Here is a 56,040-nt window from a genome sequence, read left to right on the forward strand (position 1 = left end):
CTCGCGAGGCGGGGTGGGAAGCCGGTCGCCGACCGACGGCTGAGCCGGAGCGGCAGAACGACCTGCGCCCGCCCCCGTACGCTCTTGGATCTTCACGCAACCGCTCCCCGTACACCCAAGAAGATGTCTGTCATTGCTTTCAAAGTCGGACACTTCACCCGCGACGGCCCGCACGGAGAAGTGCGGGACGGGCCGGACGTACCCGCCCGACCTGGGCGAATAGCCAGCACTGGGGGTGAGTGTCAAGCCATCGCACCGTATCAGCCGCACATAAGCCCCTCAAGGCGCGTCCGGCCCCACCGGCCGCAGGGCACGGCCTGTTACCCATCTGCAACGCCGACTCCGCCCAACCCGCCCGGGACCAGCCCTACATGGGGCCTCCACCTGTGCGCGAGCGAATCACCGCGGACCCCAACACCCCTTGCCGCTCGCCGGGTTCGTCACGTACCGGCCATCATGCCTGCACGATTCACACACGAAGTCGGGGGTCTGGCACAGCGAGGTCATCCCCTCGTGCAGGTGACGGCCTTGCGCGTCGTCGTCAGCCCTGAGGGGGCATCAGAGGCCCGGCGGCCCGGTCTCCCGTGGCGCCGTGCCATGATCTTCGCCCGAAGCAGCGACCGAGGAGCCCCCATTGAAGCGCGCCGCCCTGGCCGTCGTCTCCGTCCTGGCCCTGACCTCCGCCTTGACCGCCTGCTCGGGTGGTGAGGACAAGCCCTCCGCTTCGCCTTCGGCGCCGAAGGCCGAACAGATCACTCCGGCCCAGCGGCTGGCGAAGGTCATCCTGACGAAGGACGACCTGCCCGGCTACAACGTGGCCGAGCCGGAGGCCGAGTACGCCTTCGCCAAGTCGTCGGACGAGGTCACGGTCGACCGGTCCGGCTGCGCCCCCCCTGGCCTACGCGATGAATCAACTCCCGCTCGGTGAACCGCAGGCCGACGTGACGCGCAGTGCCGGGTCGGGCTACGGCAAGGCGAGCACGTACATCACTCTCGCCTCGTACGAGCCGGCGGCCAAGGCCGAGTCGGTGCTGGACGAGGTGGCCAAGGCCGTAGCGGAGTGCGGAGACGGGTTCACCGCGAAGGCGGGCAAGAACACCACGGCCTACGATTCGGTCACCGCCGAGAAGGGCACGGCTGCCGGCGCCGTCGCCTTCCGCTCCACGATGACGTTCCAGGGCGTCACCCACACCCTGCACACCGAAGCGGTCCGCACCGGCGACGTGCTCGCCGTCTACTTTTCCGTGAACGGCTTCGCCATCGCCGACAGCACACGGCCCAGCGACGCCAAGATGTCCGCGAACGTGGTGAGGGCACAGAACTCCAAGCTGGCCGCATGACTCCGGACTCACCGGGGCGGTGATCCGGGTCGCACGGGGCTCGGGCTGCGCCGCTGATCAGCCGACCTACCGTTCCTCCCGCAACGCCGTGAACAGGGCACGGACCCGCCGGCCGTCCCACTTCACGGCACTGCCCTTGGACGTGCGCAGGTCCGGATAGCCTCCAGGGTCGGGCCGGTTGCCGACCCTGGTGTTGCCGCTGACGGCGCCGACGGCGGGATGCGCGAGTGGCTGGACCGATCCGCTTGCCGTACGACCTCCACCCGTACGTCGCCCGTGTTCGGGTCTGGCCGTGGGCGGAACGGGGAGCTTCGCAGGCTGGAGGGGCTCTGCCTCGCATGGGACGATCAGGACGCAACCGGCCTTCCGAGAGCCCCATACATCCGGAATAGCCCATGTTCTCGCGGAAGTTCGCACTGGTGAAAACGGAAACCGCACCGGTACCTTCGGTGCGCATACTGAACTTCTGTCTCTCACGGGGAGTCACTGTGAAGCGCCGCTCATTGCCCGTTGCTGCCGCGTTGACGGCGACGGCAGCACTGATGTTGACGGCCTGCGGTAGCGGGGACGAAAAGTCCGGCGCCAACGACAAGATCGCAGGCGCCGGCCAGGCGGCGGAGAAGCCGAAGGAGTCGGCGTCCGCCGCGGGAGCACCGGCAGGGGACAAGCCGGATGGGGTGGATGTGTCCCTGCCGAAGGACATGAACCTGGTCTTCGACTGGGACAAGCCGAAGGACAAGAACGAAGCGGCTGCGATGCAGGACGCGGCGAACTACGTACGGGCCATCTACCGAGGCGTCGACAAGCGCACGACCAAGGACGCCTCATTGGTCGCCTACTCGACAGGCGACGGGACGAAGTACGCGAAGACGCAGATCGACGCCCGGCTGGACGGCGGCTGGACGGCATACGGCACTCGGCGCCACTACCAGGCCACCACCCGGTCCGCACCGAACGGCAACTCGGTGGAGGTTGCGTTCTGTGTGGATTCGAGCAAGTTCTACTCCAAGGAGATCAAGACCGGAAAGGTCTTGAAGGGCGCCCCCAGCATCACGGACTTCGATTACTTCAAAATCATCATGGTCAAGCTCCCCACCGGAGACGGTCTGTGGCAGGCGTCCAAGGTGTACGTCCAGGCCAAGGCGGCGAAGTGCCAGTGATCAGGTCATGCCACCCAGCCCTCAGCACGGGGGCAGCTGCCCTGGGGCTCGTCCTGGGCATGTTGGCCCTTGCCCAACCGGTGTACGCGGGAGAGCAGCCGGCCAACGGCCAGGGCGCCAACACAGAACAGTCGGGTGGCGGCAACGGCAAGGGCATCTACGCAGCCGCCCGCATCCAGTACTCCGGTTCCGTCGCCAAGAGTGGCGGCAGCGGCAATGTGACCTCCACGGATGTCAGCTGGACCCCGCCTCCCTGCTGGTACGCCCCGTACCTCGGTGCCAAGGACTTCAAGAAGGAGATGTCCAAGCACATCGAGGGCCAGCTGAACGCACCCGGCATGGGTGGGACCGCGGGTGCCGCGATCGGTGAGACGAAGCGTCACTATGAGGACGGATACGGCTGGGCCGACACTCCCGGCTACAAGGACTACAACGTCGAGAACGACGGCAAGGGCATGTTCTGGGCCGGCGTGGAGAACCCCGACGAGCCGGACCCGCTCAAGCGGTCCTCCTGCACCGACCTCCCCTTCTGGGTCGAGAACGGCGATGCTCCGCCGCCCCAGTACGAAGAGGCCATCAATCCGGAAATGCTGGCCGCTCTCGCGTACCAGCACATGGAGCTCCCCGACACCGAGGTCACCCTGGCCCCTGAGGCCAACACCAAGGTGAACCTGCCCACTTGGGCCTGGCTCGACAAGGCCGTCTTCGACGAGGTCCAGGCCACGGCGGCCATCAATGTCCCCGGCTTCAACATCCAGGCCACTACCACTGCAAGGCCGGTGTCCCTCAAGCTGGAGCCGGGCACCAAGGACGCTGTGACGTACCCGGCCTCGGGTGAGTGCGCCGTCGACGACGGCGACAAGTCCATCGGCGAGCCCTACGCCAGGGGCAAAGCCGATCAGACCCCGCCGTGCGGCATCAAGTATCTCCGCTCGTCCGGAGACGGCACGTACAAGCTCCGGGCCACCATCACATGGGAGATCGACTGGACCGGCACCGGTGGCGCCGGCGGGGACCTTCCGAACGGCACCTTCGGCAAGGACCAGGCCATCACGGTCCAGGAGGTTCAAGCCGTCAACCGGTGAGCCCGGCTTTCGGCGGCCGGCCCAGGTCGTGCAACGGACACATTCTCCGCTGTACGACACGGGCCGGCATGATCCTCGGGCCAGGCCTGAATGCGTTTCGAAATCGGTGCCGCATTGAACACGAGCGCCAATAACATCGAATCAGCCCGAAGATCGCGACCCCGGTCCTCCGTGCAATGGCAGGTGCCGGGGTCGGATACGCAGAAGTGGACTCGGTCTGAACGCCGACCGTCCTCTCAGTCGAAGGGGTTGAGAGCGCTGCCCAGCTCTTTCGCTCCGTCGACCAGTTTCCCCGCCCCCTCGCCGATCTTTTTCCCGGCCCAGCGTCCGGCATCGGCCACCTTGCCGGGGAACTTCCGCACGGTGTCCCAGTTGTCGACGATCGTGGCGACGCCGTAGACCGCGCCCGTGACGACCGCCGCACCGATCGTCACCGGGTTGGGGGCGATCATGGCGGCGGTGAGTGACGCGTTGAAGGCCGTGCCGGACACCTTCGCGACGTATCCGGCCTTGTCCCGCTTGAAGGCCTCAACGGGGTTGCCTTCCTGGATGACGTCAACGGCACCGACCACCGTGGCCACGGCGCTTCCGCCGACGCCGGCCGCACGCCACCAGCCGGCCGTGCGCAGAGCCGTCCCGGCCCCGGAGGCGAAGGCGCCCAGACGGCTCGCTCCGGCCACCCGCGCGGCCGTGCCGGCGTTCTTGCCGGTCTTGAGGAGGTTGGCCTCCCAGGCCCACAGCTTTCCGCCGTGAATCTGGGCAAGCTTGTCGGACCCCGTCAGGACGTCCAGGACGGCGGTCGGGGTAGTCCTGCCGATCTGCGCGCCGAGCCGGGCGATGCGCGCCGGAATGTAGGAAGGCGGCCGTCCCTTGAGGATCTGAGCGAGTGTCGTGCCGGGCGCCTTGAGGAACGTGCCGTTCTTGAAGTACTTGATCAGATGCATCGTTCCTGCGGCTGCCATCTTGAAGGCACCCGGAACGGTCGAGGCCAGTGCGGTCAACTCGATGTAGTCGCCGACGACTTCACCGATGTTCTCATTGCCGCTGACCTTCGCGGCAGCGTCCCCGGGTATGCGCTGCAACCAGTCCTGGTAGGTCTCGCCCGGCTTGCGCTTGAGCCAGCCGGGGTCGAACTGGCCGCCGTTGGCGACGGAGGCATTGGCGATCAGCATGGCGTCCGGGGGCAGCTCCCCGCCCTTGAGTTCCTCCGGCTTGAAACCGGCGTAGAGCGCCGCTGCCTTCGGATCCCCGTTCTCGGCCCGCAGTACGGCCGCACGCCGCCGCAGGTCGACCGCCGTGTCATCGGTCCAACCCCGCAGGGGTTTCAGCGAGCTCAGCTTGTCGGAGACACCGAGGCGGGAGGCCCGGGTGAATGCCTCGTCCAGCCGATCCCGCAGATTTCCTCTGCCGTCGAACAGCTTCGCCAGGTGCTCAAGGCTGTCCGGATTGGCCATGCGTTTGGAACTGTCGCTCATTTTTCCCCGTGATCGATCGCTGCGATGGGCGGAGGACTACATGCCGGTCAGTGAAAGGCGCCGGCAGGAGACTGGGCGCGTCCCCGGACTCGCGGGTCTCGTGCCCCGGGACGCGAACAGCCCTCAGCGGGACTGCGGCTCGGCGGAGGCGAGCTGCGCTCCGTCCGGCAGCAGGTCGGTGATCAGCTGCCACAGCTCCTTGGCCGAGGTGCGTCGGACCCGGAGCTCGCTGTCGCTGTCGACCTGGCCCTCGTAGATCGGCTCGGCGGGCATCTCACGGAGCCAGTACCCTTCCACGCCGCAGTCCCAGACCGAGAGGGCGGAGACGCCCAGCCCGTCCTCGCCCTGCTGCTCCTCGGCTCCCTTCCACACGACGGTCATCCGCCACATGCAGTTCAGCTGGGACAGGACCTCGGCCAGCCGCACCGGGCACCCGACCGACTCGGCCACGGCCGCTGGCTCTTCGAACCGGCCGCTCTCCATGCTGACGAGCACCTGGTCGAGCGTGCCCATCGTCGAGTCGATCACCTCACCGGAGTCGGCCTCGGACGTGAAGTCGCGGTGCAGGTCCACCATCCTGGCCAGCGCCCAGACGAGCGTCTCCGGCTCGGCCGGGACGTACTCCGACTCGGCTTCGCCGGGCCAGTTCTCGTGCGTGAAGATGAAGTCGTCACCGATGACGGCACCACTGCGTGTGAGGCCCTGAGGTCCGGTGGTTTCGACCCTGGCGATGACACGGGGTTCCATGAGCGTGGAAACCAACGGGTAGAGGTCGGCGGATATCTTGCCGTCGGTGTCGAGGATGCCCGCCTCCCGAAGCTCGGTGTGCGCGCCCGTCAACTCGTCCGGGACCTGACCTTCTTCCACGAGTAGCCCCAGCACGCTCACATGGGCGTCGGACAGCCGCAGTCGACGCCGGGCCGCATCCACGGAAGGCATTCTTCTCGTCCCCCTGACATTCGAAATCACTGAATCAGAAACTGCTGAATTGATGGGAAAGGTGGAACCGGTCAGAGATCGTTGAACCGATTGAGGAAGCGTCCGGGCAGCGACACCAGTGCGCCGGGCAACGACAGGTTCCGGGTGTACACGCCCTCGAGGACGAGCGCGATACCGATGTCGAGGGCATCGGCCTCGCCGCTCCACGTCCCGGAAAGGGTGCTGGGGTTCCTCCAACTCGAACGCGTCATGGATACGGCGGCACCCGGGCGGACCAGCTCGTGGCGCCGCTTGCCACCGCGCTCGGCATAGGTGTACGTCCGCCCCTTGACCCTGATGCGCAGGGCACGGCCCTTCTTCCCGGGCCACCACACGTTGCGGGAGAGATCCGCGGGGTCCCAGTCCACCCGCAGCTCGCCTCTGGCCAGGAGCGGCCGCCGCAGGTACCGCAGTCCGAGGTAGGTGACCAGTGGGAAGCCGTCGCCGCTCACCGCCACCTCGCAGTACTCCGACGGATAGTCGCTGTGCTCCGTCGGGAATGCGAGCTCGATGCGGCCGAGGCCGTCCACTTCGCCTGCCCACAGGTGAACGTCACCACGGGCGCCCCGCGTGGACGCCGCCCGCTGCAGCTCAAATGTGAGTCCACCCATACGCCTGCCCCTTTCCCTCTGTCTCCTGAACCCTGGCCGACCGGAGCGGCGCGCGCAAAGCCACTGTAAAGCAAAGGTAATCGCAGCGCCTGAGACCAAGTCACCCGGCCACCACCGGTGCCATATAGGGACTATCGGGCATAGCAGAGCTCTCTGATCAGAACAGGCATAACCGCTGTCGGCGTGATCAGCGGATGTCTGCAATGAGAGGGTGTGGGGATTGCGGCAACCATGTGACGTTCGGGGAGATTTCTCACGCCTTCGAATGGGCGAACACCACCCCCGTATGCTTCCCCAGCGATGCCGTGGAGCCATGCGCGCGAGGAGCGGCAGGCGCCGGCAGCAAACGGGGGAGAAAGCAAACGTGGGGCCACACCCGGCGATATCCCTCACCGTCTCGTACGTCGACACCGCGGTGGGCCCGGCCGGCCCCGGCGCGAACTGTGCCGGGATTCCGGTAGCCCGTGCCAGGACGTGGGTCGGCGACACCGTCGAATTCGCCGGGGTGCTGTTCAAGGTGTCGGAGCTCGCGGAGCAGGCGGTACGCCTCACCGAGACGAGCGAGCAGCCCGCCCTAGCGCCCTCTTCACCGCCTGGGGTTATGGTCGGAGCCCATCCCCGAAGTGACTCGGAGAGGCACACCGTGTTCGGCAAGAACAGGCACGTCGACGAACCTCCCGTCCCTCTCGTCCCGTGGACGGATGCCTGGGAGTTCGCCATCACCGAGGAGGAACGGCCTGTCGGCGGACAACGCAAACGTGCCGCGCTCGGCGTCCGTGCGTTCAGGGTCCCGCAGGGGCTGGCGGGACAACGCGTCAACGCCCCCTGTGCCTTCTTTCCACCACAGCCGTCGGACGCCGACGCGCGTCGCCTGTATGAAGACGCCGGGGGCAGCAGGCTGATCTGCTCGCTCGACGAGCCTCAGGACATCGAGGGCAGGCGCCACTACGAGGTGCGCGACGCGCAGGGAGAGGCCATCGGCACGATCCAGCGCATCGCTCCGCTGAAGCACGCCGTGAAGCCGACGTGGCGCATCGTCCAGCCGGGGCACCCCGAGATCGTCAGTAGCGCGGAGTGGGCGATGGGCGGCCCCAGGGAGATGGTCCAGCGCGGTGCCGGCAAGCTGCTGCTGGGTGTCGTCCAAGCCGTCGCCGACATGGGCGCGGAGGGCGGCGACCAAGCGGCCAAACCGCGGGTCCTCGAATGGAAGTCCGGTGACGAGCTCGTCCTGACGTCGGAGGGCGACCGCAGATTCCTGGTACGGGCGGCATGGCTGGACCGACGTCTGGTCTTCGCATACGCACTCCTACGTTCGGGATGAACACCGACCCCCGGAACATGTGATGTCGCGAGGTGATCTTCCCCAAGAGTGCGTTTGCACAGGGTAAAGAGACAGTGATCCAACGGTCTCGTGCGAACCCCTGTCCCTAAAGTGGGTGTGCGACTCCACAGCCTTGACCGGCTGGTTCCGGAACACACGCGCTGGGGATTTGAAACGTGGGCATGCGGAATGTGAATCCGGACGATCTGGACCAGCTCGCGAAGTTGCTCGACGGACGCGGCGGGGTCCAGGACAAAGTGGACGAAGCATTCACCAGAGCGTCCCGGCTCGGCGTGACAAGCAAGTTGACCACGCTCAAGCCCCTGCGCGGCTGGGTCAAGGACACAGCACCGGACCTGCGCAAGCGGGCCGTCTTCGCCCGGCTGGAAAGCGGTGACCCGCAGGCCGGGCTCATGTGGGCCGGGTTCAGCCCCAAGGAGATCGAGAAGTACAAGAGCGAGGGCCTCGGCCCGGACGTCCTCGTGCTGGCCAACTCCGTGGCGGCCAGCGACGATCCGAACGCCTACAGGTTCAAGCGACAGCCGGATGAGTCACTGGCGGACTGGATCGAACGGCTGGAGGCTCACGCCATCACCCAGATCCCCGGGCTCCAGCCGCACGAAGAGACGATCGCGTCCATGATCGGCCTCTACGGCGACTGGGGTTCCGTGACCGCCGCCACGGCCGTTGTCACCATGCAGGGCACGTCACTCACCAAGGTGCTACTGGGCAACTCCCTGAAGGCGGGTGCGCTGCGCACCTGGAAGACACGGCTCGGGGTCGTCCTGCGGGGCTCCGAGAACGGTCTCATCCGGTCCGCCGGCAACGGCCTGGTCAAGTGGGCACCGAAAATACGCTCCTTGAGCGCCCCGGGCAGTTGGCTGCCCGGTCAACTCGGCTCCCTCTTCGGTCGGAGCAGCACCTACCAGAGCCTCTCCCGCATCCCCCTCACTGGCGGCCTCCGGGGCGACCTGATCGGCGAGGGCTACAACTGGGTTCGTGCCACGCCCTTGATGAACACGCTCCGCGCCAACGGTGTCATCGACTTCCTGGTCGGCTCCGACCAGGCGGCCAAGATGTACGGCGGTTTCACTCACTCCGGCCAGGCAGTCGCCCGCGCGGGCAACGCGAGCCTGATCAAGGTGTTCACCAAGGCCGCGAACAGCCAGCGGTTCGCCAACTCCGTGGCGGAGGCCACCAATGCCGCCCGGGGGGCGGGGGCTCTGCGCACGGGCCTCGGCGCCGCCGCCAAGACCGCCGGGTTCCTGCGTGGCGCCGGCATCGTGGGCGGTGTCCTGTCGACCGGCTTCAGCGCCGCCAACGTCATTTCGCAGGGCAACCCCGTCGACGCCTTCAAGAAGAAGGGAGCGGCCTACGTCGCCGACGTCGCAGAGGTGGGTTTCAACGCCTCTCTCACGGCGGCCATGGTCGCTCCGAACCCGGTCACCATCGGCCTCGCGGTCGGAACGGGTCTCGTCTACGGCGGCGCGAAGGTCGTCGAGCACTGGGACGACATCAAGGACGGCGCGGGCAAGGCGGCGGGCTGGGTCGGTGACAAGACCAAGGACCTGGGAAAGAGCATCGCCAAGTCCAAGGCAAATCCCATGAACTGGTTCTGACCGGAAGCACGTTGGTGCACCTGGGGCGTTCTGCTTCCGCCCCCCGGCTCACTCGTCCGCGACCAGCAACTCCTCCTTGTCCGGCAGCAGATCGGTGATCTTCTCCCACACTTCGGCGGAGTCGGACTTCACCAGGACGAGTGCGCTGTCCGGGCCGACCTGCCCCGGCATGATGGGTTCCTCGGGCTGTTCGCGGATCCAGTAGCCGAGGGGACCGCAGTCCCAGGCGGCCAGGGCCCGGATCATCGTGGAGCGCCGGCCCTCGTGTTCGCCGTCCCAGGCGGCGGTGATGCGCCAGGTGGCGTTCAGGGAGACGACCAGGTCCAGGAATTGAGTCAGGGCCGGGCCCTCGAGGCTGGTGTCCGCGTCGGCGAGTGCCTTGCGCACGAGATCGCGGGCCATCTCCTCGTCGGCGCCGGGCTCTTCCAGGGCGACGAACGCTGCGTCCAAGGCACCCATGGTCGTCTCGACACGGACCTCGGGAGCGCCTTCCTCCGGCTTCTCCGTCCGGTGCAGGTTGACCTTGCGGGCGAGTTCCCACACCAGCGTGGTCGGCTCGATCGAGACGTACTCGGACTCCTCCTCCCCCGGCCAGCCGTCATGGGAGATCACTGCCTCCTGACCCACGATCACCCCGTGGTCGACCGCGCCGTGCTCGCCCGTGATCTCCACCTGGATCATGACCACCGGATCGGCCAGGGCGCCCAGCGGCTGGCGGAGAACCGACGCCAGTTCTCCCTCCTCGCCCACCAAGCCGATGCGCTGGAGTTCGACCAGTGAGTCCCACAGGGCCTCAGGGGGTGTCTCGCCGTCCAGGAGGTGCGCAAACACGGCGATATGACGGTCGGCCAGCCGGAAGCGTGCTCGGGAACTGTCGTACGAGGGCACTGGTGCATTCCTCTCGCTGCAGCAGGTGCAGGGCCTGCTACTTCTTCTCGTCCTTCAGGTCCTTGGCTTCCTGCGTGCACTTGTGCGCCTCATCGCGCAGCGCCTTGGCGACGGTGCCGCACGTCGTCTGCCAGCTCTTCAGGCGCCCTCGCACGTCGTCCGCATTCGGTCCCGACCAGGTCTTCATGCCGGTGGTGCTGTGCTTCTTGGCCGCATCGACGAGTGAGTCGATGTGGTCGGCCAGCGACCGCAGTTGGCCCGCCCGCTGATTGAGTTCCTGAATGTCTGGATTTGCCATAGCAGCCTCCCCCGCTGTCCCAGGAGCCTCAGCATACTGGCGCCGCGTGTAGACCTTCTTGGGGATCCTGCCCCAGGCCAACACCACTTGCTCACACGCAACTCGCAACTCCAATGGTGCTGGACTGGCACCACCTGCGGTGCGGTAGCGTCCCGTGTTGCAAACGGATAGTCCGTTTACGTGTGTGACACGGGGAGGATCGCCATGGATCGCGGTGCAGATCTCACTCAGCTTCGGGAGCTGTCCAAGCTCTTCGGCAAGAAGGCCACCGACCTCCAGGGCCTCATCAAGGCTCTGGAGTCCGCCACCAGCCACAGCTCGGGTTACTGGAAGGGTCCCAAGGCCGACCGCTTCCGGAACGACTGGCACGACATCAAGCCGACCTTCGACAAGTGGGTCGACACGCTGAACGACGCCAGCAAGTCTGCCAACACCAGCGCCGACAACATCGAGCGCGCCACCTGAGCCGACGCGCCACGCGCGGACATCGCAGCCTGCCGGGGCATTCCTTCGAGGTCGTCGAACCTCGGACGGGGTGCCCCCGGCGGCGTTTCGGGGCGACACCCAAGGGCTCACGTGCCGTTGCGGTACGCCCTCGCCTCACTCGGCGACACCTTGTCGGGTTCGCCGCGGATGGCCGCATCGACAGCGGGAAGCAGCCTGTCGACCCGCTCCCCCAGCCTCTTGTGCCGTCCCTCCAGTTCCCTGTGCCAGGCCCGAGCGTTCTTCCCGACCCAGACCCGGTCGCCGCCGATCTCCTCGGTCGGGCCCTTGAGCGCCTTCCTGAGGCTCTCGACCTCCTTGGCCAGGTCACTCCGCAGCCGCTCCAGGTCCGCCTTTCGCGGATTGGGGACCTGCACCTCCGAATCTGCCACGGCACTCAGCCCCTCGTTCATCGCATTCATTCGGCCGAAGAGCGCTCACGGTACCAGCGAACTCCGAGTGCGCCGTGGTGAATCCGCCGTGATGTGAGGGGATGAAAGCGTCAACGCCGTGCGCCTTTGTAATCCGCTCGGATTTAACTTTTGCTCGTCACTCCATCGGCTCATAATCTGAGGCAATGCCCTCCACCGAAGCGCCGCAGAACGCTCCCGAGGTCCTCGTACTGCCCACCATGACAGAGGTGCCTCAAGGCCCTGATGGGGCTCCGCTCGGCGACGACGCCGCGGACATCGTCCTCGTGCCCGTGGCAGGAGACGGACGTGAGGAACAGCTCGTCGCTCTGGCTTTCACGTCCGTCCCCGCGCTGGTCGAGGCCATAGGAGAGAAACAGCCCTGGGTCATCCTCGCCACTCAGCAGGTGCGGAAGGCTCTCGGCGGTTCGGGCGCCACCGCGGTACTGGTCGACCCACAACAGCCCGTTGGCGGGGAGAGGCGATCCACCCGTGGTTGACCCCGACTTCTCGGGGATCAACCCGGAGAACCTCTTGAGGACGATCAAGAGCCTCGAATCCGGCACCGGTAGGCTCCGCGAGGCACACCGCTCCTATGCGAGCCGGTTCCGAAAGTTGAGGCTCGAGACGAGCGACCTGACCGACATCGGGAAGGTCGCCGGCTGGGTCGATGGTGAGCTGCCCATGCTTCGCCGCCGCCAGGCACTCGCAGCGGCGATGGAACTCGACCGCCAAGGAATCCGTAAAGCCGGCACCATGGTGCAGGTTCGCGAACCTGTCGCGACGATCAGCGAGGCCAGAGGTGCGGGAAGGAAGCTCGCGCAGGACGCGAACTCCGCGGCCGGGCTCGACCGGAGCACAGCAGGGCTTGAGTTCCACCGCATCGCCGAGGAGTTGGCCAAGCACAAGGGCGATCCCGACTTCGCTTCGGCCTTCTACGCCGCGATGGATCCAAGCCTCGTCGAGAACCTGCCGATCGCAATCGTCACGACGAATGCCCGGTCGGCCAGGGATGACGTGAAGGTCTTCGGGTCGGCTTTCACAGCGGCGGTCAGTGCGGAGACGCCTGCGCCGGGCTTCGCCAGGAAGGCTGCGCTGTTCCACGGCCAGTTCACGAAGGACGAACCCACGGCTGTGTTCAACCGGGCCCTCATGCAGGGAGACGACCCGGACCTCTGGGACCTCGCGTGGAAGCACACGCAGATCGCCGCGAGGAAGCTGCTCGACCCGGCGGACACGTGGTCCGACACGGTCGGTCTGCTGGCCGGTGTGATCGGTGTGCAGTCGAAGTACGCCGGCCACTTCTGGGAGCAGGCCCAGAGGTTCTCCGGCGAGGCGGCCCAGTTGAAGCAGCAGCGCCTTGATGCCATGAGCAAGGCTCGGAAACGAGAGCTCAAGAACGCCACCGGTCGCGCGGCGAGGACATCGGCCAGATCCGCGCGGGAGGCGGAACGCATCCTTGCGAAGTACGGCATGGGCTCGTTCTCCCGCCTCATGGAGGCCTCGGTCGCCGACGCCGGAGGCTGGTTCATCAACAAGCTCCCGAACCTCCGACCACCCAGCACAACGTCCCTCTGGGGCCGCACCCTCCACACCGGCGGAAAGCTACCTCTGGTGGGAACTCTCCTGACGGTTGGCGCCACGGGTTGGGATATCGACCACGGCGAGGAGAAGGACGTGGCCGTGGCGGCGAACGTCGGTGGAATGACGGCTGGTATGGCCGGAACGTGGGCCGGCACGGCAGGAGTTGCTATCGCCGGAGGCCCCGTTGGCTGGGGGATCGCAGCAGGTGTCGTCGTAGGCTTCGGGGCCGGTTATGTCGCGTCGTATCTCATCAAGACGGAAACTGGAAGAGAAACTGTCAACTCTGCTGCCGGTGCAGCCAAACACGCGGGGACAGCAATTTGCGATGCCGCAACAGGCGCCAAAGGGTCAGTGAGCAGATGGCTGTCATGAGGTTCCATCCATGGCTATGAAGAAAAGACGCCCCACGGGCCAGTATCAAATTCCTCCACACGTGAGGGAGGCGAGTCGAGCGGCGGCCGCCAGAGCCGCTGCGCGGAATCCTCGCCCCGAGGTTCCAACGATTCGCGTGATCGTGGGAATCACCGGAGTGTTTCTCCTATGCGCCGGGATGGCCCTGGCCCTCTGGCTCCCTCCACGTAGCTTGGTGCAGGACCTGCGTTCCCGCGGGGTGGATTCCGGTGCGATAGTCGTCGGTGTCGACTCGAAGCCAAAGTACGTAAAGGTGCGCTTAGTGAGCGGCCCCAGGACCGGAAGCGAAGTCAAGCTTACGGACTATGCAGGAATGTATCCCGAGACGAACACCCGTGCCCCACTGGTCGTTACATATGACCGCGAGGATCCTGCCCGTGTCCTCGCCCGGGCTTGGGTGAATGATCCGCCAACGAACCTGCCGGCCTACGGCACCGCGGCTCTGGCTGTCATCTGCCTCGGTCTCGCCACAGCAGTGACCTGGCGTCGTATCTGGGTCCTTCGCACGTTCGGCCCGGAGAAGCCACCCGCCTTGTCGACAGGGGGCAAGTCCTAGCCCGTGTCAGCAACCGATACGTGGGGGCTCCCGCTCGCTGAGCGGGAGCCCCCGCGTGGGCTACGCGTTCATCACAGCCTGCACCGGCACAAACGCCCCTCCGCTCACGAACAACCCGCTCCCCGCTGCCCCGCCCCCGCTGTTCGCAGGAAGTCGGATGCCGAACAGTTCGCCGTCCGAGGAGCTCTGTGGTGTCAGCAGCAGGCCGTTGCGGGACTTGCGGGCCTCGACCGCGAAGCCACGGTACTGGCTGGACAGCGAGTCCGTCGTGCCGGCGGCGAGCAGGCCCACACCGCCGTCGGCCCCCTTGCGAATGACCTCTTCCAGCGGCTCGTCCAGCGGCGCGTCGTAAAGGAGTTCGGCGTCGTCGACCACAACGACGTACGGCCGTCCGTCGAGCTGATCCTGGATCTCCTCCAGGTCGTCACCCGAGCTGTCCGCGTTGAGCATGCCGAGCACACCCTCGCGTCCCTCGAGGTCGCGCAACGGGGACCGGCGAGGCGTCACGACCACCAGCGGTGTACCCGCGCGCAGAAGCGACTCGGCGGCGCACAGCAGCGCCGTGGAGCGGCCGGACTTCGGCGGGCCCGCGATGACGAAGCCGGGTCCGTTCTCCTCCAGGTCGATCCCGATGGGGTGCAGTTCGTCGCCACCCACGGCGAGCAGCGCCCACAAGGACGACGGCGCGACGAAGTCCGGGTCCAGGGCCATGGCCTCCGACGCCGTGATGCGCGCGGGCAGCGCGTCGACCCGCAGCGGGCGGCGGCCCGCCGGCACGCGGCCGTAACGGGATCGCGCCTCTTCGGCGATCTCGCGGAGCGCACGGACCTGGGCCTGGCCGGCGGGGTCCTGCGCCAGCAGCCCGATCTGCGTCTCGTCCACGCCGGTGTCCGTGATGCGCAGGGCGCGGCCGGGCGGCATGTTCTTGGGGACCTCACGGGCCTGCAGACCCGCGGTGGAGTAGTCGTTCGGGTCGGCGAAGCGCATGACGAGACGGTCGGAGAAGGCCGAGGAGACGTGACCACTGAGGCCACTGCGGTCGGCCGTCATGACGACCTTCAGACCTGCTGCCGAACCCTCGCGGAACAGTCGCTGGGCCGCTTCCAGCAGCTGACCGTAGTTGTAGTTCTCGAAGGTCGACGCGAACCCCTCCCAGCTGTCCAGCAGCAGCACCATCCAGGGCAGGCGCTCTTCGGGAGCGGCACCCGCTCGCTGTTCCGCCGCGCTCGACGCACCCTCCATCGCCAGCAGTTGCTGTCGGCGGGCGACCTCCACCTGCAAGCGCTGGATCAGCCGGCGGGCCCGGTCCGGCTCGTCGCGGGTCACGACAGCGCCCACGTGCGGCAGACGCACCAGTGGCAGCAGGGCGTTGGAGCCGCAGTCGATGCCGTAGACGTGCACGTCCAGCGGGGAGGTGTTCCGGGCCAGGGAGCCGGCCAGAGTACGAAGAGCCGTCGAGCGACCGGAGCGGGCGCCGCCGAGCAGCAGGGTGTGCTCGCCGTGCACGAGGTCCAGGGACACGGGCACGCGGCTCTGCTGCGCCGGCAGGTCGACCAGGCCGTACGGGATGGGGGCCACGTCGGCACCCGGGGCGGCCGGTGCACCACCGTAGGCGGACAGTTCGTCGAGCGTGACGGATTCCGCCAGCGGCGGCAGCCACGGGCTGCGCTGCTCGCCGAAGCCCATCCGCTCCGCGCCTTCGCGTACCGCGTCCACCAGGACGGCCAGGTCCGTGACCATCGTGCCGTCGTCCTCAGCCTCGTCGCGCTTGGGCAACGGACGGGCATAGGCGTTCCAGGGCAACGGGATCAGCGTGGCCTTCGGGCCCGTCTGGCCCGTGGCGGGGCGGCGGCCACCGATACGGGCCGACTGCACGCCGACCAGCGACTGGGCACCCGAGCGGACGTACATACGGCCCGGCGTCGACTTGGCGATCGCGCCCGAGTCCGGCGCGTCGATGACATCCATCGACTCGGCGGCGTCCGTCACCCGCAGTGCGATGCGGAGGTTGGTGTTGGCGCGGATGTCGGCGCTCACCACACCCGCGGGGCGCTGGGTTGCGAGGATCAGGTGCACGCCGAGCGAGCGGCCCCGGCGTGCGATGTCGACGAGGCCCGCGATGAAGTCGGGCAGCTCGGCGACCAGGGACGCGAACTCGTCGATCACGAGCACCAGCCGCGGCATGGGCTCCAGTTCGGGGCGGAGCTTGCGGGTGTCGTTGTAGTCCTCGATGTCCTTGGCGGCGGCGTCGAAGAGGATCCGTTCCCGGCGGTGCAGTTCGGCCGCGAGAGAGGCGAGGGCCCGCTCGGTCAGGTGGGCGTCGAGGTCGCTGACCATGCCGACGGTGTGCGGCAGGCGGGCGCAGTCCATGAACGCGCTGCCGCCCTTGTAGTCGATGAGGACGTAGTTGAGGGCGTCGGGGCGGTTCGCCACCGCGAGCGAGGCGATGATCGTCTGGAGGAGCTCGGACTTACCGGCACCCGTCGTACCGGCGACCAGCGCGTGCGGACCGTCACGGCGGATGTCCAGGACGAACGCGCCGTCGGCGGCGAGTCCGATGGGTGCGGCCGTGGTGGAGCCACCCGCCTGCCAGATGCGTTCCACGTCGGTGCCCGCCGGGTTGGGCATGTTCAGCAGGTTCAGCAGCCGGGCCGAGGTGGGCAGCGCGGAATCGGCGTCGTCGCGACTGACGTCGCGGACGGGGGCGAGGGAGCGGGCCAGGAGTTCGCACCACTCGTACGGCACCTGGTCGGCCAGGACGTCGCCGACCGACTCGAGGCCGTAGCCGCGCACCCGGACGTGGTGGGCCGCGTCCGGCGACCAGGCCACGACGGCCTTGCACTCCTCGGGGAGCAACCGCTCGTCCTCGTCGATGCAGAGGGCGAAGATGCCGTACTGCGGGCCCTCCGTGAGGAGTTGGGGTACGCCCGGTACCCGGCGCAGCAGCCGTGCTCCGTCCAGGATCAGGAGCACGTTGGCGTCGGGATACAGCTGGCCCGTCATGTTGTGCTGCTCGCGGGCCGCCTTGCGTCGAGCCAGTTCATTGAGCAGTTCGTTGACCCGGCGGCTGATGCCTTCCGAGTCGAAACCGACGAGGGCGACGCAGTCCTGCCCCTCGTCGGGGTTGGTGTGCGGCAGCCAGTGCGCCCAGTGCGACTCGGCGCCGGCGGCGGGTGTGGCGGCCAGGGAGACCAGTGACAGGTCGCGGGGGCTGTGCAGCACGGCGGCCTGCACGCTGAGCCAGCGCGCGGTGGCGAGCGCACGGGCGCGGTCGCCCGCGATGCCGACCACGCCGAGCCGGGCGAAGGGCAGGGTGACGGGGACGTCGGGAAGGACCGGCGGCTCCGGGGGCTCCTCGTCGTGCGCCGAGCCGCCCCGCGCGAAGACGAGCTCCACGTCGGAGGGCAGGGCGCCGAGCCCGATACGCAGTTGCATCGCGTCCGGGTCGGTGAGCCGGCGCTCCCAGAGGCGGCGGCGGGGTCCGGTCGCGAAGAGCAGGATCTCCGCCGGGTCGGGATTGTCCTCGCGGCGGGCGCGCTGCTCTTCCTTGCTGAGGGCGACGAGTTCGGACTCGTGGGCCGCGAGGTCCTTCTTGTACTGCTTGAGAGACGTCCTGTGCTTCTTCTTCCCCTCACGGTTCTCGCTGATCCACTGGCCCAGCATCATGAGCGGGCTCATCAGGCAGAACAGCAGCATGTAGATCTGCTTGGTGAAGAAGTACATGGCCAGCCCGAACAGCATGGGCATGAACGCCATGATGAACTGGAAACGGGCCCGTTCCCCCTTGTTGGGCGGCACCGGCACGGCCAGCCGCCGCCGAGGCCGCAGCGGCGACAGCCGAGGGGGGCGGTTGTAGGCGAGACCGCCTTCGCTCATCAGGGACAGATGCGCGTCCGGCTCGGCCACCTTGTCGAGGACCAGCAGCGAGTCGCCCACCCGAACGACGCCGCCCAGCGGCCAGGAAGTCCCGGCCGTCACCGTGTCGTCGTTCAGCCGGACATCGGCGGCGGTGTGCTCCGGCGTGAGGGTGACGTTGCCCTGGAGGTCGATGGTCAGCCGGAGGGCGACCGCCGGCAGTGAGGCGTCCGGCAGGGGGAGCGAACAGGTGGGGGCGGATCCGGCGGTCGCCGCGCCGACGCCCAGCCGGACCACGCGCCCCGAGCCGGGACCGCCCGCCACCCGCAGTTCGTACTGCCCGACCGGCTCGCCCTTGCGCAGCAGCGGGCCTATCGAGGGGTCGACGGAGACGCGCATGCCGTCCCGCAGAACGCCGGCCGCCGGTGCCGCGGGATCGCACAGCTCACCGTCTGCCCACAGCACGGGCGCCCCGGCCACCGCCGTCCCGTAGCCCGGCAGCGAAGCCAGTGAGGTCCCTGGCATGGCCACGACGTTCCGCGGCTCTGCCCCCTTCGGGTCGACGCCTTGTCCGACGGACTGCGCCAACACCTCCGCGACGTCACCTGCCGTGGCGGTGTCGTCGGTGGTGATGACGACGTCCTCCGGCTCACCGCCTTCGCGTACGACCGTGACCAGCGTCCGCATGATGGTCGTCCTCCCCGTCGGCCCCTGTGGCCACGTGCGTTGACTTCAGCTGAGGGAGACTATGGCAGTCCCCGGTGTCGCGCCCCGGCGCCCCGGCGTCACACCGCCGGCATCGCGTAGATCTCGGGTCCGTTCGTCACCAACAGTCGGTTTCCTGCCGTGGCGATCTGCCACGGGGCGCCGGAATCCTTGTCGTCCGTCCAGGTCCAGCGCACTGTGCCGGTCTTGGCTTCCAGGGCGATGACGCCTCCTGACAGGGGCCCCGCGGCGCAGTACAGCGTCGTGCCGACGCGCACGAACGTCCCCGGCCCGCCTCGGTTCTGGTCCTCGCAGAGCCAGATCCGCCGGTGCGTCTTCACGTCGACGGCCCAGATGCCGCGGTCGTAGTCACTGACGTAGAGCACACCGTCGATGACGGCCGGGTTGTTGAAGCCGCGTCGGCCCTCGGGGGAGAGCGTCCAGCGGGTGCGGCCGGTTTCCGCGTCGACCGCTGTCAGCCTCTCGCCGGGCAGGAAGACGAGGCCGTTCGCGACCGTGGGCTGCCAGGCCCAGTCGTCGCCGATCTTCTGCGTCCACAACTGGTCGCCGGTCGCGGTGTCGCGCACGGTGAGGTTGAGGTTGGAGTCCGCGTAGACGAGGTACTTGCCCGAGACGGTGCCCTGGACGTCGTAGTCCCGCGTGCCCCAGTCGCGGTGCTGCACCCACACCTTCCTTCCGGTGCTGTGGCTGATCGCGGCGATGGCGGTGCGGTAGTCGGTGGCGCTCCGGGCCTGTGCGTAGTCGGTCGCCGTGACGTACACGTTCTTGTCGTCGATGGCGATGGTGCTCTCGATGCCGAGTTCCTTGCCCAGCCGGCTGCGCCACACCTCGTCGCCGGTCTTCACGTCGCGCGCGACGAGGACTCCCTCGGTGCCGCTGTCGGTGAGGAAGACCTTGCCGTCGTGGAACAGAAGCGGAGAACCGGGGGCGCAGACGTCGGGCTTCGACCAGCGGGCTTTGCTGGTCTTCACGTCGTACGCCACCAGAGGGTCGCCGCTGACCAGGAGCAGGCCGTCATGGACGAGGAGCGGTACGTCGGTGGTGGTGCTGTCCTCCGCCGCTGTCTCGTGCCACAGGGGTTGGGGGGCGACTCCCGCCGGCGGGGTGGTGAAGTTCTCCTCGACGGGTTGGGCGGAACCGGCGCCGTTCGTGCCGGTCGTCCCGTCCGCGGTGTCGTCCTTCCGGCCGAGCCACCAGGCGGTGCCGCCACCCGCCAGCGCAACGGCGGCCGCACCGCCGAGCGCGAGACCGAGGACGCGGCGGCGGGAGGGGGCGGTGGCGGTGGTGGCAGCGGTGGAAGCCGGCCCCGAGGCGCCGGGGTGTCCTTGAGCGCCGTGGCCGGGCGGGGGCGTCCCGTACCCGGGGGTGGGAAGGCCGCCCGGCGGTGTGCCGTAGCCGGGGGCAGGCGTTTGCCGGGCGGCGGCCACGGGGGCGCCGCCGTATCCCGGAGCCTGCGGATACCCGTAACCCGGGGTCGGTGTGCCCGGTGGCTGCGGTGTCCCGGCCGTCATCGCCGGTGCGGGCCCGAAGGACGCGGCGGCCGTGGGCTGCGGCTGCTGCGGTGCCTCCAGGTCCAGGATGCCGGCCGCATGCGTGGCGATCGTCGAGGCCACCGCCGACGGCAGCCAGTCGCTGAGGACGCCCTCGACCCCCTGTGGGGCGAGCGCCGCCACGATGTCGGCCGGTGCCGGCCGTTGCGTCGGATCCTTGGCGAGGCATGCCCGGACGAGGCCCAGGAGTTGCTGCGGTACGCCCTCGACGTCGGGTTCACCGTGCACGACCTGATACAGCAACGAGGCGTGCGAGACGGTTCCGTGGCCGAAGGTGCCCCGGCCGGTCGCGGCGAACGCGATTACGGCGCCCAAGGAGAAGACGTCACTCGCCGTACCGATGTTCTCGCCCAGCGCCTGTTCCGGTGACATGTAGCCGGGAGAGCCGACCACGACTCCCGTCTGAGTCATACGGTTTCCGTCCACGGCCCGCGCGATGCCGAAGTCGATGACGCGCGGACCGTCGGCCGCCAACAGGACGTTCGACGGCTTCATGTCCCGGTGGATCAGCCCGGCCGCGTGCACCTCCTGGAGGGCGGCGGCGAGACCGGCGGCCAGTGCCCGGACGGTGCGCTCCGGCAGCGCGCCGTGGGCGGCGACCACGTCCGTCAGGTCCGGGCCGAGCACGTACGACGTGGCCAGCCAGGGCAGGGGCGCGTCCGGGTCGGCGTCCACGACCGGGGCGGTGAAGCGGCCGGAGACCGCCTTGGCTGTCTCGACCTCGTGCCGGAAGCGGTCGCGGAAATCGCCGTCGTCGGCGAGGTCCGGACGTACGACCTTCACGGCCACCGTACGGCCACCGGGCGAACGGGCAAGGTACACACGGCCCATGCCGCCGGCGCCGAGTCTTCGTAGCAGCCGGTAGGTGCCCAACTCCACTGGATCGTCCGGCTGCAGTGTCTCCATGGTGGGCCTTCCCGGCGCAACGCCCAGCTGTGGCGCGTCAGTCGTGTCTGATGGTGTTCGCTATCGCAGACACAGTAGTGAGCGCCTGAAACAGCGTGAGGGGTAGGGGCCGTGAGCGGGAGTTCGACGAGGCCGAAGCGGAGGAAGGCGGCCGGGCCCGCCCTGCGGTACGAGCACCGACCGGGCCGTCCGCGTCCGTCTGCTCTTCGCCGGGTGAAGTTCAGTGCCGGGGAGCGCCTGTTCGGCTGCATGGTGCTCCCCGGCTTCGTCCTCCTCCTCATGCCGCTGGTCCTCTTCGACATGTACTGGGGCCACGGGCTCTGGGGCGACCTCGCTCCCGCGTGGCCCGGTGGTGCGTATGCCGTCGCGGGCACGGTCGGTTTCCTGGTGCCGCTCGTCTTCCTCGCCTGGGTGGCGCCGCTGACCAGGATGAACTGGAAGAAGAGCAAGGCGCGTTCGCTGGGTTGGGCGGCCGCCTCGCTGCCGGGGCTGGCGGCGGGGTACCTGGTCGTCGGGGTGATCGAGACGACCGTACGGCCCAAGCGGCGCCGCAACTGGGACGGTGACTGCTTCGGCGAGGGTGGCCCCTGCTGGGTACACGTGCACTACCCGTGGCTGTGGGTCGTCGGCCTCGTCGCCACCCTCGCCTCGGCCGCGCTGCTGATCACCCTGCTGGTCAAGCTGAGCCGCCGGACCGCCCCGCCTACCCCACCCTCGACATCCGAGCCCGAGGCCGTCCCGACTCCTCGCTCTCCGACTGGTAGTGCAGGTCGTCGCCCACCGGCTTGAAGTGGACGGTCGTCTTCGCAGGGTTGCAGCCGCTGTGGTTGGTCTTCGCGCCGACCGACGTCGCGACGAGCTCCTTCTTCGTCACCTGCTTCAGGGTGAGTACGTCGACGCAGACGCCGCCGATCGGGTCGGTCTGGCGGAGCCTGCCCAACTCCTGGCCGACCGCGGCCCGTTCGACCGTGATGCGGAACGTGCCGAGGGGAAGGCTGCCGTCGAGGGCGACGCCCTGGCCCTCCCAGGTGCCGAGGTACGCCGCGGGCACCGCACCCGCTGAGGGGGCGGAGCTCGCGGTCGCCGCCGGGGGCGCGTCGGAGCCGCTGCTCGAGTCCGCGTCGTCCTGGCCGCCGTCCCGGCCCGGCAGCAGGTCGAACACGACGACCGATCCGATCGTCACGGCCGCCATCGCCCCCGCGACCGCCAGCGCCACGGAGCAGCTCAGCCTGCGCACCCGCCCGCCGCCCTCGCCGTGCGGTGCGGACGTCGCCGCGACGGAGACGGTGACCCTGCCGGGGCGGCGCCCTGACGTCGGGGCGTTGTCCTCCGGGTGGCCGCCGCCGTCCCGGGGTTCGGGTACGGCGGCATCCCGGGGTGCCGGTGCCCGCAGGAGCCCCTGCGCCTCCGCCGTCACAGAGACACCGGGGGGCTCGGGCGGCATCCGCGACGGCATCACCGGCGGCGGTCCGAACACCCCCGGCCCTTCACCCCCGGTCGTCCCCGGCGTCACCCCCACCGAGGGGCTGCTGAAGCCGACCGGCCCGGACGGGCCCCCGGCCCCCACGTCCGCCCCCGCCTGCGTCGCCTCCAGGTTCAGCAGTTGCACCGCGCTGCGGCTCACCTGCTCCACCAGCGCCCCCGGCAGCCACCCGCCCGTCACCAGCCGGGCCGCGCCCTCGGGGGCCAGGCGGCGGGCCAGCTCGGCCGGGGCGGGCCGCGCCGCCGGGTCCTTGGCGAGGCACTCCGCCGTGAGGCTCCGCAACTCACCGTCGAGCAGACCGAGTTCCGGTTCCTCATGGACGACCTTGTACAGCAGGGCCGCGGAGGAGTCCCCGGGGAAGGGCGGCTCGCCGGTCGCCGCGTACGCGAGGACCGCGCCCAGGGAGAAGACGTCGGCCGCGCCCGTGACGCCCTTGCCCAGGATCTGCTCGGGCGACATGTAGCCGGGCGAGCCGATGGACACACCGGTGGACGTGAGGGACGCCGTGCCGTCGGTGGCCCGGGCGATCCCGAAGTCGATCAGCAGGGGGCCGTCGAGGGTCAGCAGGACGTTCGACGGCTTCACGTCCCGGTGCACCAGCCCCAGCTCGTGCACCGCCGCCAGCGCCTCGGCGAGTCCCGCCCCGAGAGCCCGTACCGTGTGGGCCGGCAGCGGACCGCCGTCGGCGACCGCGGACGACAGGGACGGGCCGGCCGCGTACGCCGTCGCCACCCACGGCACCCGCGCCCCCGGGTCGGCGTCGAGGACGGGAGCCGTCCAGGCCCCGCCCACCCGGCGCGCGGCCTCGACCTCGCGCCGGAACCGCGCCCGGAACTCCTCGTCCAGCGCGAAGTGCGGATGCACGATCTTCACGGCGACCGTGCGGCCGCCGGCGCTGCGGCCCAGGTAGACCCGGCCCATGCCGCCGGAGCCCAGCCGGCCGAGCAGCCGGTAGGGCCCCACGACGGTGGGCTCGTCGACGTCGAGCGGCCGCATGGGCGTCACCCCTCCCCCGAGGGCAGGCGGGGACGGCTCCGGTCCCGGTACGCCTGCACTCCCAGCAGAGTAGTGCGGGGGCACCGCCCGGCTCACGGCTGGAGCAGGTTCACCTTCACGTTCGCCGGGAAGCCGGTCGTCGGGCCGACCCGCCGCGCGAACTCGGCGACCGCCTCGAGCTGCGGGCCGCCGAAACGGAAGTCGAGGGTCGTGAAGTAGCGGGCCAGGGTCGCCTCGTCGAATGCCTCCCAGCGGGCCGCCTGCTCGGCGACCTTGGCCACCTCCTCCAGGGAGAGGTTGCGGGAGTCGAGGAAGGCCTCGTGCACCCGGCGGGTGATGACCGGCTCGCGCTCCAGGTAGTCGCGGCGGGCCGCCCAGACCGCGAAGACGAACGGCAGGCCCGTCCACTCCTTCCAGAGCGTGCCGAGGTCGTGCACGTCCAGACCGAAGCGCGGCCCGTCGAGCATGTTGGCGCGCAGCGCAGCGTCGCCGATGAGGACGGCGGCGTCGGCCTCCCGCATCATCAGGCTCAGGTCGGGCGGGCAGGTGTAGTAGTCCGGCTGGACGCCGTAGCGCTCGGCGAGGAGCAGCTGGGCGAGGCGGACGGAGGTGCGGGAGGTCGAGCCGAGGGCGACGCGGGCGCCGTCCAGCCGGTCGAGGGGGACCTGCGAGACGATCACGCACGACATCACCGGGCCGTCGCAGCCGACGGCGATGTCGGGGAAGGCCACCAGGTCGTCCGCGTGCTTGAGGAACTCGACGAGAGTGATCGGACCGATGTCGAGTTCGCCCTGCACCAGCTTCTCGCTGAGCTTCTCGGGGGTGTCCTTGGAGAGCTCGAAGTCGAGGAGCGTGCCCGTTCTCGCAAGCCCCCAGTACAGGGGCAGGCAGTTCAGGAACTGGATGTGGCCGACGCGCGGCCGGGTGCGAGGATTGTCCACATCGTGAGGCTAGCCCTCACGGCGCACGGACCGGCGCACACCCCCGGGATCGGGGCGTGGCCGGCAGCGGGGGGCCGTGCCGCCAGTCGGCCGAGGGATGTTCAAACATTCGGGTGACGTGATCTTGACCCCTATTGCATTCCACAGCCTGCGTGCTAGGCTCGTCGCAAGTTGCAGTTTGGTTTCCCTTGCAGTACAGAGCCTGCGGAGCATGTGACCGCGGGCTCTCGTCATTCTCAGACATATGCACTTGTGCAGAATTCATCTTCACACTTGCTGGTTCTGGAGCAGGGCAACCCTTTTTGAGCCCAAGGAGGGCTTATGGCTACCGGAACCGTTAAGTGGTTCAACGCCGAAAAGGGCTTTGGTTTCATCGCCCAGGAGGGCGGCGGCCCCGACGTCTTCGTCCACTACTCCGCGATCAACGCGACCGGCTTCCGGTCCCTCGAGGAGAACCAGCAGGTGTCTTTCGACGTCACGCAGGGTCCGAAGGGCCCGCAGGCTGAGAACGTCACGCCGGTCTGATTTGCAGTAACCCAAGGAGCCCCGCGCCGCAAGGCGACGGGGCTCCTGCCCTTTCCGGGTGCTTCCCCTTCCGGGCCCTTCCGCCCGATGAGTCCGATGAGTCCGATGAGCCTGATGAATTCTCGGCGAATTCCAGCGGTAGGGCGTCCGTACCCGGCCTGACCGTCTTCACCGCGCTAGGGTCTCCCGCCATGACCGCCACCCCCGACTTCGTTACCGAGACCCGCACCTTCTACGACACCGTGGCCGAGGAGTACGCCGTCCACTTCGGTGACCTGCGCCCGGGGACGCCCCTGGACCGGGGCGTGCTGTACGGCTTCACGGAGCTCGTGGGCGAGGGCGGTGAGGTCGCCGACCTGGGCTGCGGGCCCGGCCGGGTGACGGCGTACCTGGCCTCTCGGGGGCTGTCGGTGTTCGGCCTCGACCTGTCGGAGTCGATGCTGGCGATCGCCCGGCGTGAGCATCCGGGGCTGCGGTTCGTGCGGGGCTCGATGCTGGAGCCGGACCTGCCGGACGGCTCGCTCGACGGTGTCGTGTCCTGGTACTCGATCATCCACACGCCCGAGGAGCACCTGCCCGCCCTCTTCGCCGGTTTCCACCGCGTCCTGCGGCCCGGCGGCCATCTCCTCCTCGGCTTCCAGTGCGGTGACGAGCCGCGCCGCTACGAGGAGGCCTTCGGCCACGCCGTGTCCCTGACCTTCCTGCGGCGCCGGCCGGAGCAGGTGGCCGACCTGCTGCGCGCCGCCGGGTTCACCCTGCGGGCCACGACGGTGCGGGAGCCGGACGAGGAGCGGGGCGAGCCGGTCGCCCAGGCGAGCCTGGTGGCCCGCAAGCCGGCGGAGTAGCACCGGCAGGGAAAGCCGGCGGAGCAAGGCGGCGGGGCACGCCTGCCGAGCAGACCCACGGGATGCGGCTGTGGAATGCGGCGGGCCAGCCGCCGCGCCTCGCCGCAGCCCCACGTGCGATGCCCCGGGCGGCTCGGTGACCGGCCCCGGATGCCCCCGCGCACCGCGACCGGCTCACGCTCAGCCCCCGGGCGCACCGCGACCGGCTCACGCTCAGCCCCCGGACCGCCCTCGCCACCACGCCCCCGCCCGGCACCCCACAAGCCCCCGGCGGCTACAGCACCCCCGCCGCATCCCTCGCCGCGATGTATCCGAACGTCATGGCCGGGCCGATCGTCGAGCCCGCGCCCGCGTAGCTGTGGCCCATCACGGCCGCGCTGGCGTTCCCCGCCGCGTACAGGCCAGGGATCACCGAGCCGTCCTCGCGCAGCACCCGGGCCCTGGCGTCGGTGCGCAGGCCGCCCTTCGTGCCGAGGTCGCCGGGGACGATGCGGAAGGCGTGGTACGGGGGGAGCCAGAGGGGCGCGAGGCAGGAGTTGGGGAGGACGGAGGGGTCCGTGTAGTAGTGGTCATAGGCGCTGTCGCCCCGGTGGAAGTCGGGGTCCACCCCGTGGCGCGCCTGGGCGTTGAAGCGGTTCACGCTGGTGCGCAGGGCCGCCGCGGGCACGCCGATCGAGGCGGCCAGCGCGTCCAGGGTCCACTCCTTGTGCGCGGCCCCGGAGTCGTACCAGGCGTCGGGGAAGGGCAGGGTCGGCAGGACGTCCTTGAAGAGGTACCGGTTGCGGTAGTTCTGGTCGACGACGAGCCAGCACGGGATGGCCGGGTCGGTGTCGTGGACGTCGTACATGGTGTGCACGACGTCGCTGTAGGGGGCGGCCTCGTTGACGAAGCGCCTGCCCGCGCCGTTCACGAGCAGTCCGCCGGGCAGGGTGCGTTCGGCGAGGCAGAAGTACGGCTGTCCCGGGAGGGGGATCGCCGGGCCCCACCAGGCGTCGTCCATCAGGTCGAGTGCCGCGCCCAGCCGCTCCCCCGCCCGGATGCCGTCGCCGGTGTTCTCCTTCGCGCCGACGGTCCACTCCGTGCCGATGGGCTGCCGCTGGAAGCGCTGCCGCATCGCCGCGTTGTGCTCGAAGCCGCCCGAGCCGACGATCACGCCCCGGCGGGCGCGGACCAGGCCCGGAGCGCCGTCGCGGGTGACGACGGCTCCCGTCACCGTGCCGTTCTCGACGTGCAGGTCCGTCAGGGGCGTGCTCAGCCAGACCGGCACTCCCGCGGAGCGCAGGCCGGCGCGCAGACCCGCCGCCAGCGCCTGGCCCATCGTCAGGGGCTTCTGGCCGAGCGTCGCCGCCTTCACGCCCCGGGCGAGACACTGGGCGGCGACCGCCGCGCCCCGGGCGTTCACGGCGGCCAGGGCGACCCACTTGTAGTCGGCGCTGAAGACGACCATGCCGGTGGGGACGTCCATGTACGGCGGGTTGAGGTGCGCCAGCTCGGCGCCCAGGAGGTTGCCGTCGAGCTGGTCCGGTTCGATGGAGCGGCCGCCCGGCAGGCCGCCGGGCAGCTCGGGGTAGTAGTCGCTGTAGCCCTCCATCCAGCGGAACCGCAGCGGGCTGTTGGCCATGACGAAGGAGAGCATCGGCGGGCCGTGGGTCAGGAAGGCCCGCTGCCGGTCGGCGGGGACGTCCGGGCCGACGACCGCGGCGAGGTAGGCGGCGGCCTGCGCGGGGGTGTCCGGCACCCCGGCGGCGAGGAGCACGGAGTTGTTGGGAATCCAGATCCCGGCGCCCGAGCGGGCGGCCGAGCCGCCGAAGGTCGGGGCCTTCTCCACGACGACGCAGCTGAGTCCCTGGCGGGCGGCCGTCAGCGCCGCGGTCATGCCGGCGGCGCCGGAGCCGACGACGACGACGTCGTACGTGCCGAGCGGGGGTAAGTCGGCCGCGCGGGCGCCCTGTCGGACTCCGGTGGCGACCGCGAGACCGGCACCGGCGGCACCGGCCAGCAGCCGTCTTCGGGACGGGGATCCGGCGGTGCCCTGGGTGTCCGTGCGTGTGGTCATGGCCGCTCCAGCCCGGCGAGAACGCGAAAGGGGTGGGGAATGTCGCGCGGGGGTCTTGCGAAGTCAAGACCCGTGCGACACCCACCACGCGTCCACCACCCGAACCCTGCGGCGGGGCGACGCCCTTCCTTCGGGGGCGGGGAACCGCGCGACCGGCCATCGGCAGCCCGCAGCCGCCGGCGAAGAGGGCCCCGCAACCCGGACCCGGCGGCCGCACGCGGCGCGGCCGCTACTCCAGGCCGATGGCCGCGCAGTCCGCCTTGTACGCGGAGGTGCAGATGTCCTTGACGGTGTAGACGCCGTCGGTGACGACCGTCTCCTTGATGTTGTCCTTGGTGAGGGCGACCACCGGCACCAGCATCGCCGGGATGTTCTTCTGCGTCGGACTGTCGACCGTCTCCCGGGTCAGCGCGGCGAACTCGATGTCCCGGCCCTGGACCTTGGCCACGGCGATCTTCGCGGCGTTGGTCGCCTCCAGCAGGAAGGACTTGTACACGGTCATGTACTGCTCGCCGGCCACGACCCGCTGCACCGCGTCGAGGTTGGCGTCCTGCCCGGTGACCGGCGGCACCTTGGAGGCCCCGGCCTCCTCCAGCGCCTCGATGACGGCGCCCGCCATGCCGTCGTTGGCCGAGTAGACGGCGGCGATGTTGTTCAGCCCGACTTTCTGGATCGCCTTCTTCATGTTGGCCTTGGCGGTCGCCGGCTTCCACTCCTTGGTGTCGTACTGCGCGACGATGTCGACCTGGCCCTGGAGTTCGCTGAGGGCGCCGTCCTTGAAGCGTGCGGTGTTGGGGTCCCCGGGGTCGCCGTTCATCATGACGACCTTGCTCTTCTGGGCCTTGTCGCCGAGTTCCCCCGTGATGGCGCGGCCCTGGACCTGGCCGACGAGTTCGTTGTCGTGGGAGACGTAGGCGTCGATGGGGCCCTCGGCGAGCCGGTCGTAGGCGATGACCGGGATGCCCGCGTCCTTGGCCTTCCGCACATCACCGGCGATGGACTTGGAGTTCAGGGCGTCGACGAGGATGACGTCCACCTTGTCGGCGATCATCTTCTGGAACTGCTCGCTCTGTCTGGTCACGCTGGACTCGGCGTTGGCGTAGCGGACCGTGCCCTTGTTCTCCGTGAGGTCGGCGACCTCCTTCTTGATCAGCGGGTAGTCGAACTTCTCGAAGCGTGCCGTCTCCCGGTCGGGCAGCAGCAGGCCCACCGTCAGGTCGTTGCCCTTCCCGGAGGCGGAGTCGTCACTCCCGCCGTCGCCGCAGGCGGCGAGGGACAGGGCCGACACGGAGACCGCCAGGGCGATGGAGATGCGCCGCACGGCGGCCTGACGGGTGTTACGCGGTATCACTGGTGGAGCCTTCCGAGGGGGAGCATCGTGACGAGATGGTCGAAAGCCAACGGGCAGACGCCGTGCGTCGTCAAGAACCACGTGTGAAGACCTCGCAAAGGTGAATCACCGCGTGTACAGGCTCTCCACTTCGGTGGCGAACGCGCGCAGCACGGCCTCCCGGCGGAGCTTCATCGAGGGTGTCAGATGGCCCGCCTCCTCCGTGAAGTCCTCGGGGAGGACGGCGAAGCGGCGGATGGACTCCGGGCGGGAGACCATCTTGTTGGCCTCGTCGACGGCGCGTTGCAGGACGGCGCGCAGTTCCTCGTCGTCGACGAGGAGCGTGGCCGGCACGGGGTGTTTGCCGTTCATCTGGCGCCAGTGGGTGATGCCGTCCGGGTCGAGGGTGATCAGCGCGGAGACGAAGGGGCGGCCGTCGCCCAGGACGATGCACTGGGAGATCAGCGGGTGCGAACGCAGCCAGTTCTCCAGCGGGGCCGGGGCGACGGACTTGCCGCCGGCGGTGATGAGCAGTTCCTTCTTGCGGCCGGTGATCGTCAGGTAACCCTCGTCGTCCAGCGCGCCGAGGTCGCCGGTGGCGAGCCAGCCGTCGGGGGCGGCGGGGACGACACCACCGGCCTGCGGGTCCCAGTAGCCGCGCAGCACGTGGTCGCCGCCGACCAGGATCTCCCCGTCGGCGGCGATGCGGACGCGGGTGCCGGGCAGCGGCCAGCCGACGGTGCCCAGCCGGGGTTTGAGGGGCGGGGTGACGGTGGTCGCGCCGGTGGTCTCGGTCAGGCCGTAGCCCTCGAAGATCTCGATGCCGGCCCCGGCGTAGAACGCGGCGAGGCGGCGGCCGAGCGGGGAGCCGCCGCAGATGGCGTAGCGGACCCTGCCGCCCATGGCGTTGCGGATGCGGCGGTAGACCAGGGGGTCGTAGAAGGCCCGGGTGGTCTTCAGGGCGCGGGTGGGGCCGGGGCCGGTGCCGGTCTGCTGGGCCTCCAGGGCCTCCCCGTAGCGCTGTGCGACCGCCACGGCGCGGTCGAAGGACGAGGCCCGGCCGGCCGCCTCGGCTTTGGCGCGGGCCGAGTTGAAGATCTTCTCCAGCATGTACGGGATGGCCAGCAGGCAGGTCGGCCGGAAGTCGGCGAGGTCCGGGAGCAGGTGGTCGGCCTTGATGCTCGGGGCGTGGCCGAGCCGTACGCGGGCCCGGATGCAGGCGATGGCGACCATGCGGCCGAAGACGTGGGACATCGGCAGGAACAGCAGCACCGAGGCCTCTTCGCTGGTCTTGGCCCGGAAGACGGGGTAGAGCAGCTCGATGGCGTTGTCGACCTCGGCGAAGAAGTTGCCGTGGGTAAGGGCGCAGCCCTTGGGGCGGCCTGTGGTGCCCGAGGTGTAGACGAGGGTGGCGAGGGTGTCCGGGCCGAGCATGCCGCGCCGCACCTCGACCTCCTGGTCGGGCAGGTGGGCCCCGGCTTCCGCGAGCCGGTCCACGTGGCCCTTGTCGACGACCCACATGTGTTTGAGGTCGGGCAGGCGTTCCCGCTCGGGGCCGAGGGCGGCGGCCTGGGCGGCGGTCTCGGTGACCAGGGCGACCGCGCCGGAGTCCTGGAGGATCCAGCGGGCCTGGAAGACGGAGGAGGTGGGGTAGACGGGGACGGTGACCAGTCCGGCCGCCCAGGCGGCGAAGTCCAGGACGGTCCACTCGTAGATGGTGCGGGCCATGACGGCGATCCGGTCGCCCGGCATGAGGCCCTCGGCGATCAGGCCCTTCGCCACGGCCCGCACCTGGTCGGCGAAGTGTGCCGCCGTGACGTCGCTCCAGTTGCCGTCGGCGTCCCTGCGGCTGAGTGCCACGGAACCCGGGTGTGCACTCGCGTTGTCGAACGGCAGGTCGGCGAGCGACCCGTGGGCCCACGGCGGGGCCAGCGGCGGCACGGAGGCCTCCCGTACCGCCCCGTCCATCCGCCGTACCTCGGGCTCGACGAGCCTCGGCCCCCCGTACGCGTCGCCGTACGCGTCGCCGTAGGCGGAGGAGGGATACGCAGTGGACACGGGCGGCTCCTGGGGCGTGCAGCGAAGGACTGCTTGCTGCATGACGTACGTGCCTCGCACGCCGAGGCGCTCAACCGGCTGAACCCCCCGAAAGGGGTTACTGGCGGTAGGAACGGGATCGTACGGCGCTGACGTGGCGGCTTTGTGCTGGTTCGGGGATGGTCCGGAGCCAGGCCTGTGCAATCTCGGGGATCAGGTGAGGGGCTTTCAGGTTCTGCGTGCCGGTGGATTCAGGCGCGCTCCAGGACGGCCGTCACCCCTGCCGCCCGCCGCACAGACGGAGATCGGCCGCGGGCGGGGGCGTCCCGTAGGCGCGCTCCGCCGATGACCGCCAAGCGCCGCACCGTCGGGGACAGCTGACGGGGACTCATCTCGACCAGATCATCTCGACCAGCTCATCTCGACCTGCTCCTCGCCCGTGACGTAGCCTTACCTCCGGTAACCTTGCTCCAGAGTAAGCAGGAGTGGGGCGTCAGCGAAAACCGTCCTCGGGAACTGGGAGTCGTCCATGGCCGACCGCTGTCTGCGCTTCACCGCCACCGCGCCGGGCCGGTTCCTCACCCGTCGGCTGGGTCTGCCGCAGCCCGCGGCGCTGACCCGCTGGGCCGCCGAGCGGCCGGGCCTGGACGGCGGCCTGCTGCGCCTCACCGCCGGCCGGTCCGCCCTCGGCCCCGACCTGGCACCGGTCCTGGCCCGGACCGGCCCCGGCCCGGCCGGCTCCGGCCGCACGGCCGCCGTCGTCCTGGACGCGACCGGGGTACGGGACGTCGAGGCCCTGGCGCAGGTGCACGCCGGCCCGCACCCCGTACTGCGGTCGGTCACGGCGAGCGGACGCGTGGTCGTGCTCGGCGCGCCCCTCGACCCCGCCGACCACCACCAGGCCGCGGCCCAGCAGGTCCTGGAGGGCTTCACGCGTTCCCTGGGCAAGGAGATGGCGAGACGGCCGCCGCCGACCCGGAGCGTCCGCGTCTGCGGCCAGAGCCTGCTGGGGGCGTGATGACCGACCCCACCGCTGTTCTCACTCTCACCCGGCCGCCCTCCCTCGCCCCGCTCCTCGCCCGCGGTGCCCTGCTGTCCCCCTTCAAACGCCCCGGCCCCGACGCGGCGTTCCCCCGCACCCGGCTCGTCCTGCCGGGCGTGCGGGTCGACCTCGCGCGGCTCGCGGCGTACGAGCGGATCTGCGGGTTCCCCGTCGGGGAGGACGCGCTGCCGGTGACGTATCCGCACGTGCTCGGGTTCCCCCTGGCCATGCGGCTGATGAGCGGCCGGGACTTCCCGCTGCCCCTGCCCGGCCTCGTCCACACCTCGATCACCGTCACCCGGCACGAGCGGCTGTCGCCCGGCGGCCGGTACGAACTCTCCGTGCACGTCGAGGGGTTGGTGCCGCACCGGCGCGGCACGCAGGCCACGGTCGTCACCGAGATGCGCCGCGGCGGTGCCGTCGTCTGGGAGTCGACGAGCACGTACCTGGCCCGGCACCGCACGGACCGGCCGGCCACGGGGCCCCGGGAACCGGAGCCGCCCAAGCCGCTGCCGCCGGTCGACGAGTGGCGGCTCGCCGGGGACGTCGGGCGCCGCTACGGTGCCGCCTCCGGGGACCGCAACCCGATCCATCTGCACCCGCTCACGGCCCGGCCGTTCGGCTTCCCCAGGGCCGTCGCGCACGGCATGTGGACCGTGGCCCGCTGCCTCGCCGCGCACGGCGTCCCGCAGAACTGCCGCCTGCGCGCGGAGTTCCGGGCACCGGTCCTGCTGCCCGGGACGGTGACGTACGCGGCGCGGGAGGGCCGGTTCGAGCTGCGCGGCCCCCGGGACCGGATCCACGTGACGGGGGACGTCTACCCGACGTGAGGGCCCGGCGGCTCCTCCGGGGGCGCCCAGGGCCGGCCGGCCATGAGGTCGCCGAGTCCCGCCCAGGCGAAGTTCATCAGCGTGGCCGCGGCCTGGCGGGGGGTGACACCCGGCGTGGCGTTGGCCCACGCGGCGAGCGACTCGGCGGCGCCGACCAAGGCCTCGGCGAGCCCGGCGACCTCGCGTTCGGGCAGCTCGGGGTCATGGGGGTACCTCGCTGCTCGAGCGCAGCCGACAGCTTGGGGGCGGGCCTCGCGGGCGGCGGCGAGGATCAGCTGCGTCACGAACGCGACGATCTCCTCGCGCATCGCGGTGACCTCGCCGGCGAACGGCTCGCCGTGGGTGCGGGCCTGGAGGTGCAGGACCGACCACGCGTCCGGGTTCTCGCCGGTGTGCGTGAAGAAGGCGCCGAGCCCTTCCCAGAGCTGCCGGTCGGCGGGCAGGTCGCGGCGGACCCCGGCCCGCACCGCGTCGACCAGGGCCTTGGCCTCGCGGCGGATGCAGGCGGTGAAGAGGTCTTCCTTTGAGTTGAGGTACAGGTAGACCAACGGCTTGGACACGCCGGCGAGTTCGGCGATCTCGTCCATCGACGCGGCCATGTAGCCCCGTTGGCCGAAGGTCCGCACGGCGGCGTCCAGCATCTGCTGCTCACGGACCGCGCGCGGCATCCGCTTGGTCTTCACGGCACCCATGGCGCTTAGCGTACGGGCCCCCTGGACGGCCCTCTCCCGGTCGTCCGGGGAAGGACCGCTCAGGGGGCCCGTGAACGCGTGCGGCCGGTGCTGCGGTCGAGCAGCCGTACGGCCCGTGCTGCCGTCAGGCGGTCGCGGTGACCGGCTCGGTCCGGTCGCGCGGCTCGTCACGCGACTCGTCGAGCGGCTCGTCCAGGGAGGAGCCGTCGGCCGTGGCGTACGCGTCGCGGTCGAGCAGGTTCTCCCGGGCCGAGACCAGGACCGGGATCAGCGCCTGCCCGGCGACGTTGGTCGCGGTGCGGATCATGTCCAGGATCGGGTCGATCGCGAGGAGCAGACCGACACCCTCCATCGGCAGGCCGAGGGTGGACAGGGTGAGGGTCAGCATGACCGTCGCGCCGGTGAGACCGGCGGTGGCGGCCGAGCCGACCACCGAGACGAACGCGATCAGCAGGTAGTCGCCGACGCCCAGCTGGATGTCGAAGATCTGGGCGACGAAGATCGCGGCAATGGCCGGGTAGATCGCGGCGCAGCCGTCCATCTTGGTCGTGGCGCCGAACGGCACGGCGAAGGAGGCGTACTCCTTCGGTACGCCGAGCCGCTCGGTGACCTTCTGCGTCAGCGGCATGGTGCCGACGGAGGAGCGGGAGACGAAGGCCAGCTGGATCGCGGGCCAGGCGCCCTTGAAGAACTGGAGCGGGTTGGCCTTGGCGACGGTCGCGAGCAGCGTCGGGTAGACGCCGAACAGCACGATGAGGCAGCCGATGTAGACGTCGGCGGTGAAGGTCGCGTACTTGCCGATCAGGTCCCAGCCGTAGGTGGCGATGGCGTTGCCGATGAGGCCGACGGTGCCGATCGGGGCGAGCCGGATGACCCACCACAGCGCCTTCTGGAGCAGGCTGAGGACGGACTCGCTGAGGGTGAGGATCGGCTGGGCCTTCTCACCGAGCTGGAGCGCGGCGATACCGGCGACGGCGGCCATGAACACGATCTGCAGCACGTTCAGGTCGGTGAACGGCGTGATGACGTCGGTCGGGACGATGCCCGTCAGGAAGTCGATCCAGGAGCCGGTGTCCTCGGGCTTCGCGCCGTCCTTGGGCGTGAGGCCGGTACCGGCGCCGGGGTTGGTCAGCAGGCCGATGACCAGGCCGATGCTGACCGCGATCAGCGAGGTGATCATGAACCAGAGAAGGGTGCGCGAGGCCAGCCGGGCCGCGTTGTTGACCTTCCGCAGATTGGTGATCGAGACGAGGATCGCGAAGAAGACGAGCGGGGCGACCGCGAGCTTCAGCAGCCCGATGAAGGTGTCGCCGACCTTCTCTAGTGTCGTGGTCAGCCAGGACAGGTCCTGGTTGCGGGCGAGCCAGCCGAGCAGCACACCCAGGACGAGACCGGCGAGTATCTGGGCCCAGAAGGGCACCTTGAAGGACTTCGTGCGTGAGGACACGGGCTGACTCCGTTGGGGGGACGCGTAGGGGGACTGACGTGGGGGACGACGGGGTGTTGCGTTACGTCAGGGACGACAGAAAGCGGACGCGCACCGACAGAGATCCACGTGCAGCCGCGCCACGAGCGGAGCGCTCAGAGGCGAAGGGGGCGCGACTGCTGACTTCATAGCACAACCTTAACACCAGAGCTTTGAGGACCCCAAAGCCTGGCTTTGACAGGTGATGACGCACACGCACCCATACAACGCAAAGCGCCCCGTTTCCGAGCATGTGCGGAAACGAGGCGCTGTGAGCGCGTGGGGGCCCTGTCAGGAGGCCCCGCGAGGGAGCCCTACGAGGTCTGTCCCTGGGTGCGGGCCGTGTCGTCGACGGCGTCCTCCTGACTGCGGTTGGCCTCCATGTTCGCCTTCATCCGGTCGACGCGCTGCGCGACCTGCACGGACGCCCGGTCCCGCTCCTTGCGCAGCACCACCAGGCTGATCGGCGCGGAGATGAGCAGGGCGAGCGCGACGATCCACAGCCCGTTGCTGTTGCCGAGCCCGCGCGGGGCGATGCCGGAGTAGACGGCGCCCCAGACGACCACGAGGCAGCCCACGAAGATTCCGAGGCGCATCAGCGTGTAGCGGAGCATCTCAATCCACTCTTCCGTTTCGAACGGCCGGAACACACCCAAAGGGGCACCGTCCAGTGAAGCACGCGGAGCGGCCGATCTTGCAGGGGGGTCAGGCCAGGGGCAGCAGCATGACCACGTCGTCGCGGTCCTCCCCGGGCGCCACCCGGATCGCCCCGGGGATCCGCCCGACCTCCTTGTAGCCGCAGGAGGCGTAGAACCGCTCGAGCCCGAGACCGCCCCGGCAGGTCAGCCGGATCGCCTCGATCCCGTCCATTGCCCGGGCCGTGTCCGCGGCGGCGCGCAGCAGGTCCCGCCCCCAGCCCTTGCCCTGGTGCCTGGGGTGCACCATCACCGTGTACAGCCACAGCCAGTGCGTCATCAGGTGGTGCGTGTTGAAGGTCAGGAACGCGGTCGCCGCGACCCGCCCCTCCTCGTCGTGCCCGACGAGCAGCTTGACCCGCCCGTCCGCCATCGCCGCGAAGTGCTGCACGAGCGCGGGGCGGATCTCCTCCCGCGTCACCGGCGGCACGTACCCGACGGCTCCCCCGGCGTTGGAGACATCGGTCCACAGATCGAGCAGACCGTCACGCAGCTCGGGGGTGACGGAGGGTTCGAGCGTGAGGGTAAGGGGCATGCGCCCATCGTAGCTATTACGACAGGGCGTCGGCCGCCACCTTCAGGTCCGACACCAGCCCCCGGTAGGCCGCCTCACGGTCGTCGGACCGCAGCACCGACGACGGGTGCACGGTCGGCACCAGCCGCTCCGGCCGCCCGTGGATCTCCTCCTCCAGCACCGTTCCCCGCACCTGCGTGACCCGGAAGGATGACCCGAGCAGCGCCTTCCCGGCGGTGGCCCCGAGGACGACGATCAGCTCCGGCTCCACGACCGCGAGCTCCGCGGCCAGCCAGGGCCCGCACGCGGTCATCTCCCGCAGACTGGGAGCCTTGTGGATCCGCCGCTTCCGCGGCTCGGCCTGCGTGAACTTGAAGTGCTTCACGGCGTTGGTGACGTAGGCCTCGGAGGGATCGATGCCGGCTTCCTCAAGGGCCCGGTCCAACAGCTTCCCGGCAGGCCCCACGAACGGCTTGCCCTGCCGGTCCTCCTGATCCCCGGGCTGCTCCCCCACGAGCATGACCCGGGCATCGGCGTCCCCCGAGCCGAACACGGTCTGCGTGGCGTCCCGGTGCAGGGGACACCCCCGGCACTCTGCGGCGGCCCGCCGCAGAGCGACAAGCCCACCGCGACCGGGAACGAAGGGTTCAGCGGTATAGGCATCCTCAGGTGCCGAGGTCCTGACCATGCCCTCCGGGTACCCCGCCCAGGGGCGCGGGGAACTGCGCGAAGAACCCTTACACACCCGCATCCGCCATCAGACCCGCATGGGCTGCGGCGCCTCGCGAAGCAACGGGTCCGGCCCCTCATACTCCCGAATGATCTCGTACCGCGTATTCCGCTCCACAGGCCGGAAGCCGGCATCACGGATCAGATCCAGCAGATCCTCCCGCGTCAGCTTGTTCGGCGTCCCATAGTTGTCCGCGTCATGAGTGATCTTGTACTCGACGACCGACCCGTCCATGTCGTCCGCCCCGTGCTGCAACGCCAGTTGCGCCGTCTGCACCCCGTGCATGACCCAGAAGACCTTCACGTGCGGCACGTTGTCGAACAGCAGCCGCGACACGGCGAAGGTCTTCAGCGCCTCCGCCCCCGTCGCCATCTGCGTCCGCGCCTGGAGGCGATTGCGCACCTTGCCGTCCTGCATGTCGACGAAGTCGTGCTGGTACCGCAGCGGGATGAAGACCTGGAAGCCGCCGGTCTCGTCCTGCAGCTCGCGCAGCCGCAGTACGTGGTCCACCCGGTGACGCGGCTCCTCGATGTGCCCGTACAGCATCGTGCACGGGGTCTTCAGACCCTTCTCGTGCGCGAGCCGGTGGATCCGGGACCAGTCCTCCCAGTGGGTGCGGTGGTCCACGATGTGCTGCCGGACCTCCCAGTCGAAGATCTCCGCGCCGCCGCCGGTGAGGGACTCCAGACCGGCGTCGATCAGCTCGTCGAGGATCTCCGAGGCGCTCATCCCCGAGATGGTCTCGAAGTGGTGGATCTCCGTCGCCGTGAAGGCCTTCAGGGAGACGTCCGGCAGCGCCGCCTTCAGCTCGCGCAGCGACCGCGGGTAGTACCGCCACGGCAGGTTCGGGTGCAGCCCGTTGACGATGTGCAGCTCGGTGAGGTTTTCCGACTCCATCGCCTTGGCGAGCTTCACGGCCTCCTCGATCCGCATCGTGTACGCGTCCTTCTCCCCCGGCTTGCGCTGGAAGGAGCAGTAGGCGCAGGAGGCCGTGCACACGTTCGTCATGTTGAGGTGACGGTTGACGTTGAAGTGCACGACGTCGCCGTTCTTGCGGGTGCGCACCTCGTGCGCGAGGCCGCCGAGCCAGGCCAGGTCGTCCGACTCGTACAGCGCGATGCCGTCCTCACGGGTCAGGCGCTCACCCGCCCTGACCTTCTCCTCCAGCTCGCGCTTGAGCCCGAGATCCATGCCCACACCTTTCTACGACGACGTCCCAACCGTACGACTACGCCTCTACTCCTCTTCGGGCAGCTCCCCGACCCGGTTCTCCCACTTCGTGGAGAGCACGATCGTCGTACGCGTCCGGGAGACGCCCTCGATCCCGCTGAGCCGCCGGATCATCTTCTCCAGACCGTCGACGTCCGCCGCCCGCACCTTGAGCATGTACGAGTCGTCGCCCGCGATGAACCAGCAGTCCTCGATCTCCGAGAGGTCCTTCAGCCGCTGCGCCACGTCCTCGTGGTCGGTGGCGTCGGAGAGTGAGATGCCGATCAGGGCGGTCACGCCCAGGCCGAGCGAGGCGGCATCGACGGTGGCCCGGTAGCCGGTGATGACGCCGGCGGCCTCCAGCCGGTTGATGCGGTCGGTGACACTGGGTCCCGACAGTCCGACGAGGCGTCCCAGCTCCGCGTAGGAGGCCCGGCCGTTCTCCCTCAGGGCCTGGATGAGCTGCCTGTCCACCGCGTCCATTGCGATCGAAGCCTTCCGCTGAAGTTGTCGTTGAGTCCGATGAGGTTCGGGTACTGCTCAGCCGTCGCGGTGCGCACCGCCGCCGAGTTCACCTTGCCAACGGCGGTAGAGCCGGTGCGGCACGCCCGCCGCGTCGAGGACGCGGCCGGCGACGAAGTCCACCAGGTCCTGGATGTGCGTCGCGCCCGCGTAGAAGGCGGGTGAGGCGGGCACGACCGTCGCGCCCGCGTCGTCGAGGGTGACCAGGTGGCGCAGGGTCTGGCCGTTCAGCGGGGTCTCCCGCACGGCCACGATCAGCTTGCGTCCCTCCTTGAGGGTCACGCTCGCCGCCCGTTGCAGCAGGTCCTTCGACAGCCCGAGCGCGACCCCCGCCACGCTCGCCGTCGACGCGGGCACGATGAGCATGCCCTTGGTGGGGTACGACCCCGAGGAGGGCCCGGCGGCCAGGTCGCCGGCGCTCCAGTGCCGTACGGCGTCGATGTCGACGGAGAAGGTGCCCGGCTTGCCGTCGGCGCCCCGGGAGAGCCATTCACGCAGGTCGGACTGCCAGTGGGCGTCCCGGAAGGAGATCCCGGTCTCGTCCTTCAGGGTGAGCCGGGAGGCCCGGGACACCACGAGGTCGACGCTCTCACCGGCGTCCAGCAGGGCCCGCAGGACGGCGGCGGCATAGGGGGTGCCGGAAGCCCCGGACACCCCTACGATCCAAGGCGTACGCGGCGTCTCGCCTGGCTTGACTGGGTTCACGACTCCGAGCCTATCGGGCGTCACAGGGTGGGAACCGGTCCAGGGGTGCGGGCCGTTGCACCGAGGGGACGAGCGAGCACTGGGGGTCGCCATGCCGGATCCGCGAGCGGGGTGGTCACAAGGCGATCGCGCGCTGGCCGCGGGCAAGCTGATGCTGGCGTGGGTGGCGCTGCTGTGGCTGCTGGAAGTGGTGGACGTGGCCACGGGCCATGCGCTGGACGGCTTCGGCGTCACCCCGCGCGACCCGTCCGAGCTGGTCGACGTCGTCCCCTCGTCCTTCATCCACTTCGGCTTCGCCCATCTGCTGGCGAACACCGTGCCGCTGCTGGTCCTGGGCTTCCTGGCCGCGCTGTCGGGTCTGCGGCGCTTCCTGCTGGTGGCCGCGCTGATCATCGTGGTGGACGGGCTCGGTGTCTGGCTCATCGCCCCGGAGCACACCAACACCGCGGGAGCGTCGGGCGTGATTTTCGGCCTGTTCGGTTTCCTGCTGGTCAGCGGCGTCGTCGAGCGCCGCGCCTTCGGCGTCCTTGCGGGCGTGCTGGTCGCCGCGGTGTGGGGCGGCTCGATCCTGGCCGGCCTGGCCCCGACGCAGACGGGCGTCAGCTGGCAGGGCCACCTGATAGGTCTGCTGGCGGGCGTGGCGGCGGCGTTCCTGTTCCGCCGCCGCCCGGAGGCGGGCCGCGCGCTCACCGCCCCGTGATCAGACGGTCAGACCCCGTACCAGCAGGTCCAGCAGCGCGCACACGAACAGGGCGATGCCGATGAAGCCGTTGACGCTGAAGAAGGCGCGGTTCACACGGGACAGGTCGTGGGGGCGCACGATCGAGTGCTCGTAGAGGAACGCCGCGGCGACGATCAGCAGGCCCAGCCAGAAGAAGGCACCGGCGCCGGTGGCGAGGGCGTACCAGACGAACAGGGCCGTCGTGAGGGCGTGGCAGACCCGCGCGCCCCAGATGGCCGCCGGGATGCCGAAGCGGGCCGGGACGGACATGACGCCGATCTCGCGGTCGGTCTCCACGTCCTGGCAGGCGTAGATCAGGTCGAAACCGCCGATCCAGATGCCCACGGCGAGGCCGAGGATCACCGCGTCCCAGGACCACTCCCCCGAGATCGCCAGCCAGCCGCCGACCGGGCCCATCGCCTGGGCGAGGCCGAGGATGGCCTGCGGGAAGTTCGTGAACCGCTTGCCGTAGGGGTAGACCACCATCGGGATCACCGCGATGGGGGCCAGCGCCAGGCACAGGGGGTTCAGCAGGGCGGCGGCGCCGAGGAAGACGGCCAGCGCGATCAACGCGCCCGTCCAGGCGTGCTTCACCGACATCGCACCAGTGACCAGCTCGCGCTGCGCCGTGCGCGGGTTCCGCGCGTCGATCTCCCGGTCGATGATGCGGTTGACGGCCATCGCGAAGGTGCGCAGCCCCACCATGCACACGGTGACCAGCAGCAGCCGTCCCCAGTGGATGTTCCTGTCCCACTGGTACATGGCCGTCAGCGCGGCGATGTAGGCGAAGGGCAGCGCGAAGACCGAGTGCTCGATCATCACCAGCCGCAGGAACGCCTTGGTGCGTCCCGGCTGGGGGATCGCGGCGGAGGCGCTGGTCACAGGCCGTACTCCTTCCAGCGGCGGTCCACCTTCGCCGCCGTCTCCGGATCGGACTCCACCATGTCGGGCCAGCCGCCGTCGCGCGTGTAGCCCTCCTCGGGCCATTTCTTCGTCGCGTCGATACCGGCCTTGCCGCCCCAGAACTGCTGGTAGGAGGCGTGGTCCAGATGGTCGACGGGACCCTCGACGATGCTCAGGTCCCGGGCGTAGTCGGTGTTGCCGAGCGCCCGCCAGGCGACCTCGTGCAGGTCGTGCACGTCGCAGTCGGAGTCGACGACCACGATCAGCTTGGTCAGCGACATCATGTGCGCGCCCCAGATCGCGTGCATGACCTTCTGCGCGTGCTTCGGGTACTTCTTGTCGATCGAGACGATCGCGCAGTTGTGGAAGCCGCCCGCCTCCGGCAGGTGGTAGTCCACGATGTCCGGCACGATGATCTTCAGCAGCGGCAGGAAGAAGCGTTCCGTCGCCCGCCCCAGCGGCCCGTCCTCCGTGGGCGGCCTGCCCACGACGATCGACTGGAGCAGCGGGCGCTTGCGCATCGTGATGCAGTCGATGGTCAGCGCCGGGAAGGGCTCCTGCGGCGTGTAGAAGCCGGTGTGGTCGCCGAACGGCCCCTCGGGCAGCATCTCGCCCGGCTCCAGCCAGCCCTCGATCACGACCTCGGCCTGCGCGGGCACCTGGAGCGGCACGGTCTTGCAGTCGACCATCTCGATCCGCTTGCCCGCGAGGAACCCGGCGAACAGGTACTCGTCGATGTCCCCCGGCAGCGGGGCGGTGGAGGCGTACGTCACGGCCGGCGGGCACCCGAAGGCGATCGCCACGGGCAGCCGCTCGCCCCGGCGCGCGGCCACCTGGTAGTGGTTGCGGCTGTCCTTGTGGATCTGCCAGTGCATGCCGATGGTGCGCTTGTCGTGCCGCTGGAGCCGGTACAGCCCCAGGTTGCGGACGCCGCTCTCCGGGTCCTTGGTGTGGGTCAGCCCCAGGTTGAAGAACGACCCGCCGTCCTTCGGCCAGGTGAACAGCGCGGGCAGCCGGTCCAGGTCGACGTCGTCCCCGGTCAGGACGACCTCCTGCACGGGACCGTCCTTCACCTTCTTCGGCGGTACGTGCGTCATCGCGCCGAGCTTGCCGAAGGCCTCCCGCACGCCGACGAAGCCGTGCGGCAGCTCGGGCTTCAGCAGCCCGCCGATCCGCTCGGTGATCTCCGCGTACGACTTCAGGCCCAGGGCCTTCAGCAGCCGCCGGTCCGTGCCGAACACGTTCATCGCGAGCGGCATGCTCGACCCGCGTACGTTCTCGAAGAGCAGGGCGGGGCCGCCGGACTTCTGCACCCGGTCGACGATCTCCCCGACCTCCAGATACGGGTCGACCTCGGCCTTGATGCGCTTGAGGTCACCCTCGCGCTCCAGCGCCCTGAGCAGGGAGCGAAGATCGTCGTAAGCCATGGGGTCCAGTATCCCCGAGCCGCTACCCTGGCCTGGAACCACCCACCGCTTTCGCTGAGAGGCCGCATGCTCCGGGTACTGATGTTCCTCGTGCCGCTGGCGCTCAGCGTGTACGCGTTCATCGACTGCATCAGCACGAAGGACGACGAGATCCGCCACATGCCCAAGCCGCTGTGGGCGCTGCTGGTGCTGGTGTTTCCGCTCGTCGGCTCGATCTCCTGGCTGATCGCCGGCAAGAAGCGGCTGCCGTCGTCCCAGCGCCCCCGGCAGTGGGTGGCACCCGACGACAATCCCGACTTCCTGAAGTCGCTCGACCAGGACAAGGACACCGACCCGGACGAACGCAAGCGCGAGGAGTGAGCGTCAGAGGGCGGCTGTGAACGCCGACCAGGCGGTCCGGCTCACGACCAGGACGGGTCCGTCAGGGTTCTTGCTGTCGCGGACGGGGACGGTGTCGGGGAAACCGGGGGCTATTTCGATGCAGTTGCCAGCGTCGTTGCCGCTGTAGCTGCTCTTGATCCAGGAGATTGCGCCGAGGTCGCAACTGTTCATGGTCCCGCCCATACCCTTCCATCGCCTCCCTGATCAAGGCGGCAGATTGTGGAGCAGACGGAGCGTCAGCCCTGAGCACATCATAGGTCTGGCTTTGCTGAGCCCAGGCTCCCGGATCGTTGCTGAAGTAGCCGTGACTCAGGGATTCCGAGTAGACCCACTGTTCGCCGTTCGGCAACGTGATCAACGACATGGAGCTGCTGGGGCGGACAAGGTCTGAGCGGTCAGCCGGGGCTACTTGGATTCGGATGTTGGGACTCTGCCCGAGGCGCAACAGGTGCGCGTACTGATCACGCATCACGGCGGAATCGCCCACGGGGCGCAAGCAGCTCTCGTCCAACACAGCGACGTACATCGGCCCACTCCCCGAGAGGAAGCGTTGCTGTCGACTCAGACGTGCCCGAACCCGCTCTTCCAGCAGTTCGCCGCTAGCCCTCTGTGAAAGCAGTGCCCGTGCGTAGCCCGCGGTCTGCAGCAAGCCCGGCATCACCATTTCCTGGTACTCGTACAACTTGACCGCCTGCGCGTCCATCTGCGCCCTGCGCTGGAACCAATCAGGGTGTTCCACCTGCTGGTACCAGTCGATCCGGGCCCACAGCCGCAGCAACACCCCACCCGTACCCAGCAGTTCGTCACAGGTCTTGGCGAACGTCTCCTGCGGAACCCTCGTACCGCCCTCGACCCGCGCCACATGCGAGCGGTCGCACGGGATCTGTCTGGCCAGGCCCTCCTGCGTGAGCAGGGCGGCCTCGCGGAAGTGCCGCAGGACCTCCCCGAATACCGCCGCCGTACTCGCCCCGCCGTTCCGTCGGCTCACGGCTCCCCCTCCGTGACAGTGCACCGGTGTCACACGCCAAGCATTGAACCGGACTGTTCCCGTGCGCAACGCTCGATACACCCAGAGTGACGGAGGTATGCGCAATGGAACCGGGAACGCTCGTCTACGACCCGCACACGCGCAAGGTCGGCGAGTATCAGGACAGGACCGGCCCGTACGTGATGCTGCGCCCGGTCGGCGGCGGCCGGGAATGGCAGGCGGACCCTGCGAGGATCCGCGAGGCGACACCGGAGGAGCGGCTCAGCGCGGGCGTGCGCGCGCTCAACGACCGTTCCAGGGAAGGCCTGTCGGCGGATCCGACCCGGCCACCCTCCCCGGTGCCCGGGTGCGCGACCTGCGAGGACCTGGCGCTGCGGCGGGACCGCGCACGCGCCGCGTTCGACGGCAGTGCGGTGACGGACGCGAACGTGCTGCTGCGCCAGCACCAACACGCGGAGCACGGCGGGGAGTCGACCGGCCGCAGGATCTTCCGGTACGTGCCGTACACGATCGTGCAGGACGCGTCGGCCCTGCCCGAATACGAGGCGTACTGCGTGTCCGGCGAGGAGGAGGACTGCGGGGCGGGTTCGGGTCCGTGCGGGGCGCCCGGCGAGGTGGAGGAGTGGCAGCGCAGGCACACCCAGGAGACGCGGCACCTGCGCTACCGCCGCAGCTTCGCGGACTACGCCGTGCTCGAACAGGTCACGGGCCGGTCCGTGCCATGAGTCGTTCCGCCTTCCTGAATTCCGGGCCCGCGCGTCCTGCCGCTGCCATCGGGCGGGCGGACGGCTCGACATGAGCCGTTCCTCCCCCAGGGGACTCGCACGTCGGCGCGGTGATGGTGGGGCCGGGTTACGGAGCGGCTCAGGCAGGACATGGATGAGGCCATGGACCCCGCACAGGCCCGCGTGTGGCTCGCCACCGCCGTCGAGGAGGCCCGCACCGGCCTCGCCGAGGGCGGTATCCCCATCGGCGCCGCGCTGTACGGCCCCGACGGCACTCTCCTCGGCCGCGGCCACAACCGCCGTGTCCAGGACGACGACCCCACGATGCACGCGGAGACAGCGGCCTTCCGCGCGGCAGGACGGCAGCGGTCGTACCGGGGCACGACGATGGTGACCACCCTGTCGCCGTGCTGGTACTGCTGCGGACTGGTCCGGCAGTTCGGCATCCCCCGGGTGGTGATCGGGGAGGCCACCACGTTCCGGGGAGGGCACGACTGGCTCGCGCGGCACGGCGTGGAGATCGTCCTGCTGGACGACCCCGAGAGCATCGACCTGATGCGTGGCTTCGTCACCGAGCACCCGGAGCTGTGGCGTGAGGACATCGGCGACCGGGACGGATGACCCGAACGGCTTCCGGACTCACCACCCGGGATGCCGTCCGTTCGACTGACCTTTCGAGGAAGCCGGTGTGGGGCGTTCACCCCCACGGCACATCCTGATAAGGGCACGCCATCCGCGAACGGAGACCCCTCATGCGCATGACGGACATCCGGCACTGCGAGGTACGGCCGGGACGACTCGTGGAGTGGACACTCGATCCTGCGGCCGCCGCGGCGGTACGGGGCCTCCCGGAGGACTCCAGGCCCCCGGCCTACATCCAGGAGTCGCACATCAGGATCTCCCGGTCCGTGCGTGAGGACGGGTTGTTCGTACCGACGTGGATCGGTGTGTGTTTCGATCTCCCGGGCCGGGCGGAACTGGACGTCCTCCAGAGCGCGCTGTACGCGTGGACCCTGCGGCACGAGACGCTGCGCAGCGGCTTCGACTGGTCCGGGCCGCCCGGCGAGGAGATCGCCCGGTTCACACTCGGCAGCGAGGACGTGCGCCTGCGCCTGGAACAGATCGGCGACTTCACGGACGGGACAGCGCTGGCCGAGCGTCTTGAGGAGCGGTTCGACACCGTGGCGGACGCACTCCGGTGGCCCAACTTCATCTACGCGGCGGTCCTCCGGGACGACAGCACCAGCCTGTACATGGCCTTCGACCACAGCAACGTCGACGCCTACTCACTCGAGAACATCCCCGCCGCCCTGCATGAGCTCTATGCGGCGGTCGCGGCCGGCCGTTCCCCCCAGCAGGACCCCGTCGCCAGCTACGTCGACTTCTGCCAGGCCGAGCGGGCGGACGCGGACAAGCTCGACGAGAGCCACGACATCGTGGTCCGCTGGCGGGAGTTCATCAAGAACTGCGGGGGAGAACTGCCGAACTTCCCCGTCGACCTCGGCGTGGACACCGGCAGCGGACTGCCCCGGCAGAAAGCGCTGTGCGAGCCGCTGGTGGACGACGACGTCGCCGAGGCGTTCGAGGCGCACTGCCGACCCTACGGCGGCAGCCTGGTCGGCGTGCTGGCGGCCACTGCGCTCGTCCTCAACGAGATCGAAGGGGAGCCCGTCTTCCGCACCGTCGTTCCGTTCCACACCCGGGTGACGTCCCGGTGGTCGGACTCCGTGGGCTGGTACGTCGGCGGGGCACCGGTCGAGATCCCGCTGGCGGAGGTCCGTGACTTCCGGACAGCCCTGGAGAAGGCCCACGCCGAGCTGCGGGCCAACCGGCGGCTGGCCCGCACCCCCCTCGAACGGGTGCTCCGGCTGATCGGAACGGACTTCCGCCCCACGTCCCCCGACCTGTATTCCCTGGTGTCCTACCTCGACGCCCGAGACGTCCCCGGCTCCGGGCAGTGGGCCGAGCAGAAGGTCTACGGACTGATCAGGGTCTCGTACGGCGACCGGGTCTGCGTCTGGGTGAATCGGCTCCATGAGGGCCTGTGGTTCGCCTGCCGCTATCCGGACACCGAGATCGCGCACGAGAACCTGTCCCGGTACGCGGTCCGGCTGCGGGAGGTGATCACGAGCGTCGCCCGGCAGGGCTGACCCGTACGGAGGCGCGTCACACGCCCGCGTAGGAGTGCTTGCCGGAGACGAAGATGTTGACGCCGTAGTAGTTGAACAGCCAGCAGCCGAAGGCGATGAGGGCCAGGTAGGCGGCCTTGCGGCCCTTCCAGCCGGCCGTCGCGCGCGCGTGCAGGTAGCCGGCGTAGGCGACCCAGGTGATGAACGACCAGGTCTCCTTGGGGTCCCAGCCCCAGTAGCGGCCCCAGGCGTCACCGGCCCAGATGGCGCCCGCGATGATCGTGAACGTCCACAGCGGGAAGACGGCCGCGTTGACGCGGTAGGAGAACTTGTCGAGCGACGCGGACGAGGGCAGCCGCTCCAGGACGGAGGTCGCGAAGGTGCCGGGCGTGCCGCCGCTCGCGAGCTTGCTCTCGTAGGAGTCCTTGAAGAGGTACAGGATCGTGGCGACCGCGCCCACGTAGAAGACCGCGCCGCAGAAGATCGCCGTCGAGACGTGGATGTACAGCCAGTACGAGTGCAGCGCCGGGACGAGCTGGTCGCTGGCGGTGTAGAGGACCGTGACCGCGAGGCCCAGGTCGAGCAGGACCGAGGTGATCAGGAACAGGCCGAGCCAGCGCACGTTCTTCTTCAACGCCAGCAGCCCGAGGTACACGCCGACCGCGACCGTGGAGAACGTGATGTTGAACTCGTACATGTTGCCCCACGGGGCGCGCTCCACGGACAGGGCGCGGGTGAGGACACCGCCGAACTCGATCAGGAAGGCGAGCACCGTGAGGGAGACGGCGATCCGGCCGTACAGGTCGCCCTGCTCGTCCCCGCCGTGCGCCCCGGGCCCGTCGGGCACGTCGCGCTGACCGGCCGCGGCCCGCACGGTGACCTTCGGCCGCTCCAGCACGGCGGTGCCGCCGGCCTGGTTCACGGTGACGGCCGGGGCCGCCTTCTTCGCGTCCGCGTGTGCGGTGAGCGCGGCCGCGGTCCGGGCGACCTTGCTGCGGCTGCCGAAGAGCCATTCGGCGATGTACGCGAAGAAGGCCAGGGTGTAGACGGCCATCGCGGAGTAGATCAGCACATTGCTGATCTGCGCGAGGTTTTCGTTCGTGGCGGCGGCGAGAGTCACTGCTTCTCAGCCCCTTCGGCAGGTACGGGGGGTTCGGTACCCGGCTCCTGGTCGGGGTCGGGGGAATCTGCGGGGGTGTCGGGGTCGGGAGCGCCCGGTGCCTGCTCGTAGAGGTCGCCGGCGAGGTGGCCCAGCTCCTCGGGGACCTTGGCGGACTCGCTGCGGCCGAGGCCGGCCATCTCCACGACGGTGACGCCGTCGGCGCCCTGGACCGCGCGCACCCAGACGCGGCGGCGCTGGATGAACAGGGAGGCGGCCAGGCCGCCGATCGCGGCGAGGGCACCGGCGAGGGCCCAGCCGCTGCCGGGCTGCTGGACGACCTGGAAGCCGGCCCACTCCTTGACGTCCTTGCCGAAGGTGACCGAACCGGCCCCGTTCGGGAGCTTCATGGTCTCGCCGGGCTTCAGCAGCTTCTTGAACAGCTTGCCGTCGGAGTCCTTGAACTCCTTCATGTTGGTGCGGTCCATCTGGTACACGCTCTGCGGGATGCCCGAGTCGGCCCCCAGGTCGCCGTGGTAGGCGGACAGCGCGAGCAGCGGGGAGTCCAGCGCGGGGAACTGCGACAGCATGGTGCCGCTGGCGGAGCCGCCGAAGGTCGGCACGAAGAACGCGTTGAAGCCGAGCTGTTCCTTCTTGCCCTGGGCGTTGCGGTAGCCGTCGAGGACCTTGACGACACCGGAGGAGGTGACATTGGCGTCCAGCGGCAGCAGCGGCACGGCGTCGTCGAAGACGACCTTGCCCTGGGCGTCGCGGACGGTGATGACGGGCGCGTAGCCGTGGCTGACGAGGTAGACCTTGGAGTCGCCGATCTCCAGCGGGTGGTTCACCTCGACGGTGTCGGTCTCGTCCTTGCCGTAGGCGCCCGTGCTGTAGGTGATGTCGGCCTTGTAGACGCGCGGGGTGCCCTTGTTGGGGCCGGTGCGCTCGTAGGTGCCGGTGAACTTCTTCAGATTGAAGCTGAACGGCACCAGGTCGTCGGAGGTGAAGAGGTTGCCGGACTTGAAGTCGTCGTACTGGGTGAGCGTGTTGGCGAAGCCGCCGCCCTCGACGACCAGCTTGTTGCCCTCCGACTTGTACAGCTGGCCCCAGGCGAAGGCGACCAGCATCACGATGAGGGCGATGTGGAAGACGAGGTTGCCCACCTCGCGCAGGTAGCCCTTCTCGGCGGCGACGGAGTCCCCGGCGAGGTGGGCGCGGAAGCGTCGCTTCTTCAGCAGGGCCAGGGCGGCCCGGTGGACCTGCTCGGGTTCGGCCGTGGTGCGCCAGGTGGTGTGGGCGGGCAGCCGGGTCAGCCGCCGGGGCGCGCCGGGCGGCAGGCCGCGCAGCTGGCCCACGAACTGCCAGGTGCGGGGCACGATGCAGCCGATGAGCGAGACGAACAGCAGGATGTAGATCGCGGAGAACCACACCGAGCTGTAGACGTGGAACATACCGATCTTGTCGTAGACGTCCCCGAGGGTCGGGTGGGCCTTGCGGAAGTCGGCGACCTTCGTCTCGTCGCTGCCGGACTGCGGGATCAGGGACCCGGGGATCGCGCCGAGGGAGAGCAGCAGGAGCAGCAGCAGGGCGACCCGCATGGAGGTGAGCTGCCGCCAGAACCAGCGGACCCAGCCGACGACGCCCAGGGACGGCAGGCTGGGCGCCTCCTCCTTGGGGGCGGTGGACAGCTGCGAGCCGGCTTCACCCAGCTCCCGGTCCTCGGCGGAGGGGGCCGGGTCGGAGGCGGTGGTCTTGCTCATCGATCAGATCCCCACAGTGAAGCCGTCGGACCAGACCTGCATCTCCTGCACGATGCGGTCCCACGCGCCGGTCAGCAGCAGCAGACCGGTCACGATCATCATGGTGCCGCCGATCCGCATCACCCAGACGTAGTGGCGCTTGATCCAGCCGAAGGCTCCGAGGGCCTTGCGGAAGGCGACCGCGGCGAGCACGAAGGGCACGCCCAGGCCCAGACAGTACGCGATGGTCAGGACGGCCCCGCGTCCGGCGCTGCCCTGGTCGGAGGAGAGGGCGAGCACGGAGGCCAGGGTGGGGCCGATACAGGGCGTCCAGCCGATGCCGAACAGCGCGCCGAGCAGGGGTGCGCCGGCCAGTCCGGCCACCGGCTTGCGGTGGAGGCGGAACTCTCGCTGGGTGAACCAGGGCATCAGGCCCATGAAGAAGACACCCATGAGGATCATGAGCACGCCGAGCACCTTGGACAGGACGTCCTTGTGCTCCTGGAGCGTGGCGCCGAAGTAGCCGAAGAGCGCCCCCGAGGAGACGAACACGGCGGTGAAGCCGAGCACGAACAGGGAGGCGCCCGCGACCATCCGGCCGCGCCGCGCCTCGGCGAGGTCGGTGCCGGCGACCCCCGTCACATAGGACAGGTAACCGGGCACCAGCGGCAGGACGCACGGCGAGAAGAAGGAGACGAGGCCGCCCAGCAGCGCGATCGGCAGGGCCGCCAGCAGGGCGCCCTTGAGTACCGTGCCGTTGGGGTCCGCGACCGCGGCGAGCGTGGTGACTGCACTCACGTCACTGCTCCGCTCACTTCTCCGCGACGACCGGCTTGAGCATCTTCAGCAGCCGTTCCTCGCTGAGCGCGGACAGCGAACGGGCCGCGACCTTGCCGTCCCGGTCGAGGATCAGCGTGGAGGGGATCGCCTGCGGGTTGAGCGTGCCCTTCTTGAAGCGCAGCAGCAGCTTGCCCGTCGGGTCGTAGAGGCTGGGGTAGGTGATGCCCCAGTCCTTCTCGAAGGCGAGGGCCGCGCCGGTGGAGGTGTCGCGGGTGTTGATGCCGACGAACTGCACGCCCTTGTCCGCGTACGCCTTGGAGACCTTCGCGAAGTACTTGGCCTCGGCACGGCAGGGGTTGCACCAGGAACCCCACACGTTGAGGACGACGACCTTGCCCTTGTAGTCGGCGACGTCGAGGGTCTTGCCGGCGATGGTCTTGCCGGACAGGTCGGGGGCCGGGGTGCGCTTGCCCTGCGCGACCGTGGCGACGCCGTCGGTGCCGGTGACGAAGTTGGTGTTGCCGCCCCCGCCGGAGGTGCCGCCGGAGCCGCACGCGGTGACGAGCAGCGCGGTCGCGGCAAGACCGGCGGTCAGGGTGGCGCTACGGCGGACACGGCGGGTGCGCTCGGTGGCACGGGTCGTGCGGTTCGAACGCTGGGGGGCGCTGTCGGCACTCATGTGAAAAGTTTCGCATGCCCGTTCTGGGGGTCTCGCCCACCCCCCTTGCGGGTGGAAAACCGCATTTCAGGCGGCGTTCCCCGAGGGACCGGTGCCCGGTGCGTCGGCTTTGCCGGTGAACTCCCGCCAGCCACCGGCCGGCTGCTGTCCGACGCCGAGCGTGCGGAGCTTGTCGAGCACCTCGGGCTTCTGCACGTCGAGCCAGTCGGTGAACTGGCGGAACGAGACGAGACGCACATCCGCGCCCTTCTCCTTCTCGCGGGCGATGTGCCGGAAGGCCTCCTCGACGGCGTCCATGTAGATGCCGCCGTTCCACTGCTCGAAGTGGTTTCCGATGAACAGAGGCGCCCGGTTTGTCTCGTATGCCCGCTTGAATCCCTGGATGTACGCCTGTGCCGACTGCTTCCGCCAGCCCGGGTAGTTGTGGGCGGGGGCCTTCGTGGAGTTGAGGGACTGGTTGGCCAGCATGTTGTAGTCCATGGACAGGACCTCGAAGCCGCGGCCGGGGAAAGGGATCTGCTGGAGGGGCAGGTCCCATATGCCCTGGCGCTTGCGGGGCCAGACCTGGAGGCCGCCGGGCGAGGAGGCGTCGTAGCGCCAGCCCAGTTCGCGGGCGGTGGGCAGCAGGTTGTCCTGGCCGAGCAGGCAGGGCGTGCGGCCGCCGACGAGTTCCTTGTCGTAGTCGAACGGCAGCGACGGCAGGTCGGTCCAGCCGGTGTTGGTGCGCCACTGCTTGACGAACGACTTCGCCTGGTCGATCTCGCTGCGCCACTGTGCCGGCGTCCAGTTCTTGACCGAACCGTGGGAATCGCCGCAGAAGTGCCCGTTGAAGTGCGTGCCGATCTCGTGGCCCTCCAGCCACGCCCGGCGGACGTTCTTCAGGGTCGCCTTGACGTGGTCGTCGGTGAGGTAGCCGATGTCGGAGGCGCCGCGCGGGTTGTTCGGCGGGTTGTACAGGCGCTTCTTCGACTCGGGCAGCAGGTACAGCCCGGACAGGAAGAAGGTCATGCTCGCGCCGTGCTCCTTGGCGAGGTCCAGGAAGCGCGGGAAGAGGCCGTTGCCGACCTCGCCGGCACCGTCCCAGGAGAACACCACGAACTGCGGCGGGGTCTGACCCGGCTCCAGCGGCCGCGGCGCGGCGGGCTGGTGGGGCTGCTTGCCGGTGTGGCTGGTCGATCCGTCGCCGATGGGGCGGGCGGTGGGCCCGGGCTTCGGCTTCGATCCGCCCTGGACGGAGTCGCCGCCGGAACCGTCGGCTTGGCCGGAGTCGTCCGAGCCCGTGAGTCCGCCGCATCCGGCGAGCGAGACGGCGGCGGCTCCCGCGCCGAGTCCGAGCATTCCCCTGCGGGAGAGAGCGCGCATGGCATCCCCGATTCGTCACGTCGTGCTGGTCACCCAGTCAGAGGTCGTGACGAACGGGGAGGTTCCGCTGAAATGCGCAGATTCCGTAACGAAGGAGTCGTAAGCGATCAGAAGGGGGCGAACACATCAGGCTCGGCGCCTGCGGAACGCCCCCGGTGCATCGTGTGCCTACGCCCCGAAGGCCTTCGTCTGGCCCTTCGCCGGCTTCGCGCCGGCGAGGAGGTGGGCCGGGACGAGGTCGCGGGCCGGCTCGGTGTAGCCGACGGAGACGATGCGGTCGCCCTGGTACGTGAAGGTCGTCAGCGACGCGAGCGTGCACTGGCGCTTGCGCGGGTCGTGCCACAGGCGGCGACGCTCGACGTAGGACCGGACGATCCAGATGGGCAGCTGGTGGCTGACCACGACCGCCTCGTGCCCGCGGGCCTGGTCCTTCGCCGCGCTCAACGCGCTCATCATGCGGACGACCTGGTCCACGTACGGCTCGCCCCAGGACGGCCGGAACGGGTTGACCAGGTGCTTCCAGTTGTTCGGCTTGCGCAGCGCCCCGTCCCCGACGCCGAACGTCTTGCCCTGGAAGATGTTGTCGGCCTCGATCAGCCGCTCGTCGGTCGCCAGGTCCAGCCCGTGCGCCTTGGCGATCGGCTCGGCCGTCTCCTGGGCCCGTTCCAGCGGCGAGGCGACGACGTGCGTCACATCGCGGCCGGAGAGGTGCTCGGCGACCCGGTCGGCCATCCGGCGCCCCAAGTCGGACAGGTGGTAGCCGGGGAGGCGGCCGTAGAGGATGCCGTCCGGGTTGGCGACCTCGCCGTGCCGCATGACGTGGACGACGGTGATGTCCTCGGCGCTGTTGCTCCGCTGCTCGCTCATGCCGTGGCCTCCGCAGCCGCCCGGGCCGCCGCCGGGAGGGCGTCGGCGATCTTCTGCACGGCCCGCTCGTCGTGCGCAGTGGACACGAACCAGGACTCGAAGGAGGACGGCGGCAGGTAGACGCCGTCGGCGAGCAGCGAGTGGAAGAACGCGGTGAAGCGGAAGGACTCCTGCGTCTTGGCGTCCTCGTAGTTCCGCACGGGCCGGTCGGTGAAGAACACGGAGAACATGTTGGAGGCGGTCTGCAGCCGGTGCGCGACGCCCTCCTTGGTGAGCGCCTCGGTGACCAGGCCCTGGATCTCCTTCGACACGGCGTCGACCTTGGCGTACGCGGCGTCGTCGAGGAGCCGCAGCTGGGCGAGGCCGGCCGCGGTGGCGACGGGGTTTCCGGAGAGGGTGCCCGCCTGGTAGACGGGCCCGGCCGGGGCGAGGTGCGCCATCACGTCCGCGCGCCCGCCGAAGGCCGCCGCGGGGAAGCCGCCGCCCATGACCTTGCCGAAGGTCATCAGGTCGGGGACGACGCCGTCGACCCCGAACCACCCGGCGCGGCTGGTCCGGAAGCCGGTCATGACCTCGTCGGAGACGTAGAGGGCGCCGTTCTCGGAGCAGATGTCCTTCAGCCCCTGGTTGAAGCCCTCGGCGGGCGGGACGACGCCCATGTTGCCCGGGGAGGCCTCGGTGATCACACAGGCGATCTCGCCGGGGTGCGCCCGGAAGGCCTCGCGCACGGCGTCGAGGTCGTTGTACGGCAGGACGATCGTGTCACCGGCCTGGGCGCCGGTGACGCCCGGGGTGTCGGGCAGCGCGAAGGTGGCGACACCGCTGCCGGCCGCGGCGAGCAGCGAGTCGACGTGCCCGTGGTAGCACCCGGCGAACTTGATCACCTTGGTGCGCCGGGTGAACCCGCGCGCGAGGCGGATCGCCGACATGGTCGCCTCGGTGCCGCTGGAGACCAGCCGCACCTGCTCCAGCGGCGCGACGCGGGCCACCATCTCCTCGGCGAGCGCGACCTCGCCCTCACCGGGCGTGCCGAAGGACGTACCGCGGGAGACGGCGTCCTGCACGGCGGCGATCACCTCGGGGTGGGAGTGCCCGAGGATCATGGGCCCCCAGGAGCACACGAGGTCGACGTACTCCCTGCCGTCCGCGTCGGTCAGATAGGGGCCGGTGCCGGACACCATGAACCGCGGCGTGCCGCCGACGGCTCGGAAGGCCCGCACCGGTGAGTTCACGCCGCCGGGCGTGACGGTCGCCGCTCGGTCGAACAGAGCCTGCGAGGCCGGTGCTTCATACGGATATGCCAGTTCACTCATGACCTGCGACTTCTCCGACCTTCTCCGACGCTGTCGGGCTCCGGGTGCCAGTGACCTGTTCAGGGTAGGCCAGGGGCGCGGGCGGACGGGGCACGGGACAACCGGCCCCGGGGTCGCCGTCGTCTGCGAGACTGGACCCTGATACACACAGCTCGCACGGCCCGGCGTGGTCGGAGGCTGCGGACATCCCACGGGCAGTTGTTTCGGCGCACGTTTCGGCGGGCGGCCGTGGGGGAGGTCACTGACACGATGATCGGGTTGCGCGGCGGGGGCGACGCGTCCTAGAAAAAGCAGTCGGGTGGAGATATGCATCGCGGTGGCGGACTGGGCGAGGGGACTGATGACCTGGGTCCTCGACGTGCCCGGCGGGGACGGCACCGGCGCGAGGCGGAGGACGCTCAGGAACCGCGTCGGACACAGGGTTCACCGAGTGAACCGGAGCGGGCCGCCGGACGTACTGAACGTCAGGTGGACGATCTTCGGGCCGGGAGCAGCGGGAATGGTGGTCGGGTGGGGGTGACGTACAAGTACTTCGGCGCGCCCGACGGCGCGACCGCGGCCCGCGTCCCGATCTCGATGCGCCCCGAGGAGCTCGGCGGCGACGAGCTCGGCATGAACGGCATGTTCACGAAGATCAAGCCGGAGACGATGGCGGCGATGGTGCTCACGGGCATCGAGGGCGTCCCCCTGCACAAGGTCCCGCCCCTGGAGCTCGTCGTCCTGCACCCCGACTACGCGGTGGTCAAGCTCCCCATGACGGTCGTCGACCCGCTGCGCGGCATCGGCGAGGAGGCGGTGGGCGCGGCGGCCTTCATCTGGTCGACGGTCCCCGACCGGGGCGGCCCCCGGGACGCGTTCAACGTCTACCAACTGCTGCACGAGTGGCAGGACTTCTCCCACCGGCTGCACGAGGCGGGACACCAGCCGTACTGCCTGGTGTGGCCCTGAGCCGGGGTTTTCGTGGTGTCGGGCGGGGTTCCCGGACCCCGCCCTTTGTCGTGTGCCGTCGAATGGATCACACGGACCGGGTTTGACCCACGCCTGATCCATGCTT

General features: G+C 69.7%; 52 protein-coding genes and 2 pseudogenes (1 of these 54 running past the window's edge). 20 read left to right on the plus strand and 34 right to left on the minus strand.

Features of this window, described 5'->3' with window-relative positions; translation table 11 throughout:
• Nucleotides 1-96, minus strand: partial view of a hypothetical protein gene (locus ACFZDI_RS05520; RefSeq protein WP_234848659.1) — the start only. Its footprint begins 642 nt before the window's first position; only the first 96 of its 738 coding nucleotides appear in the window; it begins with the start codon at nt 94-96; its stop codon lies off the left edge, out of view.
• Nucleotides 97-634: 538 nt separating this feature from the next.
• Between ACFZDI_RS05520 and ACFZDI_RS05525 the strand changes: the two genes are divergently transcribed.
• The 4 genes from ACFZDI_RS05525 (at nt 635) to ACFZDI_RS05540 (ending at nt 3,585) form a co-directional block, all read left to right on the plus strand.
• On the plus strand, nt 635-928 hold the full coding sequence (locus ACFZDI_RS05525) for a hypothetical protein (RefSeq protein WP_391247862.1): 294 nt from the start codon (nt 635-637) through the stop codon (nt 926-928).
• Entirely contained in the window at nt 906-1,340 is a 435-nt protein-coding gene (locus tag ACFZDI_RS05530; protein WP_391247864.1) for a hypothetical protein, read from the plus strand. Before ACFZDI_RS05525 ends, ACFZDI_RS05530 begins: the two co-directional genes overlap by 23 nt.
• A gap of 488 nt (nt 1,341-1,828) precedes the next feature.
• Complete coding sequence (locus tag ACFZDI_RS05535) at nt 1,829-2,500, plus strand: hypothetical protein (protein WP_391248059.1); 672 nt, start codon at nt 1,829-1,831, stop codon at nt 2,498-2,500.
• A gap of 59 nt (nt 2,501-2,559) precedes the next feature.
• Complete coding sequence (locus ACFZDI_RS05540; protein ID WP_391247866.1) at nt 2,560-3,585, plus strand: hypothetical protein; 1,026 nt, start codon at nt 2,560-2,562, stop codon at nt 3,583-3,585.
• A gap of 236 nt (nt 3,586-3,821) precedes the next feature.
• On the opposite strand, the gene ACFZDI_RS05545 is transcribed toward ACFZDI_RS05540, so the two are convergent.
• The 3 genes from ACFZDI_RS05545 to ACFZDI_RS05555 form a co-directional block, all read right to left on the minus strand.
• On the minus strand, nt 3,822-5,060 hold the full coding sequence (locus tag ACFZDI_RS05545; RefSeq protein ID WP_391247868.1) for a mucin-2: 1,239 nt from the start codon (nt 5,058-5,060) through the stop codon (nt 3,822-3,824).
• A 123-nt stretch (nt 5,061-5,183) separates the two neighbouring features.
• Nucleotides 5,184-5,999: a hypothetical protein gene (locus ACFZDI_RS05550; RefSeq protein WP_391247870.1), complete on the minus strand. Its 816-nt coding sequence runs from the start codon at nt 5,997-5,999 to the stop codon at nt 5,184-5,186.
• 71 nt (nt 6,000-6,070) lie between these two features.
• The gene (locus ACFZDI_RS05555) at nt 6,071-6,649 is read right to left on the minus strand and encodes a hypothetical protein (protein WP_391247872.1); all 579 of its coding nucleotides are present in this window, start codon (nt 6,647-6,649) and stop codon (nt 6,071-6,073) included.
• Between the two features lie 364 nt (nt 6,650-7,013).
• On the opposite strand from ACFZDI_RS05555, the gene ACFZDI_RS05560 reads away from it, so the two are divergent.
• Together ACFZDI_RS05560 and ACFZDI_RS05565 are read left to right on the plus strand one after the other, a co-directional pair.
• Nucleotides 7,014-7,970 carry a hypothetical protein gene (locus ACFZDI_RS05560; protein ID WP_391247874.1) on the plus strand — a complete coding sequence of 319 codons (957 nt, stop codon included), beginning with the start codon at nt 7,014-7,016 and terminating at the stop codon, nt 7,968-7,970.
• A gap of 182 nt (nt 7,971-8,152) precedes the next feature.
• Nucleotides 8,153-9,589: a PE-PGRS family protein gene (locus ACFZDI_RS05565; RefSeq protein ID WP_391247876.1), complete on the plus strand. Its 1,437-nt coding sequence runs from the start codon at nt 8,153-8,155 to the stop codon at nt 9,587-9,589.
• Nucleotides 9,590-9,637: 48 nt separating this feature from the next.
• On the opposite strand, the gene ACFZDI_RS05570 is transcribed toward ACFZDI_RS05565, so the two are convergent.
• Together ACFZDI_RS05570 and ACFZDI_RS05575 are read right to left on the minus strand one after the other, a co-directional pair.
• Nucleotides 9,638-10,477 (minus strand): hypothetical protein, encoded by an 840-nt coding sequence (locus tag ACFZDI_RS05570; RefSeq protein ID WP_391247877.1) that lies wholly within the window; start codon nt 10,475-10,477, stop codon nt 9,638-9,640.
• Between the two features lie 37 nt (nt 10,478-10,514).
• A complete protein-coding gene (locus tag ACFZDI_RS05575; protein WP_391247879.1) occupies nt 10,515-10,775 on the minus strand; it encodes a hypothetical protein in 261 nt (86 codons plus the stop codon).
• Between the two features lie 204 nt (nt 10,776-10,979).
• On the opposite strand from ACFZDI_RS05575, the gene ACFZDI_RS05580 reads away from it, so the two are divergent.
• Entirely contained in the window at nt 10,980-11,240 is a 261-nt protein-coding gene (locus tag ACFZDI_RS05580) for a WXG100 family type VII secretion target (protein WP_097218954.1), read from the plus strand.
• Between the two features lie 107 nt (nt 11,241-11,347).
• Here the strand turns inward: ACFZDI_RS05580 and ACFZDI_RS05585 are convergent, their stop codons facing one another.
• On the minus strand, nt 11,348-11,650 hold the full coding sequence (locus ACFZDI_RS05585; protein ID WP_391247883.1) for a hypothetical protein: 303 nt from the start codon (nt 11,648-11,650) through the stop codon (nt 11,348-11,350).
• Between the two features lie 185 nt (nt 11,651-11,835).
• Between ACFZDI_RS05585 and ACFZDI_RS05590 the strand changes: the two genes are divergently transcribed.
• Nucleotides 11,836-12,168: an SAV_915 family protein gene (locus ACFZDI_RS05590; protein WP_391247885.1), complete on the plus strand. Its 333-nt coding sequence runs from the start codon at nt 11,836-11,838 to the stop codon at nt 12,166-12,168.
• Entirely contained in the window at nt 12,161-13,624 is a 1,464-nt protein-coding gene (locus ACFZDI_RS05595; RefSeq protein ID WP_391247887.1) for a hypothetical protein, read from the plus strand. Before ACFZDI_RS05590 ends, ACFZDI_RS05595 begins: the two co-directional genes overlap by 8 nt.
• A gap of 655 nt (nt 13,625-14,279) precedes the next feature.
• On the opposite strand, the gene ACFZDI_RS05600 is transcribed toward ACFZDI_RS05595, so the two are convergent.
• Together ACFZDI_RS05600 and ACFZDI_RS05605 are read right to left on the minus strand one after the other, a co-directional pair.
• Entirely contained in the window at nt 14,280-18,761 is a 4,482-nt protein-coding gene (locus ACFZDI_RS05600; protein ID WP_391247889.1) for an FtsK/SpoIIIE domain-containing protein, read from the minus strand.
• Nucleotides 18,762-18,859: 98 nt separating this feature from the next.
• Nucleotides 18,860-21,256, minus strand: a complete 2,397-nt coding sequence (locus tag ACFZDI_RS05605; RefSeq protein ID WP_391247891.1) for a PQQ-binding-like beta-propeller repeat protein — start codon at nt 21,254-21,256, stop codon at nt 18,860-18,862.
• A 213-nt stretch (nt 21,257-21,469) separates the two neighbouring features.
• On the opposite strand from ACFZDI_RS05605, the gene ACFZDI_RS05610 reads away from it, so the two are divergent.
• On the plus strand, nt 21,470-22,045 hold the full coding sequence (locus tag ACFZDI_RS05610) for a hypothetical protein (protein ID WP_391247893.1): 576 nt from the start codon (nt 21,470-21,472) through the stop codon (nt 22,043-22,045).
• Here the strand turns inward: ACFZDI_RS05610 and ACFZDI_RS05615 are convergent.
• The gene (locus ACFZDI_RS05615; RefSeq protein ID WP_391247895.1) at nt 21,960-23,735 is read right to left on the minus strand and encodes a protein kinase; all 1,776 of its coding nucleotides are present in this window, start codon (nt 23,733-23,735) and stop codon (nt 21,960-21,962) included. The two genes, ACFZDI_RS05610 and ACFZDI_RS05615, sit on opposite strands and share 86 nt — an antisense overlap.
• A 92-nt stretch (nt 23,736-23,827) precedes the next feature.
• Nucleotides 23,828-24,676: a menaquinone biosynthetic enzyme MqnA/MqnD family protein gene (locus tag ACFZDI_RS05620; protein ID WP_234850941.1), complete on the minus strand. Its 849-nt coding sequence runs from the start codon at nt 24,674-24,676 to the stop codon at nt 23,828-23,830.
• A 321-nt stretch (nt 24,677-24,997) separates the two neighbouring features.
• On the opposite strand from ACFZDI_RS05620, the gene ACFZDI_RS05625 reads away from it, so the two are divergent.
• Both ACFZDI_RS05625 and ACFZDI_RS05630 read left to right on the plus strand, forming a co-directional pair.
• Nucleotides 24,998-25,201, plus strand: a complete 204-nt coding sequence (locus tag ACFZDI_RS05625) for a cold-shock protein (protein WP_004984723.1) — start codon at nt 24,998-25,000, stop codon at nt 25,199-25,201.
• Between the two features lie 191 nt (nt 25,202-25,392).
• Nucleotides 25,393-26,046 carry a methyltransferase domain-containing protein gene (locus tag ACFZDI_RS05630; protein ID WP_391247898.1) on the plus strand — a complete coding sequence of 218 codons (654 nt, stop codon included), beginning with the start codon at nt 25,393-25,395 and terminating at the stop codon, nt 26,044-26,046.
• A gap of 274 nt (nt 26,047-26,320) precedes the next feature.
• Here ACFZDI_RS05630 and kstD read toward each other — a convergent pair whose 3' ends face one another.
• The 3 genes from kstD to ACFZDI_RS05645 all read right to left on the minus strand — a co-directional run bounded on the left by kstD (nt 26,321) and on the right by ACFZDI_RS05645 (nt 31,490).
• Nucleotides 26,321-28,102 (minus strand): 3-oxosteroid 1-dehydrogenase, encoded by a 1,782-nt coding sequence (kstD, locus tag ACFZDI_RS05635; protein ID WP_391247900.1) that lies wholly within the window; start codon nt 28,100-28,102, stop codon nt 26,321-26,323.
• A gap of 229 nt (nt 28,103-28,331) precedes the next feature.
• A complete protein-coding gene (locus ACFZDI_RS05640; protein ID WP_391247902.1) occupies nt 28,332-29,453 on the minus strand; it encodes a substrate-binding domain-containing protein in 1,122 nt (373 codons plus the stop codon).
• Between the two features lie 105 nt (nt 29,454-29,558).
• Nucleotides 29,559-31,490: an AMP-binding protein gene (locus ACFZDI_RS05645; RefSeq protein ID WP_391247904.1), complete on the minus strand. Its 1,932-nt coding sequence runs from the start codon at nt 31,488-31,490 to the stop codon at nt 29,559-29,561.
• Between the two features lie 508 nt (nt 31,491-31,998).
• Here ACFZDI_RS05645 and ACFZDI_RS05650 point away from each other — a divergent pair.
• Together ACFZDI_RS05650 and ACFZDI_RS05655 are read left to right on the plus strand one after the other, a co-directional pair.
• Nucleotides 31,999-32,430: pseudogene (locus ACFZDI_RS05650) on the plus strand (short chain dehydrogenase); the annotation flags it as partial.
• Nucleotides 32,431-32,486: 56 nt separating this feature from the next.
• The gene (locus ACFZDI_RS05655) at nt 32,487-33,341 is read left to right on the plus strand and encodes a MaoC/PaaZ C-terminal domain-containing protein (RefSeq protein WP_391247906.1); all 855 of its coding nucleotides are present in this window, start codon (nt 32,487-32,489) and stop codon (nt 33,339-33,341) included.
• Here the strand turns inward: ACFZDI_RS05655 and ACFZDI_RS05660 are convergent.
• The 9 genes and pseudogenes from ACFZDI_RS05660 to ACFZDI_RS05700 form a co-directional block, all read right to left on the minus strand.
• Nucleotides 33,329-34,033: a TetR family transcriptional regulator gene (locus tag ACFZDI_RS05660; protein ID WP_391247907.1), complete on the minus strand. Its 705-nt coding sequence runs from the start codon at nt 34,031-34,033 to the stop codon at nt 33,329-33,331. The genes ACFZDI_RS05655 and ACFZDI_RS05660 overlap by 13 nt on opposite strands.
• Before the next feature lie 124 nt (nt 34,034-34,157).
• Nucleotides 34,158-35,480, minus strand: a complete 1,323-nt coding sequence (locus tag ACFZDI_RS05665) for a dicarboxylate/amino acid:cation symporter (protein WP_234846832.1) — start codon at nt 35,478-35,480, stop codon at nt 34,158-34,160.
• 66 nt (nt 35,481-35,546) lie between these two features.
• Nucleotides 35,547-35,606, minus strand: a pseudogene (locus tag ACFZDI_RS05670) (putative leader peptide); the annotation flags it as partial.
• A 206-nt stretch (nt 35,607-35,812) separates the two neighbouring features.
• Nucleotides 35,813-36,112 (minus strand): DUF4229 domain-containing protein, encoded by a 300-nt coding sequence (locus ACFZDI_RS05675; protein ID WP_234846833.1) that lies wholly within the window; start codon nt 36,110-36,112, stop codon nt 35,813-35,815.
• A gap of 91 nt (nt 36,113-36,203) precedes the next feature.
• The gene (locus tag ACFZDI_RS05680; protein WP_234846834.1) at nt 36,204-36,728 is read right to left on the minus strand and encodes a GNAT family N-acetyltransferase; all 525 of its coding nucleotides are present in this window, start codon (nt 36,726-36,728) and stop codon (nt 36,204-36,206) included.
• A gap of 16 nt (nt 36,729-36,744) precedes the next feature.
• Nucleotides 36,745-37,395, minus strand: coding sequence for a UdgX family uracil-DNA binding protein (locus tag ACFZDI_RS05685; protein ID WP_234846835.1), 651 nt, complete (start codon nt 37,393-37,395; stop codon nt 36,745-36,747).
• 69 nt (nt 37,396-37,464) lie between these two features.
• On the minus strand, nt 37,465-38,628 hold the full coding sequence (gene mqnE, locus ACFZDI_RS05690) for an aminofutalosine synthase MqnE (RefSeq protein WP_234846836.1): 1,164 nt from the start codon (nt 38,626-38,628) through the stop codon (nt 37,465-37,467).
• Nucleotides 38,629-38,673: 45 nt separating this feature from the next.
• On the minus strand, nt 38,674-39,129 hold the full coding sequence (locus ACFZDI_RS05695) for an Lrp/AsnC family transcriptional regulator (RefSeq protein ID WP_033314055.1): 456 nt from the start codon (nt 39,127-39,129) through the stop codon (nt 38,674-38,676).
• A 57-nt stretch (nt 39,130-39,186) separates the two neighbouring features.
• Nucleotides 39,187-39,873 (minus strand): UbiX family flavin prenyltransferase, encoded by a 687-nt coding sequence (locus ACFZDI_RS05700; RefSeq protein ID WP_234846837.1) that lies wholly within the window; start codon nt 39,871-39,873, stop codon nt 39,187-39,189.
• Nucleotides 39,874-39,964: 91 nt separating this feature from the next.
• Here ACFZDI_RS05700 and ACFZDI_RS05705 point away from each other — a divergent pair, with 91 nt between their 5' ends.
• Nucleotides 39,965-40,573, plus strand: a complete 609-nt coding sequence (locus ACFZDI_RS05705; RefSeq protein WP_391247912.1) for a rhomboid family intramembrane serine protease — start codon at nt 39,965-39,967, stop codon at nt 40,571-40,573.
• Here the strand turns inward: ACFZDI_RS05705 and mqnP are convergent, their stop codons facing one another.
• Both mqnP and ACFZDI_RS05715 read right to left on the minus strand, forming a co-directional pair.
• Entirely contained in the window at nt 40,574-41,476 is a 903-nt protein-coding gene (mqnP, locus tag ACFZDI_RS05710; protein WP_361121639.1) for a menaquinone biosynthesis prenyltransferase MqnP, read from the minus strand.
• Nucleotides 41,473-42,924: a menaquinone biosynthesis decarboxylase gene (locus ACFZDI_RS05715; protein ID WP_234846840.1), complete on the minus strand. Its 1,452-nt coding sequence runs from the start codon at nt 42,922-42,924 to the stop codon at nt 41,473-41,475. Before ACFZDI_RS05715 ends, mqnP begins: the two co-directional genes overlap by 4 nt.
• A gap of 66 nt (nt 42,925-42,990) precedes the next feature.
• Between ACFZDI_RS05715 and ACFZDI_RS05720 the strand changes: the two genes are divergently transcribed.
• Nucleotides 42,991-43,284, plus strand: a complete 294-nt coding sequence (locus ACFZDI_RS05720) for a PLD nuclease N-terminal domain-containing protein (protein ID WP_234846841.1) — start codon at nt 42,991-42,993, stop codon at nt 43,282-43,284.
• A 3-nt stretch (nt 43,285-43,287) separates the two neighbouring features.
• Here the strand turns inward: ACFZDI_RS05720 and ACFZDI_RS05725 are convergent, their stop codons facing one another.
• Nucleotides 43,288-43,398 carry a DUF397 domain-containing protein gene (locus tag ACFZDI_RS05725; protein WP_234846879.1) on the minus strand — a complete coding sequence of 37 codons (111 nt, stop codon included), beginning with the start codon at nt 43,396-43,398 and terminating at the stop codon, nt 43,288-43,290.
• Entirely contained in the window at nt 43,346-44,293 is a 948-nt protein-coding gene (locus ACFZDI_RS05730) for a Scr1 family TA system antitoxin-like transcriptional regulator (protein WP_391247915.1), read from the minus strand. Before ACFZDI_RS05730 ends, ACFZDI_RS05725 begins: the two co-directional genes overlap by 53 nt.
• Nucleotides 44,294-44,397: 104 nt before the next feature.
• Here ACFZDI_RS05730 and ACFZDI_RS05735 point away from each other — a divergent pair, with 104 nt between their 5' ends.
• From ACFZDI_RS05735 to ACFZDI_RS05745, 3 genes are all read left to right on the plus strand, one after another.
• The gene (locus tag ACFZDI_RS05735; protein ID WP_308287402.1) at nt 44,398-45,018 is read left to right on the plus strand and encodes a hypothetical protein; all 621 of its coding nucleotides are present in this window, start codon (nt 44,398-44,400) and stop codon (nt 45,016-45,018) included.
• A gap of 162 nt (nt 45,019-45,180) precedes the next feature.
• A complete protein-coding gene (locus ACFZDI_RS05740; protein ID WP_361121628.1) occupies nt 45,181-45,639 on the plus strand; it encodes a nucleoside deaminase in 459 nt (152 codons plus the stop codon).
• A gap of 131 nt (nt 45,640-45,770) precedes the next feature.
• Nucleotides 45,771-47,168, plus strand: coding sequence for a condensation domain-containing protein (locus ACFZDI_RS05745; protein WP_391247918.1), 1,398 nt, complete (start codon nt 45,771-45,773; stop codon nt 47,166-47,168).
• 16 nt (nt 47,169-47,184) lie between these two features.
• Here ACFZDI_RS05745 and ccsB read toward each other — a convergent pair whose 3' ends face one another.
• The 7 genes from ccsB to hemL all read right to left on the minus strand — a co-directional run bounded on the left by ccsB (nt 47,185) and on the right by hemL (nt 54,986).
• A complete protein-coding gene (gene ccsB, locus ACFZDI_RS05750; protein ID WP_234846845.1) occupies nt 47,185-48,267 on the minus strand; it encodes a c-type cytochrome biogenesis protein CcsB in 1,083 nt (360 codons plus the stop codon).
• Nucleotides 48,264-50,006, minus strand: a complete 1,743-nt coding sequence (locus ACFZDI_RS05755; protein WP_391247920.1) for a cytochrome c biogenesis protein ResB — start codon at nt 50,004-50,006, stop codon at nt 48,264-48,266. Before ACFZDI_RS05755 ends, ccsB begins: the two co-directional genes overlap by 4 nt.
• Nucleotides 50,007-50,009: 3 nt before the next feature.
• A complete protein-coding gene (locus ACFZDI_RS05760) occupies nt 50,010-50,783 on the minus strand; it encodes a cytochrome c biogenesis protein CcdA (RefSeq protein WP_391247922.1) in 774 nt (257 codons plus the stop codon).
• 13 nt (nt 50,784-50,796) lie between these two features.
• Complete coding sequence (locus ACFZDI_RS05765) at nt 50,797-51,444, minus strand: redoxin family protein (RefSeq protein ID WP_391247925.1); 648 nt, start codon at nt 51,442-51,444, stop codon at nt 50,797-50,799.
• Nucleotides 51,445-51,510: 66 nt separating this feature from the next.
• Nucleotides 51,511-52,806, minus strand: a complete 1,296-nt coding sequence (locus ACFZDI_RS05770; protein WP_391247927.1) for a polysaccharide deacetylase family protein — start codon at nt 52,804-52,806, stop codon at nt 51,511-51,513.
• 168 nt (nt 52,807-52,974) lie between these two features.
• Nucleotides 52,975-53,673 carry a histidine phosphatase family protein gene (locus ACFZDI_RS05775; RefSeq protein WP_234846850.1) on the minus strand — a complete coding sequence of 233 codons (699 nt, stop codon included), beginning with the start codon at nt 53,671-53,673 and terminating at the stop codon, nt 52,975-52,977.
• Complete coding sequence (hemL, locus tag ACFZDI_RS05780; protein WP_234846851.1) at nt 53,670-54,986, minus strand: glutamate-1-semialdehyde 2,1-aminomutase; 1,317 nt, start codon at nt 54,984-54,986, stop codon at nt 53,670-53,672. The genes ACFZDI_RS05775 and hemL overlap by 4 nt, the downstream gene beginning before the upstream one ends.
• A gap of 510 nt (nt 54,987-55,496) precedes the next feature.
• Between hemL and ACFZDI_RS05785 the strand changes: the two genes are divergently transcribed.
• Nucleotides 55,497-55,934, plus strand: coding sequence for a hypothetical protein (locus tag ACFZDI_RS05785; RefSeq protein ID WP_003974483.1), 438 nt, complete (start codon nt 55,497-55,499; stop codon nt 55,932-55,934).
• The last annotated feature ends 106 nt before the right edge of the window (nt 55,935-56,040 follow it).

The organism is Streptomyces sp. NPDC007907 (genome assembly GCF_042959365.1).
In the GTDB taxonomy this organism is placed as follows: Bacteria; Actinomycetota; Actinomycetes; order Streptomycetales; family Streptomycetaceae; genus Streptomyces; species Streptomyces indiaensis.

What these genes read in the sequence shown, in the direction of transcription:
- ACFZDI_RS05530 (WP_391247864.1), top strand. Translation starts at nt 906, where the DNA reads ATGAATCAACTCCCGCTCGGTGAACCGCAGGCCGACGTGACGCGCAGT.
- ACFZDI_RS05540 (WP_391247866.1), top strand. Translation starts at nt 2,560, where the DNA reads ATGTTGGCCCTTGCCCAACCGGTGTACGCGGGAGAGCAGCCGGCCAAC.
- ACFZDI_RS05545 (WP_391247868.1), bottom strand. Translation starts at nt 5,060, where the DNA reads ATGAGCGACAGTTCCAAACGCATGGCCAATCCGGACAGCCTTGAGCAC.
- ACFZDI_RS05550 (WP_391247870.1), bottom strand. Translation starts at nt 5,999, where the DNA reads ATGCCTTCCGTGGATGCGGCCCGGCGTCGACTGCGGCTGTCCGACGCC.
- ACFZDI_RS05555 (WP_391247872.1), bottom strand. Translation starts at nt 6,649, where the DNA reads ATGGGTGGACTCACATTTGAGCTGCAGCGGGCGGCGTCCACGCGGGGC.
- ACFZDI_RS05565 (WP_391247876.1), top strand. Translation starts at nt 8,153, where the DNA reads ATGCGGAATGTGAATCCGGACGATCTGGACCAGCTCGCGAAGTTGCTC.
- ACFZDI_RS05575 (WP_391247879.1), bottom strand. Translation starts at nt 10,775, where the DNA reads ATGGCAAATCCAGACATTCAGGAACTCAATCAGCGGGCGGGCCAACTG.
- ACFZDI_RS05580 (WP_097218954.1), top strand. Translation starts at nt 10,980, where the DNA reads ATGGATCGCGGTGCAGATCTCACTCAGCTTCGGGAGCTGTCCAAGCTC.
- ACFZDI_RS05590 (WP_391247885.1), top strand. Translation starts at nt 11,836, where the DNA reads ATGCCCTCCACCGAAGCGCCGCAGAACGCTCCCGAGGTCCTCGTACTG.
- ACFZDI_RS05600 (WP_391247889.1), bottom strand. Translation starts at nt 18,761, where the DNA reads ATGCGGACGCTGGTCACGGTCGTACGCGAAGGCGGTGAGCCGGAGGAC.
- ACFZDI_RS05605 (WP_391247891.1), bottom strand. Translation starts at nt 21,256, where the DNA reads ATGGAGACACTGCAGCCGGACGATCCAGTGGAGTTGGGCACCTACCGG.
- ACFZDI_RS05615 (WP_391247895.1), bottom strand. Translation starts at nt 23,735, where the DNA reads ATGCGGCCGCTCGACGTCGACGAGCCCACCGTCGTGGGGCCCTACCGG.
- ACFZDI_RS05625 (WP_004984723.1), top strand. Translation starts at nt 24,998, where the DNA reads ATGGCTACCGGAACCGTTAAGTGGTTCAACGCCGAAAAGGGCTTTGGT.
- ACFZDI_RS05630 (WP_391247898.1), top strand. Translation starts at nt 25,393, where the DNA reads ATGACCGCCACCCCCGACTTCGTTACCGAGACCCGCACCTTCTACGAC.
- kstD (WP_391247900.1), bottom strand. Translation starts at nt 28,102, where the DNA reads ATGACCACACGCACGGACACCCAGGGCACCGCCGGATCCCCGTCCCGA.
- ACFZDI_RS05655 (WP_391247906.1), top strand. Translation starts at nt 32,487, where the DNA reads ATGACCGACCCCACCGCTGTTCTCACTCTCACCCGGCCGCCCTCCCTC.
- ACFZDI_RS05660 (WP_391247907.1), bottom strand. Translation starts at nt 34,033, where the DNA reads ATGGGTGCCGTGAAGACCAAGCGGATGCCGCGCGCGGTCCGTGAGCAG.
- ACFZDI_RS05675 (WP_234846833.1), bottom strand. Translation starts at nt 36,112, where the DNA reads ATGCTCCGCTACACGCTGATGCGCCTCGGAATCTTCGTGGGCTGCCTC.
- ACFZDI_RS05680 (WP_234846834.1), bottom strand. Translation starts at nt 36,728, where the DNA reads ATGCCCCTTACCCTCACGCTCGAACCCTCCGTCACCCCCGAGCTGCGT.
- ACFZDI_RS05685 (WP_234846835.1), bottom strand. Translation starts at nt 37,395, where the DNA reads ATGGTCAGGACCTCGGCACCTGAGGATGCCTATACCGCTGAACCCTTC.
- mqnE (WP_234846836.1), bottom strand. Translation starts at nt 38,628, where the DNA reads ATGGATCTCGGGCTCAAGCGCGAGCTGGAGGAGAAGGTCAGGGCGGGT.
- ACFZDI_RS05695 (WP_033314055.1), bottom strand. Translation starts at nt 39,129, where the DNA reads ATGGACGCGGTGGACAGGCAGCTCATCCAGGCCCTGAGGGAGAACGGC.
- ACFZDI_RS05705 (WP_391247912.1), top strand. Translation starts at nt 39,965, where the DNA reads ATGCCGGATCCGCGAGCGGGGTGGTCACAAGGCGATCGCGCGCTGGCC.
- ACFZDI_RS05715 (WP_234846840.1), bottom strand. Translation starts at nt 42,924, where the DNA reads ATGGCTTACGACGATCTTCGCTCCCTGCTCAGGGCGCTGGAGCGCGAG.
- ACFZDI_RS05720 (WP_234846841.1), top strand. Translation starts at nt 42,991, where the DNA reads ATGCTCCGGGTACTGATGTTCCTCGTGCCGCTGGCGCTCAGCGTGTAC.
- ACFZDI_RS05735 (WP_308287402.1), top strand. Translation starts at nt 44,398, where the DNA reads ATGGAACCGGGAACGCTCGTCTACGACCCGCACACGCGCAAGGTCGGC.
- ACFZDI_RS05740 (WP_361121628.1), top strand. Translation starts at nt 45,181, where the DNA reads ATGGACCCCGCACAGGCCCGCGTGTGGCTCGCCACCGCCGTCGAGGAG.
- ACFZDI_RS05745 (WP_391247918.1), top strand. Translation starts at nt 45,771, where the DNA reads ATGCGCATGACGGACATCCGGCACTGCGAGGTACGGCCGGGACGACTC.
- ACFZDI_RS05755 (WP_391247920.1), bottom strand. Translation starts at nt 50,006, where the DNA reads ATGAGCAAGACCACCGCCTCCGACCCGGCCCCCTCCGCCGAGGACCGG.
- ACFZDI_RS05765 (WP_391247925.1), bottom strand. Translation starts at nt 51,444, where the DNA reads ATGAGTGCCGACAGCGCCCCCCAGCGTTCGAACCGCACGACCCGTGCC.
- ACFZDI_RS05770 (WP_391247927.1), bottom strand. Translation starts at nt 52,806, where the DNA reads ATGCGCGCTCTCTCCCGCAGGGGAATGCTCGGACTCGGCGCGGGAGCC.
- ACFZDI_RS05775 (WP_234846850.1), bottom strand. Translation starts at nt 53,673, where the DNA reads ATGAGCGAGCAGCGGAGCAACAGCGCCGAGGACATCACCGTCGTCCAC.
- hemL (WP_234846851.1), bottom strand. Translation starts at nt 54,986, where the DNA reads ATGAGTGAACTGGCATATCCGTATGAAGCACCGGCCTCGCAGGCTCTG.